This window comes from Microbacterium sp. OR21, assembly GCF_047306785.1.
GTDB lineage: Bacteria > Actinomycetota > Actinomycetes > Actinomycetales > Microbacteriaceae > Microbacterium > Microbacterium esteraromaticum_E.
Map to the genome: position 1 here is coordinate 169,549 of NZ_JAZEXJ010000003.1, position 55,007 is coordinate 224,555.

The following is a 55,007-nucleotide window of genomic DNA, read 5'->3' on the forward strand; positions in this document are numbered from 1 at the left end:
CCAGGTGGGCTTCTGGGGGATGATCATCGCGCACGGCACGTTCTGCATCGTGATGGTCTTCAACAACGTGCTGGCGCGCCTGCGTCGCATGAATCCCGGACTCGAGGAGGCGTCGCAGGATCTCGGAGCGACGCCGTGGCAGACATTCCGGATGGTGACCTTCCCGCAGTTCCGCAGCGCGCTGGTCGCCGGTGCCATCCTCGCCTTCGCCCTGAGCTTCGACGAGGTGTACGTGACGATCTTCACCGCCCCGCCCGGCGTCGACACCCTGCCGTTGTGGATCATGAATCAGATGGCGCGACCGAACGAGGCGAACGTCGTGAACGTCGTCGCCACGGTCGTGATCCTGGCATCCTTCATCCCGGTCTGGGTCTCGCAGCGCCTCTCCCGCGACGTCGTCGATCGCGACTGACGGCCGGATCGGTGACGGCGCATTACGCGTACAGCGGACGTCTCGCATTGACCACGGCCCGCGCGGCGGGTTGGATGGAGCCATGACTGAACGCACGAAGCCCGAGTTCGACGCCCCCGACGGACCTGCCCCCGCAGAGCTCGTCATCCGCGACATCATCGAGGGCGACGGCGCCGAAGCCAAGCCCGGCGACACCGTCACCGTGCACTACGCGGGTGTCGAGTACGACTCCGGCGAGGAGTTCGACTCGTCGTGGGGCCGCGGTGAGACCATCCAGTTCCCGCTGCGCGGCCTGATCCAGGGCTGGCAGGACGGCATCCCCGGCATGAAGGTCGGCGGTCGCCGTGAGCTGGTCATCCCGCCGTACCTCGCCTACGGGCCCGCCGGCGCCGGGCACTTCCTCTCCGGCAAGAGCCTCATCTTCATCATCGACCTGGTGGCTGTCGGCTGAGCCGATCCGCTCCACGAGAACCCCTGTCCGCCTCGGCCGACGGGGGTTCTCGCATTCTTCGCGCGATCGACGGGAATACATGCATGTGAATGTAAGTTATCCTCGGTACGGCGCGAAAGCGCACCGATGAACTGCAAGGAGAGCACACACATGTCGATCGAGATCCCCGGCTACCGTCCCGGCACCTGGGTCCTGGACCCCAGCCACAGCGAGGTCACGTTCAGCGTGCGCCACATGATGATCTCGAAGGTGCGCGGCTCCTTCGGCATCAAGAACGCGACCCTGATCGCACCCGAGAACCCCCTCGAGGCGAAGGTCGAGGCGAGCGTCGACGTCACCTCCATCGACACCAAGGACGAGGGCCGCGACACCCACCTCCGCTCTGCCGACTTCTTCGACACCGAGAACTTCCCGACCATGGAGTTCGTCTCCACCGGCGCGCGTGTCGAGGGCGGCGACTTCTTCGTCGACGGCGACCTGACCATCCGCGGCATCACCAAGCCGGTCAGCTTCGAGTTCGACTTCGGCGGCTTCGGCTCCGACCCGTGGGGCAACTACAAGGCCGGCGCCTCGGCGACGACCGTCATCAACCGCGAGGACTTCGGGCTCACCTGGAATGCCGCTCTCGAGACCGGCGGCGTGCTCGTCGGCAAGGAGGTCACGATCAACCTCGACCTGCAGGGAGCGCTGCAGGCCTGATCGTCGCAGTCCCGGACCCGGGGGCTGAGCCGCTCCGCGCGGCTCAGGCCTCCGGGTTCAGTGCGTCATAGGCGCGGAAGCGCGGAGTGAGACGCGCGATCATCGCGGCGAGGCCGATCACCAGCATCCCGCCCAGCAGCGGCGGCAGCCACAGCGCGGTCACCGTCGCGAGCGTACCGGCGTACAGCGCTCCCAGACGCGGACCGCCGGCGACGACGATGATGAACACGCCCTGCAGGCGCCCACGCATCGCGTCGGGCACCGCCGCCTGCATCATCGTGTTGCGGTAGATCGAGCTGATGTTGTCGGCGGCGCCAGACAGGGCGAGTGCAAGACAGGCGAACACGATGAGAGCGACATCGGGATGCTGCTCGGATGCCGGCGGCCGGAACACGCCGATCAGAAGGATCGAGCCGAACAGCGCGATCGCCGCACCGTAGGCCTGCACCGCACGGGCGATTCCCGCCCCGTGCCAGCGGTACTGCACGACCCGCCCCGAGAACAGGCTCGAGACGAAGGTGCCCACCGCCACCGATGCGGTCAGCAGCCCTGTGGTCACCGCCCCGCCGCCCAGCAGCACGGTGCCGAGGGCGGGGTAGAGCGCGAGCGGGTTGCCGAAGGTCATCGCCACGATGTCGAGAAGGTACTGAGCGCGGATGTTCCCGGCGCGACGCAGGAAGCGCCATCCGTCGACGAGCGATGCGAGACCGGGCCGCACGATGGTGCCCTCCGGTCGCAGAGCGGGCAGCGTCCACAGCCCGAGGAACATGCACAACATGAGGACGACGTCGATCGTGTATGTCCATCCGAACCCCGTGAGCGCGACGAGCATTCCGGCGACGGCGGGCCCGACCATGACGGTGAGGCCGAACGCGACGCCGTTCAGCGCAGAGGCCGCGGCGAGCTGGTCTCGCGGGATGAGCCGGGGCACGATCGCCGTGCGCGTGGCCATGCCGACCGAGTTCGCGGCGGCGATGACCATGCTCAGGCCGTACAGCCACCAGATCGTCTCGGCGCCCGTCCAGGTGAGCAGGGTGAGCGCCGCCGTCGCCGCGAAGGCGACGGTCGCGGCGATCAGCGCGACCCGGCGCCGGTCGAACGCGTCGGCCAGCATCCCGCCGTAGAGTCCGGCGAGGATCATGGGCACGAGGCCGGCGACGGCGATCATCGACACCGCGAACGTGCTCGCCGTCAGATCGAACACATGCAGCATCACGGTGACGATGGTGAGCTGGCCGCCGACGCCCGCCAGCGCGGATCCGATCCACATGCGGGCGAACGCCGGACTGGTCCTCAGCGGGGTGAGGTCGATCAGATGGGCACGCGAGAACTGCACTGGTCGAGGCTATCGGTGTGCGTCGGCGCGCCTCGGATGCTGGTAGGCTGTTGAGGTTGCCGTTTGATCGGCCGCGGATAAAGAGAGCCCATGCATTCGGCGTCGGGCACCGCGCAACAAGCAGAGAGGGGATCGAATCTATGGCACTGGAAGCAGACGTCAAGAAGGCGATCATCGAAGAGTACGCGACGCACCCCGGTGACACCGGATCCCCCGAGGTGCAGGTCGCAATGCTGACGCAGCGCATCAAGGACCTCACCGAGCACCTGAAGGAGCACAAGCACGACCACCACTCGCGTCGTGGTCTGTTCCTGCTCGTCGGTCAGCGCCGTCGCCTGCTGGGTTACCTGCAGGACGTCGACATCAACCGTTACCGCTCGCTCATCGAGCGTCTCGGTCTGCGCCGGTAATCGACCAGCGTTCAATCGCGCAGAACATTCTTGGAGAGCCGCCCACGGTGTGGGCGGCTCTCGTCATATGTCGGCGTGGTCACGCCCCGATGAGATCGGGGTGGTGGATGGCCGCGACGTCGGGATGCGCTCGCAGGCGCGACTTCAGCGCGTTCTCGCCGTAGAGGCTGTGAATGGGATTCGCCGGGTCTTCGGTGACGCCGCGGGCGTGGACCGCGAGATCGGCCGGGAGCTCGATCAGCGGCAGCTTCGTGTCGAGAGCCGGATTGAAGAAGAACGGGATCGACAGCCGGTCGTGCGGCGCTCGCGGGGAGATGACCCGGTGGTTGGTCGCCTTGAGATACCCGTTCGTCGCGTACTCGAGCAGCTCGCCGATGTTCACCACGAACGCGCCGTCGACGGGCGGGGCGTCCACCCACTCGCCGTCGCGCTCGACCTGCAGGCCGCCGCGCCCGGGCTCCACCCAGAGCAGCGTGAGCACGCCGCTGTCCTTGTGGGCGCCGACGCCCTGCTGTGGCTCGGGGTCGGTCGTGCCCGGGTATCGGACGATCTTGATGAGCGTCGACGGCTCACCGAAGTGGTCGTCGAAGTACGACTCCTCGGCGCCCAGGGCGAGTGCCCACGCGCGCAGCAGCTTCCGTGCTATGCCCGACAGAGCGGCGTGCCACTCGGCGACGACGGCGCGCAGCTCCGGCTGCGCCTGGGGCCAGAGATTCGGCCCGATGAGGCGGTTGAACGCCGGACCGCCCTCGACGGCGTCCCGTTCCGGACCGATGTCGATCTGCTCGCGCCAGTCGACAGCGCCCTTCGTCCGCTCCCCGCCGATGCGCGTGTACCCCCGGAAGTGCGGGCTCTTCACGTTCTCGATGGCGAGCTTGTCGTCGTCGTCGAGCGCGAAGAAGTCCCTCGCGGCGCGGTGCAGCCGCTGCTCGAGATCGGTCGGGATGCCCGTTCCGGTGAGGTAGAAGAATCCCACGTCCCGCGTCGCGGCGCGCAGGCCCGCGCGGAACCGGTCGGCCGCGTCTGCGCCGGCGTCGAGCTGAGACAGGTCGAGGATGGGGAGGGTGAGATCGGTCATGCGTCGACGGTAGGCCCCCGCCCGCCGGCTCGCACGAATGTTGCCTTCTCTTACCGGTGGACGCACGGGGATGCCGAGAACCGAATGCTAAAGTTGCTTAGGTAAGGCACCCCTTATCAATCCGTCGGCAGAATCGAATCCCGTGTTCGCAGCGCTCCTCATCGGCCTCCGTGAAGGCCTCGAAGCCGCCCTCGTCGTAGGCATCCTGGTCGCCTACATCCGCCGACTCGGCCGCGCAGACGTGCTGGGCCGCATGTGGATCGGCATCGGTCTCGCCATCGCCCTCGCGCTCGGCATCGGCGCCGTCCTCACCTTCGGCGCGTACGCTCTCACCACCGAGGCGCAGGAGATCATCGGCGGCTCGCTCTCGCTGGTCGCGGTGGGCATGGTCACCTGGATGATCTTCTGGATGCAGAAGGCCGGGCGCACGATGAAGTCGAGCCTGCACGGCGGCGTGGACCGGGCTCTCGCGCACGGAACTCTGTGGGCGCTGATCGCCGTCGGCTTCGTCTCGGTGGCCCGAGAGGGCATCGAGACCACGCTTCTGCTGTGGTCGATGGTGCAGTCCTTCGGCAACGCGCCGCAGTCGCTGCTCGGTGCGCTGCTCGGCCTGCTCATCGCCGTCATCGTCGGATGGCTGCTCGCACGCGGCGCCGTGCAGCTCGACCTCAGGCGATTCTTCGCATGGACGGGCGGATTCCTCGTCGTCGTCGCGGCGGGTGTGCTCGCCTACGCCGTGATGGATCTGCAGGAAGCCGGCGTGCTCGGCGGTCCGTTCACCGCGGCCGCTCCCACGGATGCGCTGACCGGGGCCGTGATCACCGGACTCGCCGGCTTCCCCTTCGGATGGGCGTTCGACGCCACCGCCGTGATCGCCCCCGGCGGCGCCTGGGCGACGATCCTGCAGGCGACGGTCGGCTTCATGCCGCGCATGACCTGGCTGCAGGTGATCGCATGGGCGCTGTACATGGCGATCGTCGGCACGCTCTTCGTTCGCGGGCTGGCCCGCTCGCGCGCCCCTCGATCCGCGTCCGCCCCCGCATCGGCGGCGGTGACGCGTGAAGACCTCGTGACCACCTCTTCTGGAGCAGCATGACCTACGCATCCCGAACGCTGAGCGCCCTCGCGCTCGGCGCCATCGCCGCGACCGCCCTCAGCGGCTGCGTCGCCAAGCAGTCCACCGACCCCGCCGCATCCTTCACGGTGTCCTCGACCGACAGCGCCTGCGACGTCTCGACGGGCACGGCCACGAGCGGCACGCTGACGTTCGAGGTGACCAACGCCGGCGATGAGGTCACCGAGTTCTACCTCCTGGCGGAAGACGGCCTCCGCATCGTCGGCGAGGTCGAGAACATCGCTCCGGCCGCGTCACGCACCCTCACGGTCGTCGCGCAGCCCGGTGACTACTACACCGTGTGCAAGCCCGGGATGATCGGCGACGGCGTCGGCAAGGCCGCGTTCACGGTCACGGGCGACAAGGTCGCCGTCGACGGGCCGGACGCCGAGCAGAAGCAGCGGGCGGTCGACCTCTACGCCGCCTTCGTGAAAGATCAGGTCGGAGCGCTCGTATCCGACGTGGCCGAGCTGGTGAGCGCCTACACCGCGGGCGAGGACGAGAGGGCGCGTGAGCTCTTCCCGCTGGCGCGCGCCTCGTACGAGCGCATCGAGCCCGTCGCCGAGGCGTTGGGCGACCTCGACCCTCGCATCGACTACCGCGAGGTCGACGCCGTCGCCGAGGGCCTGGAGTGGACCGGGTTCCACCGGATCGAGAAGGATCTCTGGCAGCCCGCATCGGATGCCCTCAACTCCGACGGCGAGACTCCGGCCTGGCAGGACTGGGCGCCGTCGACGCCCGACGAGCGTGGCGAGTACGGCGATCTGCTGATCGCCGACGTGCAGGAGCTCTTCGACTACGTGCACTCGGAGGAGTTCACGACCGTCTTGGCCGATCAGGGCATCGCGGGGATCTCGAACGGCGCCGTCGCGCTGCTCGACGAGGTCGCGACGGGCAAGATCACCGGCGAAGAGGACTGGTGGTCGCACACCGACCTCTACGACTTCGCCGCCAACGTCGAGGGCTCGAAGATGGCCTTCTCGCTGGTGCAGGAGCTGGCCGCGTCGAAGGGCGCGGACGGCCAAGCGCTCGTCGACGAGATAGCGACCGGCTACGCAGACCTCGAGAGCGCCCTCGCTCAGCACGGATCCCTGCAGGACGGCTTCGTCCCGTTCACGGACCTCACCGACGGTGACAGACGAGAGCTCATCGACCTCATCAACGCCCTCGCCGAGCCGCTGTCGCAGCTGACCGCCACCACTCTGTCCTGAGGGAGAAGTGATGCCGCACGACGACGAGCAGCCCCGCGCCGGCCTGAGCCGGCGGGGCCTGCTGGGACTCGCCGCCGGGGGCGGGGCGGCGCTCGCGCTGGCCGGCGGCGGAATCGGCTACGCGCTCGGCACCCCGCGCAGGGATGCGGATGACGAGGACCGGCATGCGTTCTTCGGCGAGCATCAGGCGGGCATCACCACCGAGGTGCAGGAGCATCTGCACTTCGCCGCCTTCGACATGATGCCCCGCAGCGACCGGCGCGACCTGATCGAGCTGCTGCAGGACTGGAGCTACGCGGCGTCGCGTCTCACGCAGGGTCTCGATGTGAGCGCGTCGGGCGCCACCGGAGGCGGGCCAGAATCCCCACCCGACGACACGGGGGAGGCCCTGGGGCTGCACGCCGCGAACCTCACGATCACCTTCGGCTTCGGACCGACCCTGTTCGCGAACGAGGACGGCGATCGGTACGGCATCGGCGACCGACGTCCGGCGAAGCTCGAACGACTGCCGGCGTTCCTCGGCGACGACCTGGATCCGGCTCAGTCCGACGGCGACCTGTGCATCCAGGTCTGCGCGGACGATCCCCAGGTCGCCGTGCACGCGATCCGCAACCTCAGCCGGATCGCCTTCGGGCGCGCCAAGCTGCGCTGGTCGCAGCTCGGCTTCGGAAAGACCTCCCGTACGAGTGCGGAGCAGCAGACGCCTCGAAACCTCTTCGGCTTCAAGGACGGCACCGCGAACATCCTCGCCGACGACCGGGACGCGCTCGACGCGCACGTCTGGGCCGGCGATGACGATCCGGACTGGATGGCGGGCGGCTCCTATCTCGTGGCACGCAAGATCGCGATGCTCATCGAGACCTGGGACCGCGTGCGTCTCGGCGAGCAGGAGAGGATATTCGGGCGCGACAAGGCGGAGGGGGCACCGCTCACCGGCGGCACCGAGATGACGCCGCCGAAACTGGCCGGCCTCGACGTGCACAGCCATGTGCGACTCGCGCACCCGGACTCGAACGACGGTGTGCGGATCCTGCGCCGCGGCTTCAACTACGTCGGCGGGAACAACGCGCTCGGACGCCTCGACGCCGGGCTGTTCTTCCTCTCGTACCAGCGGGATCCCGCCCAGTTCATCGCACTGCAGAAGCGACTGTCGACCGACCTGCTCGTCGAGTACATCCGTCACGTCGGATCGGGCGTCTGGGCCGTGCCGCCGGGGGCGACGTCCGGATCGTACGTGGGCGCGGCGCTGTTCGCCTGACCCGGGCTCAGCGGCTGCGCCGCGAGCCGGTGGGATCGCTGCGGTGATCGCTTCCCGACGTCAGCTCCCCGTCGCGGAACATCCAACGCGGTCGCGGCTCGATCAGCGGTCGGAACAGCGCGCGCACCGGCTTCGAGGAGAGGGCGAACGCGATCGCGATCGACAGCAGGATGATCAGCGGCAGCCAGATCCACGTGGGATCGAGGCCGCGCAGCACACCGGACTCCCGGAACGGGTAGAGCACGAAGGAGTGCAGCAGGTAGACGTACATCGTGTACTGGCCGAGCTTCGTCCAGCTGTGCGTGCGGCGCGGGAGCAGGGCGAAGAAGCATGCGCTGAGCAGCACCGCGAGCAGGATCAGCCCGAGGCGGATGGCACCCGCCCACCACTGCTCGCCGGCGAGGTCGGCGTAGGAGTCGTCGTAGAACAGCCAGTGGCGCAGGTCGATGGCCTGCCACACGTCGAGCCAGGCCCAGCATGCGAATCCCCAGGCAGCCAGCACGGTCGCCGCGACCGCTCGCACCCACCAGGGCCGGTATTCGATCAGGCGCAGTCGGCGCACGACGTCGCGCTCCCTGAGCCACCAGCCGAGGGTGAAGAAGAACATCAGACCGAGCGTGCGCGAAAGCGAGAACGTGCTGTCGACGTTCGTCACATAGCCGACACCCACGGAGACCACCAGTGCCCAGGCGAGGGGCCACCGCAGCAGGGCGAGGTAGGGGAGCACCAGACGGAAGATGCCCAGGGCGAGCAGGAACCACAGCGTCCAGGACGGCTGGGTGAGGTTCGGGTCTGCGCGGCCCTCCACCAGCCACTTCGTCAGGGTCCACAGACCCTCGAAGATCACGTAGGGCACGAGGATGTCGGTGATCACCCGGGCCATCTGCCGTCTCGTCGGGCTGCCGGCCTTCGAGAAGTAGCCTGAGATGATGGCGAACGCGGGCATGTGGAACGCGTAGACCCACAGGTAGAAGGCGTAGGAGACATCCGAGTCGTAGATCAGCCGCTGTGTGCCGTGTCCGATGACGACGAGCACGATGCACGCGAATCGCGCGTTGTCCCAGAACGGCACGCGGCGGCGAGGCCGGGCGACGGCTCCCGTGGAGGCGGTCACGGGTGGATGCTGCTCGGCACTGCTCATGGGTCGAGGCTAGCGTCTGCGCAGATGCGGGAATACTGTAGCGGCTCCGGCGTTTCACCAAGTACATTCAAGTGAATAGAACGGATGCCCTCGGGTATCCGGAGCGGAGAGAGAACAGTGAACGAGCAGAGCGCGATGCAGTTCGGCATCATGTCCGTCAGCGACATCACGCAGGACCCGACCACCGGCGTCACCCCGAGTGAGGCCGAGCGCATCAAGGCGACCGCGACGATCGCCAAGCACGCCGAAGAGGTCGGCCTCGACGTCTTCGCCATCGGCGAGCACCACAACCCGCCGTTCTGGTCGTCGAGCCCGACGACGTTCCTCGCGCACGTCGCAGCTCAGACCGAGCGGCTGATCGTGTCGACCTCGACGACCCTGATCACCACCAACGACCCGGTGCGCATCGCGGAGGAGTACGCGATGCTGCAGCACCTCTCCGACGGACGCATGGACCTCATGCTCGGCCGCGGCAACACCGGCCCCGTCTACCCCTGGTTCGGCAAGGACATCCGGCAGGGGCTGCCGCTGGCCATCGAGAACTACGCCCTTCTGCGCAAGCTGTGGGACGAGGACGTCGTGGACTGGGAGGGCAAGTTCCGCACTCCGCTGCAGGGCTTCACCGCGACCCCGCGCCCGCTCGACGGCGTGGCGCCGTTCGTGTGGCACGGGTCGATCCGCACCCCCGAGATCGCCGAGCAGGCCGCTTACTACGGTGACGGCTTCTTCGCCAACAACATCTTCTGGCCCAAGGAGCACTACCAGCGACTCATCGAGCTGTACCGGCAGCGCTACGCCCACTACGGCCACGGCACGCCCGAGCAGGCCATCGTGGGCATCGGCGGCCAGGTCTTCATGGCGGCCAACTCGCAGGACGCGGTGACGCGGTTCCGCCCCTACTTCGACAACGCTCCCGTCTACGGTCACGGCCCCAGCATGGAGGACTTCACCGAGATGACCCCGCTGACCGTGGGCTCGCCGCAGCAGGTCATCGACCGATATGCGTCGATGCGGGACACGTTCGGCGACTTCCAGCGCCAGCTGTTCCTGATCGATCACGCCGGACTGCCGCTGAAGACCGTCCTCGAGCAGCTGGACATCCTCGGCGGCGAGGTCGTGCCTGTGCTGCGCCGCGAACTGGCGAAGAACCGACCCGAGACGGTTCCGGATGCACCGACGCACGCCGCGCGTGTGCGCGCCGTGTACGGTGACCGGCCCGGCCGCCAGGCGCGCCCCGCGGCCAACCGCGGCGACAACCTCACCGCCGGATCGCCGTACCAGGATGCGCCGGTCGCCGCCGGGGCCGCTTTCGGTCTGGCCCGGAAGGGAGCCTGACATGAGCGAGCGCCGCATCGCCGTCGTCTCGGCAGGCCTGTCGAACCCCTCGTCCACGCGCATGCTGGCCGACCGCCTGTCGGCGGAGACCGCCAAGGCGCTGCGCGAGCGCGACATCGACGTGAAGGTGGACGTGATCGAGCTGCGCGACTTCGCGCACGACATCACCAACAACCTGCTCACCGGCTTCGCGCCGGCGCCGCTCGAGGAGGCGATCAACCGTGTGGTGTCCGCCGATGCGCTGATCGCGGTCACCCCGATCTTCTCCACGAGCTACTCCGGACTGTTCAAGTCGTTCATCGACGTGCTCGATCCCGATGCGCTCAGCGGCAAGCCGGTGCTCATCGGCGCCAACGCGGGCACCGCGCGGCACTCGCTGGCCATCGACTACGCGATCCGTCCGCTGTTCACCTACCTGCACGCCGAGCCGGTCTCGACCGGAGTGTTCGCGGCGTCCAGCGACTGGGGCGCCGGCGCCGACGACGTCGCCCCGCTCAGCGCGCGCGTCGAGCGCGGGGCGAAGGAGCTGGCCGAGGCGATCGCCCGGCGCGAGCCGGCCGGAAGCTCCGATCCGTTCGACCCGGCCAGCTACCTGGGCGAGGGCCGTTCGTTCGGCCACCTGCTGGGTGGGCTGGCCGGGGAGTGAGAGACGAAGGGCTGCGACGATCCCGTCGCAGCCCTTCGTCGACGCTCGACAAGCAGCTCAGCCGCTCTTGCGCCGGAACTCGCGCTTCATCTGCGGCGCGTGCGTGGCATGCACGGCGGAATCGCCGTCCAGATGCGCCTCGCCACCGCGGTTCTGCGCGTTCTTCTTGTCGAGCGCTTCCTTGAACTTGCGCTTCATCTCCTCGGAGGAGACTGCCTTGTCTTCGCTCATGGTGGTCAGCCTAGGGGAAGCGGCATCCGACCGCGATCACCGCCCTGGATCCCGCCCCCGACACGCCGACTGATAGGATCGAGCGTGGTGCACTCTGCGCCGCACAACAGAACACGGTACGGAGCGGTCGGCTGAGAAGCTGGTCCCCTGTGGTGGGTTCCTCGTCGCACACGGCGCCGGGTGATCTTCTACTGGTGGCCAGCGCAGGCGAGATTCGCGGGATGCCCGCGCGCTTATATCTGTCCGCATCCGCTCCTTCGCGATAACTCGCGCGCCACACGGGCGCGCGAGCCTAAACAAAGAAGGAGAGACCTCTTGGAAGGTCCTGAAATCACTGCCACCGAGGCCGTTCTCGACAACGGCCGCTTCGGCACCCGCACCGTCCGCTTCGAGACCGGACGCCTCGCCCAGCAGGCACAGGGCTCGGTAGCGGCCTACCTCGACGACGAGACCATGCTCCTGTCGGCCACCAGCGCGGGCAAGCACCCGCGTGAGGGCTTCGACTTCTTCCCGCTGACGGTCGACGTCGAGGAGCGCTCGTACGCCGCCGGAAAGATCCCCGGCTCGTTCTTCCGCCGCGAGGGCCGCCCCTCCACCGAGGCGATCCTCGTCTGCCGCCTGATCGACCGTCCGCTGCGCCCGTCGTTCGTCGACGGACTGCGCAACGAGGTGCAGATCGTCATCACCGTGCTGTCGATCGCCCCCGGCGAGTACTACGACGCGCTGGCGATCAACGCCGCCTCCGCCTCGACCCAGATCTCGGGTCTGCCGTTCTCCGGCCCGATCGCCGGTGTGCGCCTCGCGTTCATCCCCGGTCACGGCGAGCACGCCGACCAGTGGGTCGCGTTCCCCAACGCCGAGCAGGTCTCCGAGGCCGTGTTCGACCTGATCGTCGCAGGCCGCGTGGTCACCAAGGCCGACGGCTCCGAGGACGTCGCGATCATGATGGTCGAGGCCGAGGCGACGGAGGGCAGCTGGAACCTGATCAAGGCCGGCGCCACCAAGCCCAACGAGGACGTCGTCGCCCAAGGCCTCGAGGCCGCCAAGCCGTTCATCGCGCAGCTCGTCAAGGCCCAGGCCGAGCTCGCTGCGCAGGCGTCGAAGGAGCCGGGCGTCTACCCGGTCTTCCCGGCGTACAGCCAGGAGGTCTACGACTTCGTCGCCGGCCGCGCCTACGACGAGCTCACGGGCGTCTACCAGATCGCCGACAAGCAGGAGCGCCAGAGCGCCGATGACGCGATCAAGGACCGCGTCAAGGCCGAGCTGATCGAGGCCACCGAGGCGGGCGACCTGCCCGCGGCTGCCCCGCTCGAGTTCTCGGCGGCGTACAAGTCGGTCACCAAGAAGATCGTCCGCGGACGCATCCTCACCGACGGCGTGCGCATCGACGGTCGCGGCCTCGCCGACATCCGTCCGCTCGACGCCGAGGTGCAGGTCATCCCGCGCGTGCACGGCTCGGCCATCTTCCAGCGCGGCGAGACCCAGATCATGGGCGTCACCACGCTGAACATGCTCAAGATGGAGCAGCAGATCGACTCGCTTTCGCCCACCACGAGCAAGCGGTACATGCACCACTACAACTTCCCGCCCTACTCGACCGGTGAGACCGGCCGCGTCGGGTCGCCGAAGCGTCGCGAGATCGGGCACGGCTTCCTGGCCGAGCGCGCACTCGTGCCGGTGCTGCCCAGCCGCGAGGAGTTCCCGTACGCGATCCGCCAGGTGTCCGAGGCGCTCGGCTCCAACGGCTCCACCTCGATGGGCTCGGTCTGCGCGTCGACCCTGTCGCTGCTGAACGCCGGTGTGCCGCTGCGCGCGCCCGTCGCGGGCATCGCCATGGGTCTGGTGTCCGACGAGGTCGACGGTGAGACCCGCTACGCGGCCCTCACCGACATCCTCGGCGCAGAGGACGCGCTCGGCGACATGGACTTCAAGGTCGCCGGCACCAGCGAGTTCGTCACGGCGATCCAGCTCGACACCAAGCTCGACGGCATCCCGTCGTCGGTGCTCGCCGGTGCGCTGACGCAGGCGCGCGACGCGCGTCTGACGATCCTCAACGTTCTCAACGCCGCGATCGACGCTCCCGACGAGATGGCGCCCACCGCGCCGCGCGTCATCAGCGTGCAGATCCCGGTCGACAAGATCGGTGAGCTGATCGGCCCGAAGGGCAAGACGATCAACGCCATCCAGGATGAGACCGGCGCGCAGATCTCCATCGAGGAGGACGGCACCGTCTACATCGGCGCGACCGACGGCCCGTCGGCCGAGGCCGCCCGCGCCCAGGTCAACGCGATCGCCAACCCCACCAACCCGGAGGTCGGCGAGCAGTTCCTCGGCACCGTCGTGAAGATCGCCACCTTCGGCGCCTTCGTGTCGCTGCTGCCCGGCAAGGACGGTCTGCTGCACGTCACCGAGGTGCGCAAGCTCGCCGGTGGCAAGCGCGTCGAGAACGTCGACGACGTGCTCTCGGTCGGCCAGAAGCTGCTCGTGCGCATCACCAAGATCGACGACCGCGGCAAGCTGTCGCTCGAGCCGGTGATCGACGACGCGCCCGCCGAAGGCGCAGAGGCCCCCACCGAGGCGTGAGCCGACCGGATGCCCGTTGAGCGGCATCCGTGACCGAAAGACCCGGGATCGTGCGCTGAACGCGGCGATCCCGGGTCTTTCGTATCCGATGTGATCGAACTGTTACCAGAAGTTTCGGCTCGCGCTGCCGTCGTGACCGGAACACCTCCCGCGCTCGCCTACCCTCGAAGTACGCACCTGGGGTGCGCAGCTACGGGGGTGGCGATGTGAAGCTCTTCGGCACAGGTGCAGCCGGCACGGCCGGCACGCCGACGAGCACCGTGGCCGGGCTCGACGCCCATCCCTCCGCCCCGATCCCCGTGGTCGGACCGGGAGTGGGCGAGGGCGTGCGCGTGCCGCTCGGCGAGACCGGCCTGTCGATCTTCCCGCTCATGCTGGGAGCCGCCGAGTTCGGCTGGAGCACCGACCAGCACACCAGCAGCGCCATCCTCGACCGTTACGTCGAGTTCGGCGGCAACGCGGTGCACACGGCCGACGGATTCTCCGGCGGCCGCAGCGAGCACATCATCGGCCAGTGGCTGCGTGCGCGCGGCATGCGCGAGCGCATCACGCTCGGCGTGCGCATCGGATCGCACGCCGACAACCCCGGCCTCGGCTCGGTCAACCTGGTCCGCGCCGTCGAAGGGTCGCTCACACGACTCGGCGTGGATCGCATCGATGTGCTGTACCTCGACGCGTCGCTCGACGAGCGCACGGTGCTGGAGGACACGCTGGCGACGGTGGAGTGGCTGCGGGATGCGGGCAAGATCCGCTCGGCCGGCGCGTTCCGCTTCGCTCCGGAGCGGCTGGTCGAAGCGCGCATCCTCGCCTCCGCGGGGTATCCGCGCATCGACGTCGTCGACGAGCCGTACAACCTGGTGCGGCGGCACGGGTTCGAGGGCGACGTGCGTCTGGTCGCCGCCGCGCAGAACCTCGCTGTCACTCCGTCGCACGCGCTCGAGCACGGCTTCCTCTCCGGTCGGCACCGGTTGAAGTCGGCCGCCAGGGGGGTGCGCGGCGAGCAGATGAAGGGCAACCTGAACCGTCGCGGCATCCGGGTGCTGAGGGCGCTGGACCGCATCTCCGAAGAGCTGTCCGTTCCGGTCGCGGCCGTCTCGATCGCCTGGCTGCTCGCACAGCGCACCGTCGTCGCACCGATCGTGAACGCGTTCGCGCCGCAGCACGTCGAAGAGCTCATGCAGGGTGCGGGCGTGTCGCTGCTGCGCTCGCAGGTCGCAGAGCTGACCCGCGCGGGCGAGTGAGCGCACGATCGCTGCGGAATGCGTCGCGCCTCGGCGTCGTGTCGGTGCCGTGACCTAAGCTGGGGATGCCACGCCGACGCGGCGGGGATGAAGCGAGCAGGCAGTGACGCACTACATATATCTGGTCAGACACGGTGAACATCAGGATGCCGAGCACGGCGTCGACGACGGACCCCTCTCGCCTCGAGGTCAGCGTCAGGCGGAGCTGATCGCGGACCGGCTGTCGGGTCTGCCGCTGGACGCGGTCTGGCATTCACCGCTGCTTCGGGCCGCAGAGACCGCGCGCACCATCGCGGCGCGGCTGCCGTCGGTCGATCCGGTGCCGTCGGCTCTGCTGTTCGACTGCGTGCCCAGCGGCATGAGCGAGGACGTCCCCTCGGTGTACGAGCCCTTCTTCGGCTCGGTGAGCGCGGCTGAGATCGAGGCCGGATCCGCGCAGATGGCCGACGCCGTCGGCGAGTTCCTGCGTCGTCGCACCGGAGACGTTCATGAGGTGCTGATCACCCACAACTTCGTGATCGCGTGGTTCGTGCGCGAGGTGCTCGGGGCCCCGGACTGGCGCTGGATGACGTTGAACCAGGCGCACTGCGGGCTCACCGTGATCGCTCAGAAGCAGGGCCGTCCCTGGACGCTGCTGAGCCACAACGATCTCGGGCACCTGCCGATGGAGCTGCGCACCGGTCTGCCCGAGAACGCCCTCGTCTGAACCGGTCACGACGGTCGGTCCGCGCCGAGTGCGAATCTAGACTGGAGTCATGACGACACAGGTCGCCCTCGTCGGCGGTACAGGCTCACTCGGTCGCATCATCCACAAGGTGATCGATCAGCTCGACGGCTTCCAGGTGCGCTCGGTGTTCGGCTCCGGGAGCGATCTCGCCGAGATCGAAGGCGCCGGCCTCGTCGTCGACGCCTCGACGCCCGCCGTGAGCATCGATGTGGTCCGCGCGGCGATCGAGCGGGGCGTCAACGTGCTCATCGGCACCTCGGGCTGGTCGCAGGAGCGCATCGCGCTCGTGCGGCCTCTGGTCGACGCGGCAGGCACCGGAGCGGTCTTCATCCCGAACTTCTCCCTCGGGTCTGCGCTGGGATCCGCTCTCGCCGCCGCGGCGGCACCGTTCTTCCCCTCGGCCGAGATCATCGAAGCCCATCACGATCGCAAGATCGACTCGCCCAGCGGAACGGCGGTGCGCACAGCGGAGCTGATGGTCGCGGCACGCGAGGCGCAGGGGCCGTTCCAGGCCCCGCACGTCGATCAGCGGGCGCGCGGGCAGCAGGTGGCAGGCGTCCCCGTGCATTCGCTGCGCCGCCCCGGCGTGATCGCGAAGCAGGAGGCCATCCTGTCGGGGCCGGGGGAGTCGCTCGCCATCGTGCACGACACCGTCGACCCGGCCGAGGCCTATGCTCCCGGCATCCGCCTCGCCGTGCCGTTCGCACGCGACGCGCGCGGAGTCGTGGTCGGTCTGGAGAACCTCGTCGACATCGGCATCCGGGCGCGTTCATGAGCTCGCGCATCGGCGTCATCGTCATGGCGGCCGCGCTGCTGCTGTACGTGGTGATCGCCGGCTGGCTGGCGGTGATGTTCCTGCAGGTCGGAAGCCCGGTGTCGATCGGCATGGCGATCGCGCTGATCGTGATCGCGCCGATCGGCGCGTGGGCGCTGGTGCGCGAGGTGATGTTCGGATTCGCGGCCGACCGACTCGGCCGCGCACTCGACGCTGAGGGCGGGATGCCCGAGGCGCCCGAGCAGCTGATGCCGAGCGGTCGGCTGATGCGCGATGACGTCGATCCGTTCGTCACGCGCTACAGCACGGCGGCGGAGGCCGACCCGGGCGACTGGCGCGCGCAGTACCGGCTCGGCGTTGTGCAGGATGCCGCCGGACGGCGGAAGGATGCCAGGGCCAGCATCCGCGAGGCGATCAGGCTCTCGCGGATTCAGCGCTGACACCCTCCGGCGCCGCCGACCGTCAGCGGCTCAGGCGAGGCTCGCCTCGAGAGTGATCTCGATCCCCGCGAGAGCCTGCGAGACGGGGCAGCCGGTCTTGGCGCCGTCGGCGATCTCCTGGAACTTCTCGGGGGTGAGGCCGGGGACGCTGGCGTTGACGTTCAGGTGGCTGCCGGTGATGCCGACACCCGGCTTGAACGTGACCGAGGCGGAGGTGTTCACGCGCTCGGGCGGAGTGCCGTTCTCAGCCAGTGCGTGCGACAGCGCCATGCTGAAGCAGGAGGCGTGTGCCGCGGCGATCAGCTCCTCGGGTGTGGTGGTCGTGTCGGATCCCTCGCTGCGCGACTTCCAGTCGATGGGGAAGGTGCCGAGGTTCGAGCTCGAGAACGCGACGGTGCCCGAGCCCTCCATCAGGGATCCGGTCCAGGTGGTGGCGGCTTCGCTGGTGACGGTCATTGTTCCTCCGAGAATCGCTCGTCGCATCGCGTCGCGGGATCGCGTCGCCTGGCCAGCCTATCCAGAGCCGCGCCGGGTCGGAACAGGCATCAAGCGGCGGCTCCGCGCCGTCCCAGCACGCCGGCGCGCTGCAGCAGCAGATACAACTGGCAGCCCAGGCAGAACCCGAACGCCGCATTGAGGAAAGCCGCGACGAAGGCCGCGGCGGTCGCGATCGGCAGGGCGAGCGGAACACCGGCGAGATGCAGAACCAGCCCGAGTCCGACCACGAGCAGACCGACGCCCTGCGCGAACCGGGGCGGGCGCGGATCCTCCAGCTCGGCGGGCGGGGCGAGGCGCGGGCGGATCGCCCCGCGGAACAGCACCGCCCATGGCGATGTGGCGGGCGACACGACGCCCCAGATGAAGAGCACGGCGATGGTCGCGGCGACGACGAAGCCGGGGTCCGCCGCTCGCTCGCCGAGGGACGCCGTCGTGATGGTCCCATCGGCGGCGACTCCGGTGAGACCCAGAAGAGTGGCGATCAGCAGCAGTGCCGAGGTGATCCAGGCGGCGAACCGCGGGCCTCGAGGGTCGATTCCGGCCGGGGCGGTCATGCGGTCTCCTGCAGTACGGGCAGCTCGTTCAGAGCTGCGTCGAGGTCGTGGCGGCGCGGCACGCCGACGAAGCGAGCGACGACCCGGGCGTCCGAGTCGACGAGCAGAGTGGTGGGGGTGCTCAGCACGTGATTCTCGGCGGCGAGGTCGGCGCGATGCGTGAGGTCGATGTCGTGCACATCGATCGCGCCGTGCGCCGACGCCAGCTCACGAAGCATCCGCCGCACCTGCGGGCATCGCGAGCACGTCTCGGAGCTGAACAGCACGAGCGCGGTGCGACCGCGCAGCAGGCCGAGACGTGCGGCATCAACCCCGCCGGCAGCGATCCGGCGGCGCCCGTCGCGCAGGCGCCACACCAGACCGGCGGCGGCGGTCACGGCGAGCAGGATGCCGACGGTCAGCAGAGCACTGGAGAGAGGCATGCGACGAGGCTACGCCCGAAGGCTGCAGAGACGGTCGTGTGTGACCCCGGGTGACGTATCGTTGCAGGCATGAGTGCAGCAGTGCCCACGCCATACGAAGACCTGCTCCGTGATGTGCTCGAGTCCGGCACGCACAAGGACGACCGCACCGGCACCGGCACGACCAGCGTCTTCGGGCGGCAGATCCGCTTCGACCTCTCGCAGGGCTTCCCCCTGATCACCACCAAGCGCGTGCACTTCAAGTCGATCGCCTATGAGCTGCTGTGGTTCCTGCGCGGCGACTCCAACGTGCGCTGGCTGCAGGAGAACGGCGTGACGATCTGGGACGAGTGGGCGGACGCCGACGGCGATCTCGGACCCGTCTACGGCGTGCAGTGGCGATCCTGGCCGACGCCGGACGGCGGCCGCATCGACCAGCTCTCCCAGGTGATCGAGCAGATCAGGGCGACTCCCGACTCGCGTCGGCTCATCGTCTCGGCATGGAACCCCGCGGACATCCCCGACATGGCGCTCGCGCCGTGCCACGCGATGTTCCAGTTCTACGTCGCCGACGGCCGGCTCTCGTGCCAGCTCTACCAGCGCAGCGCCGACCTGTTCCTTGGGGTGCCCTTCAACATCGCCTCGTACGCGCTGCTGACGCTGATGGTGGCGCAGCAGACCGGGCTCGACCCGGGCGACTTCGTCTGGACCGGCGGCGACTGCCACATCTACGACAACCACGTCGAGCAGGTGCGCGAGCAGCTCAGCCGCGAGCCGTACCCGTACCCCACTCTGACCATCGCCCGCACTCCCGAGTCGATCCTCGACTACCGCTACGACGATTTCGTCGTCGAGGGGTATCAGCACCACCCGGCGATCCGAGCGGCGGTGGCGGTATGACCTGGGCGGGCCTGATCTGGGCGCAGGCGAACAACGGCGTGATCGGAGCAGGCGGAGGGATGCCCTGGCACGTGCCCGAGGACCTCGCGCATTTCAAGGAGGTCACCATCGGCGCGCCCGTGATCATGGGGCGGCGCACCTGGGACTCGCTGCCCGAGCGGTTCCGTCCACTGCCCGACCGCGAGAACATCGTCATCACGCGCAGTCAGGACTGGGCGGCTGACGGGGCCAGGCGCGCGGCAGGCATCGAGGACGCCGTCCGTGGGCAGGAGCGCGTGTGGGTCATCGGGGGAGCGGAGATCTTCCGGCAGGTGATCGGCGACGCCGACCGGCTCGAGGTGACCGAGCTGGACATCGATGTCGACGGCGACGCGTTCGCCCCCTCGGTCGAGGGATGGCGTCTGGCCGACGAGGGGGAGTGGCAGACGTCCCGTACGGGCGTCCGATACCGCTTCCTCGGATACGAGCGCTGATGCCCACCGCACTCATCACCGGGGCGAGCGCCGGGCTCGGCGCGGAGTTCGCACGACAGCTCGCCGCACGTCAGGCCGACCTCGTGCTGGTGGCGCGCGGCACCGAGGCTCTGGAGTCGCTGGCACGACGGCTGCGCGACGAGCACGGCGTGCACATCGAGGTGATCACCGCCGATCTCGCGGTCGAAGCCGACGTGCAGCGGGTGGCGGCTCGCCTCGCCGCCCCCGATGCCCCGATCGACCTGCTCGTCAACAACGCGGGCTTCGGTCTGCCGCTGCAGTTCGCCGAGAACGACATCGACGAAGAGGTGCGTCACCTGCGCGTGCACGTCGAGGCATCCATGCGGCTCATGCACGCGGCCATCCGCGCCATGCGCGGCCGCGGCGGCCGGATCATCAACGTGGCCTCGGTAGCCGGCTTCATCTCACGCTCCACCTACTCGGCGTGCAAGTCGTGGCTGATCGGCTTCAGCCGCTGGGCGAACGCCGAGTACGGCAGGGACGGGGTGAGCGTCACCGCGCTCTGCCCCGGCTTCACGCACACGAGCTTCCACGAGCGGATGGGACTCGCACCGGGCCGGGAGGGCGTGCCGGCACTGCTCTGGCTCGATGCGCCGCGCGTCGTGCGCACCGGGCTCCGCGATGCCGCGCTGGGCCGAGCCGTCTCCATTCCGTCGCTGCGCTACAAGCTCATCGTCGCGCTCACGCGCGTGCTGCCCAGCCGCCTCACCTCCGGCGTCGCGCGGCGCGGCCGGGTCTGACGCACGGTCGGATCCGAGGCCTTGAAACGCTACGCTGAGAGGATGACGCACGCGGAAAATCCCTTCGGCCAGGTTCTCGTCGCGCTGGTGACGCCGATGACCGCCGACGGCGAGGTCGACTGGCCCGCCACCGAGCGGCACATGGACCGCGTCATCAGCGACGGCGCCGACGGCATCGTCGTGACCGGTACCACCGGCGAGACCTCCACCCTCACCGATGACGAGAAGATCCGTCTGGTCGAGGTCGGCAAGGACGTATCGGCCGGCCGCGCCAAGATCATCACCGGCGGCGGGTCGAACGAGACCGCGCACGCCATCGAGCTCTACAAGGCGAGCGAGAAGGCCGGCGCTGACGGCATCATGATCGTCACGCCGTACTACAACAAGCCGACCCAGGCCGGCATCCTGACGCACTTCCGGCTCGTCGCCGACGCCACCGACCTCCCGGTCATCTTGTACGACATCCCCGGCCGCACCGGCGTTCCGATCAAGTACGAGACGATCCTGCGCCTGGCCAAGCACCCGAACATCCTCGCCGTCAAAGACGCAAAGGGCGACTTCAGCGAGGTCAGCCGCGTGCTCAACCAGACCGATCTGATGTACTTCTCCGGCGACGACTCGAACGTGCTCCCGCATCTGTCGATCGGGGCGACGGGCATGATCGGCGTCACCGCGAACATCACCTCTGCGCCGTACCGCACGATCGTCGACGCGGTCAACCGCGGCGACCTCGCCACCGCGACCGCCGAGCACAAGCGTCTGGAGCCGCTCGTGCGCGCCGCGATGACGCACGTGCCCGGCACCGTGTCGGCGAAGTACATCCTGCACGGGCTCGGGCGGATCACCAGCCCGCGCGTGCGGTTGCCGCTGGTCGGTCCGGAGGAGTGGGAGGCCGCTCTCATCGAGGACGAGCTCGCCCTCGTCACGGATGTCGCCGGCGCCGACTTCTCGAACTTCCGTCCCGACCGCAACGCCGCGGCCGGCGGCGCACTGCCCAAGGTGCACGGCACCACCCGATGAGCGCGCACTCGCGCTGACCACGACATGACCGGGCCCCGCATGCCCGCTTGAGGAGACTGAATGTCCTTCCCCCTCGCCGAACCGGAACCGCTCGCACCAGGAACGCTGCGGGTCACCCCGCTGGGCGGTCTGGGCGAGGTCGGTCGCAACATGACCACCTTCGAATACGAAGGCAAGATCCTCATCGTCGACTGCGGCGTGCTCTTCCCCGAGGAGCACCAGCCCGGAGTCGACCTGATCCTGCCCGACTTCGAGCCGATCAAGAACCGCCTCGACGATGTCGTCGGCGTCGTGCTCACGCACGGTCACGAGGATCACATCGGCGCCGTGCCGTACCTGCTGCGGCTGAAGCCGGACATCCCCCTGATCGGCTCCGGTCTCACGCTCGCGCTGGTTGAGGCGAAGCTCAAGGAGCACCGCCTCAAGCCCTTCACCCTCACGGTGCGGGAGGGGCAGGAGGAGAGGGTCGGCCCGTTCGACCTCGAGTTCGTCGCGGTGAACCACTCGATCCCGGATGCCCTGGCCGTCGCCATCCGCACCCCGGCCGGCCTCGCGCTGGCGACGGGCGACTTCAAGATGGACCAGCTGCCGCTGGACGGGCGGATCACCGACCTGCGGGCCTTCGCGCGTCTGGGCGAGGAGGGCGTGGACCTGTTCCTCGTCGACTCCACGAACGCCGACGTCCCCGGCTTCACGCCGACTGAGCGCTCCATCGGGCCGGTGCTCGAGCAGGTGATCGGCAAGGCGCGACGACGTGTCATCGTCGCCAGCTTCTCCAGCCACGTGCACCGTGTGCAGCAGGTCATCGACGCCGCGCACGCCCACGGCCGTCGCGTCGCCTTCCTCGGCCGCAGCATGGTGCGCAACATGACCATCGCCGAGCAGCTGGGCTACCTCAAGGTGCCCGCCAACGTGCTGATCGACTACAAGAAGGCGCGCGACCTGCCCGACGACAGGATCGTTTACATGTCCACCGGCTCGCAGGGCGAGCCCATGGCCGTGCTCAGCAGGATGGCGAATCTCGACCATGCGATCGAGCCCGGCGAGGGCGACACGGTCATCCTCGCCTCGAGCCTGATCCCCGGCAACGAGAACGCGGTCTACCGCGTCATCGACGGGCTCACCAAGCTCGGCGCCGACGTCGTGCACAAGGCGAACGCCCAGGTGCATGTCTCGGGTCACGCCGCCGCGGGCGAGCTGATCTACTGCTACAACATCCTCAAGCCGAAGAACGTGCTGCCCGTGCACGGCGAGTACCGTCACCTGATCGCGAACGCCAAGCTCGCGCAGGCCACCGGCATCCCCGAGGAGCGCACGATCGTGGGCGGCAACGGCACGATCATCGACCTCCGTGATGGCGAGGCGCGGGTCGCGGGTCAGCTCGACATCGGCTTCGTCTACGTCGACGGATCGACGGTCGGCGGCATCACCGACGCAGACCTGAAGGATCGCCGGATCCTCGGCGAGGAGGGCTTCGTCTCGGTCATCGTCGTCGTCGACTCGTCGACCGGGCGCATCATCTCGGGCCCCGAGATCCACGCGCGAGGTGTCGCCGAGGACGACTCGGTCTTCGACGACATCACCCCGAAGATCGTCGCTGCCCTCGAGGACGCCGCCCGCAACGGCGTGCGCGACAACCACGCGCTGTCGCAGATCATCCGCCGCACGATCGGTCGCTGGGTCAACCAGAAGCTGCGTCGTCGCCCGATGATCGTGCCGCTCGTCATCGAGGCCTGATCGCGCGTAAACCCGCGTCATTGCGGGCCGTTGTCCGCTGCGCGACGTACCGTGGATGACATGGCCAGGAGCACCACCAAGTCCGAGCGCGCGTCCGAGAGCGCGACCTCGTCGCGGCCGAAGCGGCAGGCGGCCGCTCGATCGAGCGCGAAAGCCGCTCCCGCGCCGAAGAAGTACATCGACGAGGCCGACCGGCCGCCGCTCGGTGTGCGCATGTGGCTTGGGCTCGCGCACGGCGTGGGCGGTCTGTTCCGCGCGTTCGGACCGGAGAACCTCGAGAAGGACCAGCGTCGCGACGGCTTTCCGCTGCTGCTCGTCCTCTTCGCGATCATCGGCGGCGTCGTCGAGTGGTTCTTCATCGGCAACGAGGTCGCGCAGAACGTCAGCGCGTTCACCTGGGGACTGCTGGTCGGTCGCGTCGCGTTCGTCCTGCCCGTGCTGCTGCTTCTGCTCGCGGGGTGGCTGTTCCGCCATCCGTCGTCGGTGCACGACAACGGCCGCATCGGCATCGGCTTCGGCCTGCTCGTGCTCTCGCTCGCCGGCATCCTGCACGTCGCGTCGGGCACGACCGGTGCGACCGACGCGATCGTCCGGCCGCAGCCGCGCGACGGGATGCCCGAGCTCAGCGCCGCCGGCGGCCTGTTCGGCTGGATGCTCGGCGAGCCCCTGGCGTTCCTGACTCCCGTCGTCGCGTACATCGTCCTCGCGCTGCTGGCCGTGCTCAGCATCCTCATCCTGACCAAGACCCCGCCGAACCGCATCGGCGAGCGACTCGGCGACCTGTACGCCTGGATGTTCGGTGCCGAGCGCCCGATGCGTCCGAGCGAGGCCGAGAAGGCGGCCGATGCCGACGAGCAGAGCGGCGACGACCTGCCGTGGTGGCGTCGCAACAAGAGCGGCCGGGAGGAGACGCCGGACGACGACGTCGACTCGCAGGCCATCACCGCGCTCTTCGACGAGCCCGCGCAGAAGACCGCGTACGACCAGGCGGTCATCGTCGACGACGAGCCGGCGCGGCCGGGCTCGGCCGACGCGGCGACCGAGGTGCTCTCGGACGTCAGCGCGCTGACCGGCCTGCTCGGCGAGCAGAACACCACCGCGCTGCTGGACGACGACGGATCCACGGGCGAGCTGCCCGGTCTCGACGGCTTCGGCACCGACGGCCCGGGGGAGAAGGGGATGCAGGCTCCCGCCGCCCCCTACGTGCTGCCCTCCACGGCCGTGCTCAAGTCCGGCCCGCCCCCTGTCGTGCGCTCCGACGCCACCGACCGCACCATCGAGCAGATCACCAGCGTCCTCGAGCAGTTCAAGGTGGATGCCAAGGTCACCGGCTTCTCGCGCGGGCCGACGGTCACGCAGTACGAGGTCGAGGTCGGCCACGGCGTGAAGGTCGAGAAGATCCTCCAGCTGAGCAACAACTTCGCCTACGCCGTCGCATCGAACGACGTGCGCATCCTGTCGCCGATCCCGGGCAAGAGCGCGATCGGCATCGAGATCCCGAACGTCGACAAGGAGACCGTCGCGCTCGGCGACGTGCTGCGCTCGACCGCGGCGCAGAAGAGCACGCACCCGCTGACCATCGGCGTCGGCAAGGACGTCGGCGGCAACATCGTCGTCGCGAACCTCGCCAAGATGCCGCACCTGCTCGTGGCCGGCTCCACCGGCTCGGGCAAGTCGAGCTTCGTGAACTCGATGATCACGAGCCTGCTTATGCGCGCCCGCCCCGCCGACGTGCGCATGGTGCTGATCGACCCGAAGCGCGTGGAGCTCACCAGCTACGCCGGCGTGCCGCACCTGATCACGCCCATCATCACCAACCCGAAGAAGGCGGCCGAGGCGCTGCAGTGGGTGGTGAAGGAGATGGACATGCGGTACGACGACCTCGCATCGTTCGGCTACCGCCACATCGACGACTTCAACAAGGCCGTCCGTGCCGGCGAGGTGCAGGTGCCGCCGGGCAGCGAGCGGGTGCTCAAGCCGTACCCGTACCTGCTCGTCGTGGTCGACGAGCTCGCCGACCTGATGATGGTCGCGCCGCGCGACGTCGAGGACTCGATCGTGCGCATCACCCAGCTGGCCCGCGCCTCGGGGATCCACCTGGTGCTCGCCACGCAGCGCCCGAGCGTCGACGTGGTGACCGGACTCATCAAGGCCAACGTGCCGTCGCGCCTGGCGTTCGCCGTGACCAGCGTCACCGACAGCCGCGTCATCCTCGACGCGCCGGGAGCGGACAAGCTCATCGGTCAGGGCGACGCTCTCTTCTCGCCGATGGGCTCTTCGAAGCCCTTCCGCCTGCAGGGGGCCTGGGTCGACGAGACCGAGATCTCCGCGGTCGTCAAGCACGTCACGCAGCAGGCGCGTCCGGAGTACCGTCCCGACGTGCAGGAGTCGGCTGAGGCCCGCAAGAAGGAGGTCGACGAGGACATCGGCGACGACCTCGAGCTGCTGCTCGCCGCAGCAGAGCTGATCGTGTCGTCGCAGTTCGGCTCGACATCCATGCTGCAGCGCAAGCTGCGCGTCGGCTTCGCCAAGGCGGGAAGGCTCATGGACCTGCTGGAGTCGCGCGAGATCGTCGGCCCCTCCGAGGGGTCCAAGGCCCGCGACGTGCTGGTGACCTCTGAGCAGCTGCCCGGTGTGCTCGCGAAGCTGCGCGGTGACGACGCGCCCGCCGCGGCCCCGGCCGCCCCGGCCGCCGACCCATACGGCGGTGATCCCGTCGAGAAGCAGTTCGACGGTCTGCCGGTGGTCGAGAGCGATGACGACGGCGACGAAGACGCCTGGGGCCTGACGGGACGCGAGTGATGGCGATCCCACGGCAGCTCCCCAACGCGATCACCGTCGCGCGCATCCCGCTCGCGGTCGTCTTCTTCGTGCTGCTGCTCCTGGCCGGCCCCTTCGGAGGCGACGACATCGTCATGCGGTGGGTGGCAGCGGGGCTGTTCGTGCTCGCCATCTCGACCGACTGGGTCGATGGGTACCTCGCACGCAGATACGACATCGTCAGCGACTTCGGCAAGCTCTGGGATCCGATCGCCGACAAGCTCCTCACCGGCGCAGGCTTCCTCGGGCTGGCGATCCTCGGCGAGGTTCCGTGGTGGATCATCATCGTGATCCTGATCAGGGAGTGGGCGATCACGATCCACCGCTTCACGCTCGTGCACGAGCACGTCGTCGCGGCGGCGTGGATGGGCAAGGTGAAGACCCTGGTGCAGGGAGTCGCCCTGAGCTGGGCGCTGCTTCCGCTGCACGGCCTCGTCGGCCAGACGCCGTGGGTCGTGATCACCCAGGTGCTGATGGTGCTGGCGCTGGTGCTCACCGTCGCGAGCGGCATCGACTACGTCGTGGCTCAGGTGCGCGGTCGCCGGGGTGCGGCGTGAGCGACGCCGCACGGCTGGTCGGCGCCCTGCGCGAGCGGGGGTGGACCCTTGGGGTCGCCGAGTCGCTGACCGGGGGAGCGGTCGCCTCCGAGATCGTCTCGGTGCCCGGTGCCTCCGCGGTGCTGCTCGGCGGTGTGGTGGCGTACGCGACGCCGCTCAAACACTCGCTGCTGGGCGTGGACGCGGTGCTCCTCGCCGACCACGGGCCCGTGCATCCGGATGTGGCCGTGCAGATGGCCGAGGGGGTGCGACGGACAGTGGCGGTGGACGGACGTGCCGCCGATGTCGGCATCGCCACGACCGGCATCGCCGGTCCCGACTCGCCCGACGGTCAGCCGGTCGGCACCGTGCACATCGGCGTGGTCACTCCCCGCGGCCGTCGCAGCATCCCGCATCTGTTCACGGGCACCCGCGCCGAGGTTCGTCAGCAGGCCGTGGCCGCAGCCGTCGCCGCGGCGCTGCGAGCAGTCGGGGAATAGCTCCCCGGGCAACGGCGTTCTCCTCTACGTGACAGGTCGCTCACTCACAACTCAAGCACAGCGAGAAACAGTAGATTCAACGACACCCCATCGGGTTAGACTGGCGATCCCCTCGGAGCAGGTTCCGGGTGGCGCGAAGGAAAGGAGGTTCCGATGATCCTCGTCAGACAGGAGATCGGCGATGTGCTGCGGGACTTCCGCCTGCAGAAGGGGCGCACCCTGCGTCAGGTCGCGAGCAAGGCCTCCGTCGCGCTCGGGTACCTGAGCGAGGTCGAGCGCGGCCAGAAGGAGGCGTCCAGCGAGATCCTCGCGTCGGTCGCCGAGGCGCTCGACGTTCCCATCTCGACCATCATGCGCGAGGTCGGGGAGCGCATCTCGGTGCTCGAGGGCCTCAGCCGCTTCCCGGATGTCGTTCCCGACGACCTCGTCGCCGCGGTCGAGCCCGAGCTGTCGCTGCACTGATCGAGCGGCCCCGCTCACCCATGCGACGCAGTGAGTTCCTCCGCGCGGTGGACGACGAGTTCGGCGGTCGCGCCGACTCTCTGACGCACGACCTGATCCTGGGCGCACTGGGCAGAACAGCCCGCGAGGCGCTGGATGCCGGTGTGCCGCCGCGAGACATCTGGCTCGCCCTGTGCGACGAGACCGATGTGCCGGCGCCCCGTCGATACGGCGTCGGGCGTCTCGACCCCCGCGAACGCTGATCGAAACTCGACCGACACGGCACGGCGTGTCGTCGAAGTTCTGTTCGATGCGCGCGTAATGTTCTGCACAAGTGGTCTTGACGTCATCTTCTCCACATCAGACGCTGCCGCCGAACGAATGTCGGTGGCTGCTCCTACGGTGAAGGATGTGGCACTCAGCCATACGCCTTGTCGCAGAGTCGGTCCGTCCGGAACGGCCGCGACAGCCTACAGGCGGCAGAACTTCGAGATACAGAGGAGCACGTCATGCCATCGACCGACGACCGCGAGAAGGCTTTGGATTCCGCACTTGCGCACATCGAACGTCAGTTCGGCAAGGGATCGATCATGCGACTGGGCAGTGACGAGCGCGCCCCCGTCGAGGTCATCCAAACCGGATCGATCGCCCTCGACGTCGCCCTGGGCATCGGAGGCCTGCCGCGAGGACGCATCATCGAGATCTACGGTCCCGAGTCGTCCGGTAAGACCACCCTGACCCTGCACGCCATCGCCAACGCGCAGCGGGCAGGCGGCATCGCCGCGTTCATCGACGCCGAGCACGCGCTCGACCCCGAGTACGCCCGCAAGCTCGGCGTCGACATCGACCAGCTGCTCGTGTCGCAGCCCGACACCGGTGAGCAGGCGCTCGAGATCGCCGACATGCTGATCCGCTCCGGCGCGATCGACCTGGTCGTGATCGACTCGGTCGCGGCCCTCGTGCCCGAGGCGGAGATCAAGGGAGAGATGGGCGACTCGCACGTCGGTCTGCAGGCGCGACTCATGTCGCAGGCCCTGCGAAAGCTGACCGGTGGGCTGAACCAGACCAAGACCACGGCCATCTTCATCAACCAGCTGCGCGAGAAGATCGGCGTGTTCTTCGGATCGCCCGAGACCACCGCCGGCGGTAAGGCGCTGAAGTTCTACGCATCGGTGCGCCTCGACATCCGACGCATCGAGACACTGAAGGACGGCACCGAGGCGGTCGGAAACCGCACCCGCGTGAAGGTCGTCAAGAACAAGATGGCGCCGCCGTTCAAGCAGGCCGAGTTCGACATCCTGTACGGCGTCGGGATCTCGCGCGAGGGCAGCCTGATCGACTTCGGTGTGGAACACGGCATCGTCAAGAAGTCCGGCTCCTGGTACACCTACGACGGCGACCAGCTCGGCCAGGGCAAGGAGAACGCCCGCAACTTCCTGATCAAGAACGACGACATCGCGATGGCGATCGAGACGCAGATCAAGCAGAAGCTGGGTGTGGGTGTCAAGGCTGACGCGACCGTCGACGAGCTGGCCGAGCGCCGTCCGGCGTGATGTCCGGCTCCGGTGACGACCTCGCACCGATCATCCCGCTGTTCGGCGGGGCGCGGGGCGCCGTTCCTGCCACGGATTCCGTGCGGGCGGCGCCCCGGCGCAGCGGTCGGTTCGGCGACACGCGCGACGATCACGACGAGACCGGTTCGATCGAGGCGGATCCCGACGAGATCCGTCAGCGTGCCGAAGACGCGCTGGTGCGCAAGCTGCGCGCCAAGCAGCTGTCGGTTGCCGAGGCGCGATCCGTTCTGCGCGAGAACGATCTCGACCGTGACGCGATCGAGGATGTGCTCGACGACTTCCAGCGCCGTTCGTATCTCGACGACCACACCCTCGCCTCGCTGCTGGTGACCTCCGGGGCCGAGCGGAAGGGGCAAGGGCGCATCGCTCTGGCCCGTTCGCTCGCGCAGCGGGGCATTCCGCGCGACGTCATCGACGACGCGCTGGAAGAGCTGCCCGACGACGATGCCGAGCGTGCGCTGGAGTTCGCCCGCAGCAAGGCATCGGGCATGAGCCGGCTCGACTTCGACACTGCACTGCGCCGGCTGCACGGGCAGCTCGCCCGACGCGGCTACGGAGGATCGGTGGCGATGAGCGCCGCCCGCACCGCCCTGAGTGAGGTCGGGGTGCGCCGGGCGACGAGCCGTCCGAGCGGCGTCCGCTTCGTCGACTCCGACTGAACCTGCGTTCCACGAGCCGCTCGGCCACCCGGCCCGGCGGCTCGTAGAATGGAGGAACCATGTCTTCTCTCTCCTCCGAACCGACGATCATCGCGCCATCCGACGCGGCGATCACCGCCGACGGGCGTCGCCGCTCCTACGAGGTGCGCACCTTCGGCTGCCAGATGAACGTGCACGATTCCGAGCGGCTGTCCGGCTCGCTCGAGAGCGCGGGGTACGTGCGTGCGGATGCCGGCGACGAAGCCGACATCGTGATCATCAACACGTGCGCCGTCCGCGACAACGCCGCCGGCAAGCTGTACGGAACACTGGGCCACCTGAAGTCCCGCAAGGACAAGCACGAGGGCATGCAGATCGCGGTCGGCGGCTGCCTGGCGCAGATGGACCAGCAGGCGGTGCTGGATAAGGCACCCTGGGTCGACGTCGTCTTCGGCACGCACAACATGGGATCGCTGCCCGGTCTGCTCGAGCGAGCCCGTCACAACGGCGAGGCAGAGCTCGAGATCCTCGAGTCGCTCGAGGTGTTCCCATCGACCCTGCCCACCAAGCGCGACTCCGCCCACAGCGGCTGGGTGTCTATCTCGGTCGGCTGCAACAACACGTGCACGTTCTGCATCGTGCCGAGTCTGCGCGGCAAGGAGAAGGACCGGCGCCCCGGCGACATCCTGAACGAGATCCGCCTGCTCGTCGAAGACGGAGCGATCGAGGTCACTCTGCTCGGTCAGAACGTGAACTCGTACGGCGTCGAGTTCGGCGATCGGCAGGCGTTCAGCAAGCTGTTGCGCGCCGCGGGCGAGATCGAGGGTCTCGAGCGGATCCGCTTCACCAGCCCGCACCCGGCGGCGTTCACCGATGACGTCATCGACGCCATGGCCGAGACACCCAACGTCATGCCTCAGCTGCACATGCCGCTGCAGTCGGGAAGCGACAGCATCCTCAAGGCGATGCGGCGCTCGTACCGCAGTTCGCGCTATCTCGGCATCATCGAGCGCGTGCGCGAGCGCATTCCGCACGCCGCGATCACCACCGACATCATCGTCGGTTTCCCCGGTGAGACGGATGCCGACTTCGAAGACACGATGCGCGTCGTCGAGCAGTCTCGCTTCTCGGGAGCGTTCACCTTCCAGTACTCCATCCGCGAGGGCACTCCGGCCGCGACGATGGAGAACCAGGTGCCCAAGGCAGTCGTGCAGGAGCGGTACAACCGGCTGATCGCGCTGCAGGAGCGCATCTCGCTCGAAGAGAACCAGAAGCAGGTCGGCCGCGAGGTCGAGGTGCTCGTGTCGGTCGGCGAGGGCAAGAAGGACGCCGAGACCCACCGTCTCACCGGTCGTGCGGAAGACAACCGCCTCGTGCACTTCGAGGTGACCCCCGGATCCGAGCTCCCCCGTCCCGGCGACGCCGTCACGGTGAAGATCACCCACGGCGCGCCGTTCCACCTGCTGGCCGACGATCCGACCGGTGCACCCCTGCGCATCCGCCGCACCCGCGGCGGTGACGCTTGGGATCGCGCGCAGGCCGCGTCGTGCGGAGTGCCCGCTGTGCCGGGAGAGGCGGGTGCACCGCGAGCGGTGTCGCTCGGTCTGCCGACACTGCGCCCCGTCGGGTCTTGACCCCCGGGCCTGGTCGCCCCGGCGCCGCACCGCGGCTCTGGGCCGTCGTCGGTGCGACCGGAACGGGCAAGAGCGATCTGGCGCTCGACCTCGCCGAGCGCCTGCGTGCGCTCGGGAATCCCGCCGAGATCGTCAACGCCGACGCCATGCAGCTGTATCGCGGCATGGACATCGGCACGGCGAAGCTCTCGCTGCACGAGCGACGGGGCATCCCGCACCATCTTCTCGACGTCCGTGATGTCACCGACGAGGCCGCAGTCGCCTGGTACCAGCCGATCGCCCGCGAGGCCATCACGGCGATCCTCGCGCGCGACGCCGACGCGATCCTCGTCGGCGGGTCGGGGCTGTACGTCTCGAGCGTGATCTTCGACTTCCGCTTCCCGCCGCGCGATGCCGCGGTCCGCGCGCGTCTGGAGGCCGAGCTGGACGCGAACGGCGCCGGAGCGCTGTTCGAGCGACTGCGCGAGGTCGATCCGGACACCGCCGCCAGGATCGACCCGAAGAACGGCCGTCGCATCGTGCGAGCGCTCGAGGTGATCGAGCAGGGCGGCGCCACGCACGGCGCGGTGCTTCCCGAAACGCCGCGGCTCTGGCATCCCGCCACCCGCATCATCGGCCTGCACACTGCTCGCGATGTTCTCGTCGAGAGACTCGACCGGCGCGTCGAACGGATGTGGCGCGATGGGATGCTCGAGGAGGTCGAGCGGCTGCGCGCCGCAGGCATCGAGCGGGGCATCACCGCGTCTCGAGCGATCGGCTACGCACAGGCCCTCGCCCAGCTGCGCGGTGAGATGACGCAGCATGAGGCGATCGCCGAGACACAGGCGCTGACGCGACGGTACGCGCGCCGGCAGGTGTCGTGGTTCAAGCGCTACCCGGACATCGAGTGGATCGAGCATCCGGTCGATGTCACTGCGGTCACCGGCTGAGGTCTGGTGCGGTGTCGGCGGTCCGGTGCACGATGAGTCCATGACCACGCACTTCTACACCGCGTCATCCGTCGACGGCTTCATCGCCACGACCGATCATTCGCTGGACTGGCTGCTGAGTCAGGACATCGACGAGGACGGCCCGATGGCGTACCCCGGCTTCATCGCCCGGGTGGGCGCCCTGGCCATGGGTGCGTCGACGTTCGAGTGGGTGATGCGGCACGAGAAGGGACGCTGGGATTACGCGCAGCCGACGTGGGTCTTCACACACCGCGAGATGTCCGCACCAGAGCACGGTGACGTGAGATTCACGCAGGACGATGTCCGTCGGGTTCACGCCGAGATGCTGGCGGCCGCAGACGGCAAAGACATCTGGATCGTCGGCGGGGGAGACCTCGCCGGGCAGTTCGCCGACGCCGGTCTGCTCGACGAGGTCTGGCTGCAGTACGCACCCGTCACCTTGGGCGCCGGCGCGCCGCTGCTGCCGCGACGGCTCGATCTCGAGCTGATCGAGGTGGCGCGCAACCGCAGCTTCCTGTGCGGTCGCTACCGCGTCGTCGGTGCGCCCGCTCCCTAGACTGGTCGCATGGTCGCATTCACCAAGGGGCACGGCACAGGCAACGACTTCGTGATCATCGAGGACGTCGACGGAGCGCTCGATCTGACCGTCGCTCAGGTGCAGGCGCTCTGCGACCGCAACTTCGGCGTCGGCGCCGACGGGGTGCTGCGCGTCGTGCGCTCGCGTGCGCTGCCCGAGGGCGCCGCGGCTCTCGCGGAAGAGCCGGATGCCGAATGGTTCATGGACTACCGCAACGCAGACGGATCCATCGCCGAGATGTGCGGCAACGGCATCCGCGTCTTCGCCCACTATCTGCTGCGCGCCGGGCTGGCAGAGATCGAGAGCGGCTCGACGCTGCCGATCGGCACGCGGGCCGGCGTCCGCGACGTGATGCGCTCGGAGAACGGATACCAGGTCGACCTCGGGCTGTGGCGGCTCGACGGCGGTGAGCCGCTCGCACGCGCGGCCGGGCTCTCCGTCCCGCGGCCGGGCCTGGGGATCGATGTCGGCAACCCGCATGTCGTGGTGGCGCTGGCATCCGACGACGAACTCGCCGGGCTGGATCTCAATCCGACGCCGGTGCTCGACCCCGCGCCTGCCGCGGGAGCCAACGTCGAGTTCGTGGTGCCGGGCGAACCGCTGGTGCGCGACGGCATCGGGCATGTGCGGATGCGCGTGCACGAGCGGGGCGTCGGCGAGACGCTCAGCTGCGGCACCGGAGTCGCCGCGACCGCTCTGGCGGTTCGTCACTGGGCCGGCTCCCGCGCGCCGCAGCAGTGGCGGGTCGAGGTGCCCGGTGGCGTGCTGGGCGTGCGGATGTTCCCCGCCGAGGACGGCGAGCACGTCGCCCTGTCGGGCCCTGCACAGCTGGTCTACCGCGGAGAGATCGACCTGGCCTGAGCCGGTTCGGGGGAGCGCCGCCTATTCGGGCAGCATGATGGGTGCTGTCGGCGGATTGCCGTGGCGGCGCACCTTCAGGATCCGATATCCCTTGCCCGTCGCGGCCCGGGTGATGCTGTACCCGGGCGTGAAGACCGACGTCATCCAGCGCTGCAGGGAGTCGGATCCGAGGTTGCGCTGCACCACCAGCCACGCGTCGCTGCGCTCGTCGAGCCGGGGGATCCAGCGCTCCAGCATGTTGTGCAGCTCGCTCTTTCCCACGCGGATCGGCGGGTTGGAGCGGATCGTGGTGAAGACCACGTCGTCGGGAACATCCTCGGGCTTCACGGCGTTGACATTGGTGAGGCCGAGGGATTGGGCGTTGCGGCGGGTCAGATCCAGCGCACGCTCGTTGACATCGACCGCCCAGATCGTGGCGTGCGGTGACGAGAGGGCCATGGTGAGACTGATCGGACCCCAGCCGCACCCGAGGTCGAGGAAGTTGCCGCTCGGCGGCAGAGGAGCCATGTTGGCGAACAGCACCGCGGTGCCGGTGTCGAGACGGTCGGGGCTGAACACGCCGCCTGCGGTGGTCACCTGCCGATCGCGTCCCGCGAGCGGGACGGCGATGGTTCGGAGGTTCTCGGCACTGGCCGGGGCCGCACTGAAGTAATGATCGGACGACGGCATGCAGTGAGCGTACCGGACACCGCGGGCTAAGGTTAAGGCGCTTCTCAGAGAGGACAGAGTTCACCACCGGATGACGAACATCAACGACGACAACACCACACAGGATGCACTGGATCGCGTGCTCGCGAACGCCGAGCCCCGCACCCAGGCGCGGGTCTTCGGCGCCGCCCAGGCGCTGCAGGACACAGCATCCGCCGCCCACACCGATGCGGACGGCCAGCAGTGGGATCTCGAGGACCGGCACGCGCTTCGTCGCGTCGCGGGCCTCTCCACCGAACTCGAGGACGTCACCGAGGTCGAGTACCGCCAGCTGCGTCTGGAGAATGTCGTGCTCGTGGGTGTGTACCCGCAGGGCGCGCAGGATGATGCCGAGAACTCGCTGCGCGAGCTCGCGGCTCTCGCCGAGACTGCGGGTGCCGTGGTGCTCGACGGTCTGCTGCAGCGCAGACCGCATCCCGATCCCGCGACGTACCTCGGGCGCGGCAAGGCGCAGGAGCTGAAGGAGATCGTCGCCGCCGTCGGCGCCGACACGGTCATCGCCGACACCGAGCTCGCCTCCAGCCAGCGGCGCGCGCTCGAGGACGTGGTGAAGGTGAAGGTCATCGACCGCACCACCGTCATCCTCGACATCTTCAGCCAGCACGCGAAGAGCCGTGAGGGCAAGGCGCAGGTCGAGCTCGCCCAGCTCGAATACCTCCTGCCGCGCCTGCGCGGCTGGGGCGAGTCGATGAGCCGTCAGGCCGGTGGCCAGGTCGGCGCGGGCGGTGCGGGCATGGGCTCGCGTGGACCGGGTGAGACGAAGATCGAACTGGATCGCCGCCGCATCCGCACCCGGATGGCGCAGCTGCGCAAGCAGATCCGCGAGTTCGGGCCCGCGCGCGACGCCAAGCGCGCCGAGCGCAAGCGCAACACCATCCCCTCGGTCGCCATCGCGGGGTACACGAACGCCGGCAAGTCGAGTCTGCTCAACGCGCTCACCAGCGCCGGTGTGCTGGTCGAGAACGCGCTGTTCGCGACGCTGGATGCCACCGTGCGCCGGGCCGAATCCGCCGACGGCCGTGTCTACACGCTCGCCGACACCGTCGGCTTCGTGCGGAACCTGCCGCACCAGCTGGTGGAGGCCTTCCGCTCGACCCTCGAGGAGGTCGGTCAGGCGGACCTGCTGGTGCATGTGGTGGACGGCTCGCATCCTGATCCGTCGGCCCAGCTGCAGACCGTGCGCGACGTGATCGGAGACGTGGGCGGGCGGGACATCCCGGAGATCGTCGTGTTCAACAAGGCGGATCTGGTCGACGACGACGAGCGGCTCGTGCTGCGCGGCCTCGCGCCCGGCGCGCACTTCGTCTCCTCCCGCACCGGCGAGGGCATCGCCGAGCTGCGCGCCGAGATCGAGCGCCGACTGCCGATGCCGGCCGTCGAGGTGCGCGCGCTCGTGCCGTACGACCGGGGCGATCTGATCTCGGCCGTGCACGAGAGCGGCGTGCTGGTCTCGGCCGAGCACGAGGAGGAGGGCACCGCCGTGCACGCGCATGTGTCGGAGCGTCTCGCCGCCGAGCTCGCGCCTTTCGCCCGCGACTGACATTCTTGTGCGGGCCGGTGCGCCCGCCCGCACAAGAAGGTCAGTCAGGATGCCGAGAAGCGGCCCTCGACCGTCGCGGAGACGGTGATCTCCTCGCCCTGGAACTCCATGGCGGCAGCCGAATCCATCGCGATGCCGCGCATGGCGACCGGTTTGAAGGCGGCGCTCTCGGTCGACATCAGCCCGCGGTCGGAGATCTCCCGCGGCGTCACGTCGTGCAGCCCGAGCGCCTGAGCGTAGGCCCGCGCACGCGACACGGCGACGCCGACGGCCTGGGTCGCGACCTCGCGCTCGACCTCGCGCTCGGTCTCGGGCGTGAGATGCCAGTCGATCGATCCGACGGACACCCCGTCGTCTGCCGAGATCTCGGTCACCCAGATCGACATCTCGGAGAAGTCGGCGAACGTGGCGGTGAAGTCGATGCTCGCGCGGTACACCGGGGCGAGCTTGCGCCCTTCGTTGTTCCACGGCCGCTCGGCGTACACGCTCATGCGCTGACTGCTCCATTCGGTGACGCTGCCCGCCTCCTTCCGGGATTCGACGCCCTCACGCACGGGAGCCGCCGCAGCCAGCACTCGCTCCACGACCTCCGCCCGCCCGGGGCCCTCGAACGACACCGACAGATGGATCGTCGCCCGCTCTGGCGCCACGCGCAGCTCGTGCTCGCCGCGGACCGTGATGATGACTTCGCTCATGCGAGCGACTGTACGGCACACTGCAGACGCTCCCGGGCGCGGAATAGCATCCGGCGTTGATCCGTTGTATTCTTTGATGCTCGGGAGCACCTGCTCCCGCTGGTAATTCCACAGTGTGACAGCGGCTCCTTCGCAAGAAGGTCCACGGGGCTGATCGGTTTCGACGGCGCCTGTGTATCGACGAGAAGCGGGCCGAGGATGCAGGGTTATCTCGTGAACGCTCCCTGCGAACCTATAGTTGCCGAATCCAAGCGCAACGACTTCGCCCTCGCTGCCTAAGCGAGCCCGATAGTCCGTCAGACCGTATGTGATCCCGATACGGACCCTGGCGTCATCTAGGGATCTTGCTGCGTGACGGCGTCTGGACGTCACGTGGGACTCTTCCCAGACTGGGCTCGTCGACTTAGGTGTCTGTGACAAAGGTCGGAGCCGAGCAGAACGCCTTCACAGACTGCGCCCGGAGAAGACGTGGATTAGCAGCGTCGGACGGGGGTTCGATTCCCCCCAGCTCCACCAAGCCGTTGTCACTGTGGAATCACCGGAGCTCTACGCTCCGGTCACGGTCGCGGACGCAGCCCGTCCAGCGCGACGGCGCGGATCTCCGCGCCCAGCAGCGCCGGATCGACCGGGCCGTCGGGCCGATACCACTCGACGACCGAGTTGATCATCCCGAAGATCAGGCGGGTGGCGACACCGGCATCCAGATCCGCCCGGACGAGACCCTCGGCCTGGGCCTCCCGCACGAGGTCGGTGACCGTGTGGTCGAAGCGGCGCCGGCGCTCGAGCGCCGCCATCTCGATGTCGCTGTTGCCGCGCAGGCGCAGCAGCAGGGTCACCTGCGGCTGGCGCGCGGTCAGCACCCGTACGGCGCCGTCGACGATGGCGGTCAGCCGTTCGCCGGGCGTGGGGTGCGTGAGGGCCGTCTGCAGTGCCTCCTCGAGACCGTCGAGCGCCTCGTCGAGCGCGATCTGAAGGATCTGCGCTTTCGAGTCCACGTGGTGGTAGAGGGCCGACTTGGTCACACCCAGACGCGTGGTGAGGTCGGACACGGAGGTCGCGTCGTACCCCTGTTCGTTGAACAGCTGCACGCCTGCCCGGATGACGTCGTCCCGGTCGTGGCCCGGCCGCCCGCGGCGCTGCGCGCGGTTCGTCGGCATGGTCACGGGCGGCTCCTCGGCATCCCCCAACTCTAGTCGCGGACTCGGGCGCCGCTCAGCCGCAGGAGGAGTCGTCAGACCGCTAAGCTGAGAAGGTAATCCGACGATCGGAAAGGCTTCGACGTGGTCGACTTCATCGTGTTCATGGTTCTGTTCCTGGGCGGCTTCTGGCTGTTCGGCGCCGCGTGGGAGATGCCGGCATGGCAGGGCGTGGCGTTCAGCGGCGGCATCGTCCTCGTCAGCCTCGCGCTCGCGTACGTGATGCGTCAGCGCGGCTCGGCCACCCGCCGCACCGACAACTGGAACCAGCGCCAGAAGTGACGGAAGGCGCCGCCCGTGGGCGGCGCCTTCATCATCGGGGCCTGTTCGCTCATCCTTTCCAGTCGATGAGCAGCAGGCCCTGTTTCGTGTCTGCGAACTTCACCCAGCCGTCGCCGAACTCGTAGGTCATGCCGAAGCCGTCCTCGTCGGTCGCGATGGCGTAGGCGGGATCCTCGGTGAAGTAGACGAGGCCGCCCTGGGTCGAACGCAGCCAGCCGTCGCGCTTCAGGTTCGACTGGGCGGTCGCGGCGGCGCGCTCGTCGAGGGCACCCCAGCCGTACATCTGGCCGTGATCGGAGGCGGTGCTGAAGTCCGCCCACATGCACAGCAGACCGCCTTCGACGACGGTCTCGCCGATGCGCAGCTCTTCGCGCTTCGACGACCATCCCTGTGAGGTGAGGGCGTCGACGGTGCCGCTCGTGATGATCGTCTCGCAGGTCGGGTCGGCATCGGCGGCGGGCGTCTCGTCGACCGGGGCCGTCGTGGCGACGGGCGTCGGCTCGGGACTGGCTGAGGCGGATGACGGGGGAGGGGGCGTCGGCGAGGGGGCGGCGCAGGACGACAGCAGGAGGGCTGCGGCGAGCGCGCTGAAGGCGAGTGGGATGCGGGGGCTCATGGAATCCGAGGGGGGAGAGGGGGCGGTGACGCGCTCAGGGGAGTCGCGCGTCGCGGAAGAGGGACAGGAAGGGGTTGTGCAGGATGCCGTTCGTGGCGAGCGTGGACAGCGCCGACAGGTTCTCGGTGCCGTCGAAGGCGGTCATGCGGCCGCCGGCTTCTCGGACGATCGCCACGGCTGCGGCGATGTCGTACTCCTTGACGTCGAACTCGGCGACCATGTCGATGCGCCCTTCGGCGAGGAGCATGTAGCTGAACACGTCTCCGTAGGCGCGGTCGCGCCAGACGCGGTCGGCCACGGCGAGAAGCTCGGGGAGCTTCCCGGCATCCGCCCACTGGGTGATGCTCTGAAAGCTCACGCTCGCGTCATCGAGCGAGTCGACGGCCGAGACCGAGAGCCGGCGCGGGGCACCGGGGGTGCTCGTCCACGCGCCGAGGCCGTCGGCGGCCCACCAGCGGCGGGAGAGCGCGGGCATGCTCACCACGCCGACGCGCGGCACGCCGTCGATCGCGAGGGCGATCATCGTGCCCCACAGCGGTACGCCGCGCAGGAAGTTGGCGGTGCCGTCGATCGGGTCGATGATCCACTGGCGGTGGGTGTCGCCCTGTGCACCGTACTCCTCGCCGAAGATGCCGTCGTCGGGGCGCTCGGCGGCGAGAAGCTCGCGGATCGCGCGCTCGGTGGCGAAGTCGGCATCGGTGACGTGCGAGCGATCGGCCTTGCGCGAGATCTGCAGATCAGCGGCGTCGAAGCGGGGGATCGACTGCGCATCCGCGGCATCCGCAAGCCGGAGAGCCAGCGCGAGGTCGGCAGCGAGGTCGGCGTCGGCGCGGGTGTCGGTCACCCATCCAGGATAAGCGGCGACCCTGAGCCGAACCGCTCGCGCGCATATCGGTCCAGACACGAAACGGCGCGCGCCCGGCGCGAACCGTTCAGAGATAGGGGACGAACGAGGCGGGAACCGTGACATTGCCGGGGACGCCCGAGAACAGCCCGGCGACCTGCTGCGGTGCGTACCCGGCGATCCCGCAGCCCACCGGGGTCAGCAGGAAGCGCAGTTCGGGATGCTCGGTGGCGAAAGCGACGAACGCCCGCGCTTCGCGCTCGAGAACGTCGAGGCCGCTCATGGTGTCGATGGCGTACGACTGGCCGTGATGCCCGTGACCCTCGCCCCACACCGCCCCGAACCTCTCGTACGCGACGCGGGCGGCGCCGCCGCCGTGCCGGCCCCCGGCGTTGCTGCCGAAGACGAACACCTCATCGGGGCGCAGGGTCGTGACGATGTCCGGGGTGATCTGCATGGCGGCACTCTACGTGTCCGGCGCAGACGAATAAAGCCGGGACCCTGATGGATCCCGGCTTCGCTCTCCGTGGTGCACCCCCAGGGACTTGAACCCTGAACCCACTGATTAAGAGTCAGTTGCTCTGCCGATTGAGCTAGAGGTGCGTGGCCCGGGAGATTTCCCCGGCCGAGGAATTACATTACCAGCGGCCCGGGGTCGCGCCAAATCGCGCTCGTCGGCCGGGCGGGTTGCGCGATTCAGGCGCCGGCGGTGATGAGATCGGCAGCCTCTTGCACCGTGTCGACGAGGTGCACGTGGCGCTCCATCGGCCGCCCCTCCGCAAGAGCGCGGAGCAGCGGCCAGGCGGGATAGCGCTCCGTCCAGTACTCGCGTCCGACGAGCACCATCGGGGCGACCGAGGTCTCGTCGGCGTAGAAGTTCTCGCAGGCGTCCTGGAAGATCTCCTGCACCGTGCCGCCGGATCCGGGCAGGAACACGATGCCCGACTGGCACACCTCGAGCAGGATCGCCTCGCGCTGGGCGTTGCGGAAGTACTTCGCGATCGCGCTGGCGAACGGATTCGGCGGCTCGTGGCCGTAATGCCAGGTGGGGATGCCGAGCGAGTCGCCGCCGTCGGGGAAGGCTTCGCGCACGGCGAAGGCGACCTCCGCCCAGGCGGCGATGCTCGGCGTGAAGCTCGGCACCGTCGCGAGCATCGAGAGGGCCTGCTCACGGGCATCCGCATCCCGGCCTGCCAGGTACCCGCCCAGGTTGACGGCCTCCATGGCGCCGGGCCCGCCACCGGTCGCCACCGTGAGCGTCGAGGAGAGGCGCTGGCCGAGCTCGACCCCGTCGGCGTACTCACGGCTGCCCCGCACGACGCCATGGCCGCCCATCACGCCGACCAGGCGGCGGAGCGATACCCACTCCGCGAGCGCGAGATCGATCGTGTGATCGTGCAGCGACTGCGCGAGCGTGGCGTCGCGTGACGTCTCCCGCTGCGACCAGGCGTATGTGCGGGCATCCGGGCTGTCGGCGTACCCGCCCGCGCCGAACAGCTCGGCGGGTGAGTACAGCGTGGTGCGGTAGGTGTCGATGGGGATGCCCGGCACGGTGGGGAACACGACGGCACCGCGCGCGCGGACGGACTCCTCGTCGGCGAGAGTCAGCCGGCAGCCGAGGAACAGCGACCCCGCCACCTCGACCGCCCGCAGCGCGCTGCCGCGTCTGGTGAGATCGAGCGTGCGCATCCGCCACCCCGAGAGCGAGCGGGCGCCTTGCGCGAGACGCCTGTCGAAGTCCTCGAGCGTGTCGACGTCGACGACCCGGCCGCGCGTTCTTCTCATGGGACGACCCTAGATCAGCGGCGTCCGGCTCTCGTCCGCGAGTTCCCGATCGGGCTCTTCCCTCCGGGCCGCCCCGGTGAGAGCATGGCGGACAGGAGGTAGCTCTCATGATCGATCTCGATGACATCGACACCGACGAGGACGGCGCGCTGACGGCCACCGTAGAACTTCCCGGCGGCCGCCGAGTGACCGTCGAATACGAATTCGACGAGGGGTTCGAGTACTCCGATGACGATGAAGACGACGACGAAGATGACGACGATGAGCCCGTCGAGCGTGAGGACCTGCCCGACCTCGACACGATGCAGGAGACGGTGAAGCACTCTCTCGCGCGACTCACCGAGGAGATCCTCGAGGCCCGCGAGCGGGAGGTCGTCGAAGAGCTCACCGAAGCGGCCTACGAAGGCGACGCCGACGAGGTCGACATGGCCGAGGCGCTCTCGGCGCTCAAAGACGACATCGCGCTCGACGGGGTCATCGTCTTCGGCGACGGGGGGCTCACTCTGCTCTACATCGCGCCGGAGGAGTATCCGGATCTGATCATCTACTGCCTGCTCGACGACGATCTCGAGATCGACGACCTGATGGTCGAGTGATCAGGCGACGCGGACGACCCGACCACCGGTCGCGGCGACCAGCTGCGCGAACGTGAGCGGCATCACCGTCTCGGGTGTTCCGCCCGCGGTCCACACCTCGTCGAATGCGCGCAGGTCCTCATCGATGTAGGTGGGCAGCGGCGCGGGATGCCCCACCGGAGCCACTCCGCCGATCACCTGCCCCGTCGACTCGCGGACGACGGCCGGCGGCGCCATCGTCACGGCTTCGGCACCGAGGTGACCAGCGAGAACGGCGAGATCGACGCGGTGCGCGCCGCTCGTCATGACGAGGATGGGCAGCTCGTCGGCCAGGAGCACGAGACTGTTCGCGATGGCCCCGACCGGGCATCCGATGGCCGACGCCGCCAGGGCCGCGGTGCGCGCGGAGTCGGGCAGGATGACGATGCGAGCCTCGATCCCCGCCTCGGCGAGCCGGTCGTGCACGATGCGGCTGCGGGGCGGGAGCGTCTCGGGGGCGGTCACGACAGGTTCTCCTCGGTGTGCGGGATGCCGCTCAGGCGGCGTCTCCGACGAGGATAGCCGCAGCGTCCTCGCTCTCGTCGCCGGCGTGATCGTCGATGTGCGCGAGCGCGCGGCGGCCGAGCAGCACGGTCAGCGCCGCCAGCAGCACCGCGGCGGCGGCGAACAGGTACGGAACGGTGTCGCCGTACGCGTGTGCCAGGGCTGCCGCGGTCGGCGGGGCCATCGCGCCGCCGAGGAAGCGCACCGCCGAGTACGCCGACGAGGCGACCGCGCGGGGCAGGTCGGTGGCCTCCATCACGGCCTCGGTCAGAACGGTGTTCATCACGCCGAGCAGCAGGCCGCCCACGATGATGCACGCCACCAGGGCGATGGGACTGGCGACTACCAGGCCGGCCGCGATGAGGTCGACGGCGAGCAGCGGCAGGGTGAGGAGGATGATCGTGGTGCGGCGCATGCGGCGCATCAGAGCGGGCGCCGCCCAGACGCTGGTCAGCGCGAGGGCGACGCCCCACCCGAAGAAGGTCAGGCCGATGCCCATGGCGCCGAAGCCGAGCGGGAACGGCGAGAACGCCAGCAGCACGAAGAAGCCGATGTTGTAGAACAGGGCGGCGACGGCGAGCACCGCGAGTGCGGGCCGTCGAAGCGCGCGGAACGGTGCGGAGAAGGGCATCGGCTCCCGGCGCCGGTCGTCGCCGCGCACGAGGGTGAGCACGGCGATGAAGCCGATGGCCATCAGCGCCACCACACCGAAGAATGGTCCGCGCCAGCTCAGTTCGCCCAGCAGCCCGCCCAGCAGCGGGCCGACCGCGATGCCCAGGCCGAGCGCGGCCTCGTAGAGCACGATGGCGGCGCCGCTGCCGCCGGTGGCTGCGCCGACGATGGTCGCCAGGGCGGTGGAGATGAACAGGGCGTTTCCGAGCCCCCATCCGGCACGGAAGCCGATGACCCAGTCGACGCTTCCGCTCACCGCGCACAGCAGGGCGAACACCACGATCAGTCCGAGGCCGACCAGCAGCGTGGCCTTCGCGCCGATGCGACTGGAGATCCAGCTGGTGATGAGCATGGCGAGACCGGTGACCAGCAGGTAGCTGGTGAAGAGCAGCTCGGTCTCGACGGGGGAGGCCTGCAGCGAATCGGCGATCGCGGGGAGGATCGGATCGACCAGCCCGATGCCCATGAATGCGACGACACAGGCGAACGCGACCGCCCAGACCTGCGCGGGCTGCCGCCAGATCGATCCCTGTGGTGTTCCGCTCATTCGTCGTCTCCTGTCTCGTCGGGGGTGTCCTGTGCGCGCTCGCCGAAGATGGCGGCGGTGCGCTCGATCGCTCGCCAGTCGTCTTCGCTCAGCCGTTGGAAGCGGGGGGCGAGCGTGGCGCCGAGCTCTTCACGCCACTCGTCGAGGGCGCGGATGCCGTCGACTGTGGCATTCACCACAGTGGCCCGGGAGTCGGCGGGGTCGGCGGAGCGCTCGACCAGGCCGGCGTGCTCGAGGATGCCGATCAGTCGCGTCATGCCCGGCTGCGTGGTGCGCGCCGCTGAAGCCAGGGCGCCGAGGCGCATGCCACCGTGCTGATTCAGGATGCTGAGCACGCGCCACTGCGCGGAGGGCGCCTCGTTGCCGGCGTCCCGGGCCGCGATCCGCGCCAGCGAATGGGAGGCGAGCACGATCGCGGTGATCGAGTCGGTCTGGTTCATACCAGCAAGTATATACCTGATGGTATGCAAAGTGTCAGCGTCGTGCGCCGGCGATCCGCGACGAGAGCTGATGGGCGTGCGAGAGCAGCGTCCGGCCCAGCTGCGGCAGACGGTCGGCGGCGAAGCGGAACTCCACTCCCGTGATGCTCAGCGCCCACTCGGGGCGACCCTCGCGGTCGAACACCGCTGCTCCCATGCCCCAGGAGCCCTCGACGATCAGGCCGGGATTGACCGCGTATCCGCGAGCCTTCGTCTCGCGCAGCCGTCGACGCAGCGGCGCCCGGCCGTGGGCGAATCCCCATCGCTCGTCGAGCTCAGGGTGACGCTCGAGGTAGGCATCCACATCGTGGTCAGGCAGGAAGGCGAGGATCGCCAGACCCGCGCTCGCGACGCCGAGCGGGAAGCGGACTCCCTCGCTGAGCACGAACGAGCGGATGGGGAAGGAGCCCTCCTCGCGGACGAGACACACGGTCTCATCCGCGCGGCGCGTGGAGAGAAATGCGCTCTCCTCGGTCTTGACGGCGAGCGATCGCACGATGTCGCGGGAGAGCTCGGTGATGTCATATCGCGCCGCGGCCACGGTTCCCATCAGATACAGCTCGGGCCCCGGTGTCCACCGCGCAGTGCCCTCGTCCTGATCGACCAGGCCCTCCACGCGCAGGGCGGTGAGCAGTCGGTGCGCAGTGGATCGGCTGAGGCCGGCATCGCGAGCCAGCGCCTGCAGCGACGCGCCGTCCGCCGAGGCGGAGACCAGACGCAGCAACGCGGCGGCGCGCGAGACGGCCTGCGCTCCGGGCACCGAACGACGCGAGGCGGACTGGGATTCCACATTGTGGACGCTAATGGGCTCGGTGACCACATCGCAAGCGCCGCCTTGTCCGCAGCACCGGGGCAGGCGGATGCTGGAGGAATCGCACACGAAGGAGTGGTCTTGATCGACAAGCAGTTCGCATCCGCGGCGGAAGCCGTCGCCGACATCCCCGATGGCGCCTCTCTCGCAGTGGGCGGCTTCGGCCTCTCCGGCAACCCGATGACGCTCATCGAGGCGCTGCATGCGCAGGGCACCAGTGGTCTCAGCGTGGTCAGCAACAACTGCGGAGTCGACGACTGGGGGCTCGGCATCCTGCTCGCCGCGCAGCGCATCCGCAAGATGACCTCGTCGTACGTCGGCGAGAACAAGGAGTTCGAGCGGCAGTTCCTCGAAGGCGACCTCGAACTGGAGCTCACCCCGCAGGGGACCCTCGCCGAGAAGCTGCGCGCCGGCGGTTCCGGCATCGCCGCGTTCTTCACCCAGACGGGGGTCGGCACCCAGGTCGCCGAGGGCGGTCTCCCGCGCCGATACAACCCCGACGGCACGGTGGCGACGGCCTCGCCGGTGAAAGAGGTGCGCAGCTTCGACTTCCACGGAGAGCAGCGCGACTTCGTGCTCGAAGAGGCGATCACCACCGACTTCGCCCTGGTGCACGCGCTCAAGGGCGACCGGCACGGCAACCTCGTCTTCAACAAGGCTGCGCGCAACTTCAACCCGCTCGCGGCGATGGCCGGGCGCATCTGCATCGCCCAGGTCGAGGAGCTCGTCGAACCCGGCGAGCTCGACCCGGACTGCATCCACCTGCCCGGCGTCTACGTGCACCGGCTGGTCGAGGTCGGTGGAGACATCGAGAAGCGCATCGAACGGCGCACCGTGCGCACCCAGGAAGGAGCCTGATCATCATGGCGCTCACCCGCAACGAGATGGCTGCCCGTGCCGCGCAGGAGCTCGCCGACGGCTCGTACGTCAACCTCGGCATCGGGCTGCCCACGCTGGTGCCCAACCACGTGCCCGACGGTGTGACCGTCGTGCTGCAGTCCGAGAACGGCATCCTCGGCGTCGGGCCGTACCCGACGGAGGAGAACGTCGATCCCGACCTGATCAACGCCGGCAAGGAGACCGTCACGCTGCTGCCGGGGGCCGCGTTCTTCGACTCGGCCACGAGCTTCGGCATGATCCGCGGCGGCAAGATCGATGCCGCGATCCTCGGCGCCATGCAGGTCTCGGCGAACGGTGATCTCGCGAACTGGATGATCCCGGGCAAAATGGTCAAGGGTCCGGGCGGCGCGATGGACCTGGTGCACGGCGCCGGACGCGTCATCATCCTGATGGAGCACGTCGCCAAAGACGGCTCCGCCAAGATCGTCGACGAGTGCTCGCTGCCGCTGACCGGCAGGGGAGTGGTCGATCGGATCATCACCGACCTCGCCGTCATCGACGTGACCGCCGACGGCCTGCTGCTCGTGGAGACGGCTCCGGGCGTGAGCGTGCAGCAGGTCGTCGACGCCACCGAACCCGCACTGACCATCGCCGAGACACTGAAGGAGAACTCATGAGCGACATCGTCATCGTCGCCGCCGCCCGCACTCCGCAAGGGCGACTGAAAGGGCAGCTCGCCTCGTTCACCGCACCGCAGCTGGGCGCACTGGCGATCCGCGGCGCGCTCGAGCAGGCGGCCATCGCCCCGGATGCCGTCGATGCGGTCATCATGGGCCAGGTGCTGGCAGCCGGCTCCGGGCAGAACGCGGCACGCCAGGCCGCGATCGGCGCGGGCATCGGCTGGGACGTGCCGGCGAGCTCGGTCAACAAGGTCTGCCTGTCGGGTCTCACCGCGATCATCGACGCGGCGCGCATGATCCGCACCGGCGACGCCACGACCGTCGTCGCCGGAGGCATGGAGTCGATGACCCGGGCGCCGCATCTGCTGATGGGCTCGCGCGACGGATGGACCTACGGCAGCGTCGAGGTGCTCGACCACATGGCCTACGACGGTCTCACCGATGCGTACGACCGGGAGAGCATGGGCGCGTCCACCGAGCGGCACAACCCGCGCTACGAGCTGACCCGCGAGATCCAGGACACCGTCGCCGCTCTGTCGCACCAGCGTGCGGCAGCCGCGCACGACGCCGGGGTGTTCGACGCCGAGATCGTCGAGGTCAGCGTGCCGCAGCGCAAGGGGGAGCCCATCGTGCTCACCAGGGACGAGGGCATCCGCCCCGAGACGACCGTCGAGTCGCTCGCCGGTCTGCGTCCGGCCTTCGCCGAAGGGGGCACCATCACCGCCGGCAACGCGTCGCAGATCTCCGACGGCGCGGCCGCCGTCGTCGTCACCACCCGCGAGAACGCGGATGCCCGCCGATGGCCGGTGCTCGCCGTGATCGGCGCCAACGGGCAGACGGCCGGTCCCGACAACTCCCTGCAGGCTCAGCCGGCGCGCGCCATCGAGAAGGCGCTCGAGAAGCAGGGCATCACCGCCGCACAGCTGGATCTCGTCGAGATCAACGAGGCCTTCGGAGCCGTCGTCGCACGGTCGCAGCAGGAGCTGGGTCTGGCGAGCGAGGTGGTCAACGTGCACGGCGGCGGCATCGCCATCGGGCATCCGATCGGGGCCAGCGGCGCCCGCCTGGTGGTGCACCTGGCGCACGAGCTCGCCAAGCGCGGATCCGGCACGGCGATCGCCGCGCTCTGCGGTGGCGGCGGTCAGGGCGAGGCGTTGATCCTTACCCGCTGATCCGAGCGACGGTGTCAGCGCTGCTTCGAGATGCGCTTGACCTCGTCACGACGCTTCTCGCGGCGCTCCTTCTTGTCGGGCTTCGGGGCGAACGGCGAGTCTGCCGAGACCGGGAGGCCCTTCTCCTGGCGCCGCATGTCCCTCACGGCGCCGATGGCGAGCGAGAGGGTGATCGCCCAGCTCACCCAGGCGAGCACCGCCCGCCAGGTGAACTGCTGGCCACGCGAACCGCGCAGCAGGGTCCAGCCCGTGGAGATGGCGCTGAAGAGTCCGGTGCGAAGGAGATAGCGCATGCGTCCACGGTAGCCGAGTGGTCGATCTCGCCGGGAAGGGTTGACATCCGGGCTCGCGAGCACCCGGTGTCGGCTCGGTGTCCGAGTGCAGGGCTCCAGTACACTAGAGCCCGGGCGTTCGCCCGTTCCACTGTGTATCCACCGGCCGCCGGCTCCCCGGCGGACAGCGGCGGCACCCGATCCGCGTCGAGGACGCGCGAGAGCCATGACACAGACTTCGATCCCCGCGCCGAGCCTGCTGCGGCTGACCGGCCTGCCCTACTTCGTGATCGCGTTCATCGCGCGACTGCCCTTCGCCATGATGGTGGTGGGCGTGCTGACCATGGTCGTCACCGTGCGCGGCTCGCTCTCGCTGGGCGGACTCACCTCCGCGGCCGTCGGTCTCGGCACCGCACTCGTCGGACCGTTCCTCGGCGCCGCGGCCGACCGCTGGGGGCAGCGCGTGGTTCTGGCGCTGTCTGCGGTGCTGAACGCCGCGATGCTGGCCGGCTTCGCCCTCGTGGTCTACCTTCCGGTGCCCGACGCTCTCGTCCTGGCATCCGCCTTCCTGATCGGCGCGACAGCACCGCAGGTGTCGCCGATGTCGCGGTCGCGGCTGGTCACGATCATCGCCGAGCGGATGCCGCAGACGCAGCGCGCCCGAACCACCTCGGCGACCATGTCGTATGAATCGGCGGCCGACGAGACCGTCTTCGTCTTCGGTCCGTTCCTCGTCGGCATCCTCGCCTCTTTCATCGCCCCCTGGGCGCCGATCGCCATCGCGTCGGCGCTCACCCTGCTTTTCGTGGGTGCGTTCGCCCTGCATCCCACCGGCCGGCACGTCTCCGTCGAGCGCGGTGTCGACGGGCGCGCGCCCTCGGCCGTCTCCGAGCTGTTCCGCCCCGCTCTCCTGGTGGTCGTGATCGGCATCTTCGGCATCGGCCTGTTCTTCGGGGCGAGCCTGACGGCGCTGACGTCGTTCATGGCCGACCGCGACGCCGCCGAGCAGGCCGGTCTGCTCTACGGCGTGATGGGCGTCGGGTCGGCCGTGCTAGCACTGGGGGTGGCGTGGCTGCCTGCGCGATTCACACTGCACGCGCGATGGCTGGTGTTCGCCGGCATCCTGGTGGCTGGTGCGGTGCTGTTCGCGACGTCGACGACGGTGACGACGATGGTCATCGCCCTCGCGCTCGTGGGCGTCGGCGTCGGCCCGACCATCGTCACCCAGTACAGTCTGGGCGCCGCGCGCAGCCCGCGCGGGCGCTCGGCGACCGTGATGACCATGCTCGGGTCGGGCGTCGTCGTGGGACAGGCGGTGGCCGCCGCCGTCACCGGCGCGGTCGCCGAGGGCGCGGGCACCCCGATCGCGGTCGTGCTGCCCGCGGTCGCCGCGGCGATCGTGCTGCTGGCCGGGATCGCCAACCGCGTGATCAGCCCGCGGCATCACTGACTCGAGGCATCACTGACTCGCGGCATCACCGACCCCCGCATCATTGGCATCGGCTCACCGGCACGTCAACCCCCGTAACCCCTGAGGCCGTCATGGATAGCCTGGGGGTACCGAGCAGAGGAGTCACATGGTCGCCGCAGAGTTCGTGGTCGTCGCCAACCGCCTTCCGGTCGATCGGATCATCACGCCAGACGGCGAAGAGATCTGGCGCACCTCTCCCGGAGGGCTGGTCGCGGCGCTCGAGCCCATGATGCGCAGCGTCGACGGCGCCTGGGTCGGCTGGGCGGGTCAGGCCGATCTGGAGATCGAGCCGTTCGAGGCCGACGGCATCCGGCTGCTGCCGGTGACGCTGAGCGAGCAGGAGATCCAGGACTACTACGAGGGTTTCTCGAACGACACCATCTGGCCGCTCTACCACGACGTCATTGCCCCGCCGCAGTACCACCGCGAGTGGTGGGAGGCGTACGTCGCCGTGAACCTGCGCTTCGCCGAGGCCGCAGCCGACGCCGTCGCCGAGGGCGGTACCGTCTGGGTCCACGATTACCAGCTGCAGCTCGTGCCCGAGATGGTGCGCGGCCTGCGCCCCGACGTGACCATCGGCTACTTCCACCACATCCCGTTCCCCGCTCACGGGCTCTACGCCCAGCTCCCGTGGCGAGACCAGGTGCTGCGCGGTCTGCTGGGCGCCGACGTGATCGGCTTCCAGAGGACCCAGGATGCCGCGAACTTCCTCGCCGCCGCCAAACGGCGTCTCGGGCACGAGATCAAGGCATCCACGATCGCCCTCCCCGACGGTCGTATGCCGGTGGTGAAGGCGTTCCCGATCTCGATCGACACCACCCCCTACCGCGAACTCGCCGAGCGCCCGGACATCCGCGCGCGAGCCGTCGAGATCCGTGAGGGGCTGGGAAACCCGAAGCACATCCTGCTCGGCGTCGACCGGCTCGACTACACCAAGGGCATCCGCCACCGCATCAAGGCCTACGGCGAGCTGCTCGACCAGGGCCGGATCTCGGTGGAGGATGTCGCCTTCATCCAGGTGGCCAGCCCCAGCCGCGAGCGGGTGGATGCCTATATGCACCTGCGCGACGAGGTCGAGCTGTCGATCGGGCGCATCAACGGCGACCACGACACGCTCGGACACACGGCGATCCGGTATCTGCACCAGGGGTTCCCCCGCGAGGAGATGGTCGCGATGTACCTCGCAGCCGACGTGATGCTCGTCACGGCGCTGCGCGACGGAATGAACCTCGTCGCCAAGGAGTACGTCGCGACCCGGGCCGACAATCGCGGCGTGCTCGTGCTCAGCGAGTTCACCGGGGCCGCAGATGAGCTGCGCCAGGCGCTGCGGGTGAACCCGCACGACATCGAGGGACTCAAGGACGCCATCGTCGACGCGATCGAGATGCCCCGTGCCGAGCAGGGCAAGCGCATGCGGGCGCTGCGCAAGCGGGTGCTCGAGAACGACGTGCAGGCATGGTCGCGATCGTTCCTCGCCGCACTGGAGCGCGCCGGTCATGCCCGGCAGCGTCGTCACGAAGGAGCGCACGGATGACCCGCGACTGGAAGCCGGGACGCGTCGACGCCGAGGTCTCGGCTATCGCCCGCACCGAGCACCTGCTGGTCGCCCTCGACTTCGACGGCACTGCGTCGGAGCTGGTCGCCGATCCCATGGCGGCTCGCGCGATCCCGGCGGTCAGGCGCGCGCTGGCCGACCTCGCGGCACTGCCCGAGACGACCGTGGCGTTCGTGTCGGGCCGCAGCCTCGTGCACCTGCGCGAGATCGCCGAGCACGACGACGACTCGCCCGTCGTGCTCGCCGGCTCTCACGGTGCCCAGTACTGGTATCCAGGACAGGGCGAGGCGCAGGCGCAGGAAGACGACCCCGAGCGGATGCTGCGCGACACCCTCATCGAGGAGCTCGAACCCCTGCTGACGGCCTACCCCGGCGTCGAGCTGGAGAGCAAGACATTCGGGATCGGCATCCACGGACGACCCGCTCGGCCCGAGGTCGAGCAGGCGGCGTTCGCGGCGGTCGATCAGGTGTTCGCGCGCCGGGCTCAGCACTGGCGGCGCCGCACCGGCGATCGCATCCTCGAGTACTCCTCCCGCGATGAGGGGAAGGACACGGCGATCGCGGTTCTTCGCGAGCGCACGGGTGCCACCGGCATCCTGTTCGCCGGCGACGACGTGACCGACGAGGACGCGCTGCGCGTGCTGGGCGACGGGGATCTGGGGGTGCGCGTCGGTGCGGGGGAGACGGCGGCGACCCTGCGTGTGGAATCCCCACAGCAGATCGCGGAACTTCTGGAAGTCATCGCGTCGGAACGGGGCACGCGACCGGAATAGACTTCCGTCATGTCCACCCGCGAATCTCAGCCCGCCATGCCCGGAGCACAGCACGACATCGACATCAAGCCCCGCAGCCGCGTCGTCACCGACGGCATCGAGGCGACCACCTCGCGCGGCATGCTCCGCGCCGTGGGCATGGGCGACGCCGACTGGGACAAGCCGCAGGTCGGAATCGCATCGAGCTGGAACGAGATCACTCCCTGCAATCTGAGCCTCGATCGGCTCGCGCAGGGAGCCAAGGAGGGCGTGCACTCCGGCGGGGGATACCCGCTGCAGTTCGGCACCATCTCGGTCTCGGACGGCATCTCGATGGGCCACGAGGGCATGCACTTCTCGCTCGTGTCGCGCGAGGTCATCGCCGACTCGGTCGAGACCGTGATCATGGCCGAACGCCTCGACGGCACGGTGCTGCTCGCCGGCTGCGACAAGTCGATCCCCGGCATGCTGATGGCCAGCGCCCGCCTGGGCCTGTCGAGTGTCTTCCTGTACGCCGGATCCATCGCGCCCGGCTGGGTGAAGCTCTCAGACGGAACAGAGAAGGACATCACGATCATCGACTCGTTCGAAGGTGTCGGCGCCTGTCGAGCCGGCCGCATGAGCGAAGAGGATCTCAAGCGCATCGAGTGCGCCTTCGCGCCGGGTGAGGGCGCCTGCGGCGGCATGTACACGGCCAACACCATGGCATCCGTCGCCGAGGCGCTCGGCCTGAGCCTTCCCGGCTCGGCTGCGCCGCCGGCGGCGGATCGTCGTCGCGACTACTTCGCGCATCGTTCGGGCGAGGCGGTCGTCAACCTGCTGCGTCAGGGGATCACGACGAAGGACATCCTCACCAAGGAGTCGTTCGAGAACGCGATCGCCTTGGCGATGGCGCTCGGCGGCTCGACGAATGTCGTGCTGCACCTGCTGGCGATCGCCAACGAGGCAGGCATCGAGCTGTCGCTGCACGACTTCAACCGCATCGGCAGCCGCACCCCGCACGTGGCCGACATGAAGCCGTTCGGCAAGTACGTGATGAACGACGTCGACCGCCACGGCGGCATCCCGGTGATCATGAAGGCGATGCTCGACGAGGGCCTGATCCACGGCGACGCGCTCACGGTGACCGGCAAGACCGTCGCCGAGAACCTCCGCGACCTGAACCCGGACCCCGTCGACGGCGACGTCATCCACACCTTCGACAACCCGATCCACGCCTCCGGCGGCATCACGATCCTGCACGGCTCGCTCGCGCCAGAGGGAGCCGTGGTCAAGTCGGCCGGTTTCGACGCGGACGTGTTCGAGGGTCCGGCGCGCGTGTTCGAGCGCGAGCGCGGGGCGATGGATGCGCTGGCGGCCGGCGAGATCAACGCCGGCGACGTCATCGTGATCCGCTACGAGGGGCCCAAGGGCGGTCCGGGCATGCGCGAGATGCTCGCCATCACCGCGGCCATCAAGGGCGCGGGTCTCGGAAAAGATGTACTACTGTTGACGGACGGACGATTCTCAGGCGGCACAACCGGCCTGTGCATCGGCCACATAGCACCCGAAGCCGTGGACGCAGGTCCCATCGCCTTCGTGCGCGATGGTGATCTGATACGGGTCGATATCGCGGCTCGCTCCCTCGAGCTACTCGTCGAGGAAGCTGAGCTGAGCTCCCGCCGTGAGGGCTGGGAGCCCCTTCCTCCGCGCTATACCCGTGGCGTCCTGGCCAAGTACTCTCGTCTCGTGCGCTCCGCCGCGCAGGGCGCGGTGACTGGCTGACCTTCTGACGACTCAGATCACCAAGGATGCGAAATGACTCCTGAATCTGCGACCGCCGTGCCGCGGCCGCCCGCACGTCCCTCCACAGCCCCCGAGATCTCTGGGGCCGAGGCTGTCGTCCGCTCGCTCGAGAAGCTGGGCGTCACAGACGTCTTCGGCATTCCGGGCGGCGCGATCATGCCCGTCTACGACCCGCTCATGGATGCGCCTGATCTGCGCCACGTGCTGGTGCGCCACGAGCAGGGTGCGGGTCACGCCGCAGAGGGCTATGCGTCGGCCACCGGCAAGGTGGGCGTCTGCATCGCGACATCCGGTCCCGGCGCGACCAACCTCGTCACGGCCATCGCCGACGCCTATATGGACTCGGTGCCGCTGGTGGCGATCACCGGACAGGTGTTCTCGACCCTGATGGGAACCGACGCGTTCCAGGAGGCCGACATCGTCGGCATCACCATGCCGGTGACCAAGCACTCGTTCCTGGTGAAGAGCGCCGAAGAGATCCCCGGCGCGATCGCCGCGGCGTTCGAGGTCGCCTCCACCGGCCGTCCCGGTCCCGTGCTCGTCGACATCACGAAGGACGCCCAGCAGCAGGTCGTGCCCTTCGTGTGGCCCCCGAAGGTCGACCTGCCCGGCTACCGCCCGGTGACCAAGGCCCACGGAAAGCAGATCCAGGCCGCCGCGACCCTGCTCGCCGAGGCGAAGAAGCCGGTGCTGTACGTCGGCGGCGGTGTCATCCGTGCGCGCGCGTCTGCCGAGCTGCTCGCCCTCGCCGAGTCGACCGGCGCGCCGGTGGTCACCACGCTGATGGCCCGCGGCGCGTTCCCCGACTCGCACCCGCAGCACCTGGGCATGCCCGGCATGCACGGCACGGTTCCGGCCGTGCTCGCGCTGCAGGAGTCCGACCTCATCGTCTCGCTGGGCGCGCGTTTCGACGACCGCGTCACCGGCAAGGCGGCACTGTTCGCCCCGGACGCGAAGGTCGTGCACGTCGACATCGACCCCGCCGAGATCTCGAAGATCCGCACCGCGACCGTGCCGATCGTCGGCGACGTGCGCGATGTGCTCGTCGACCTCGACACCGCCTTCCGCGGCGCGATCGCGGGCAGCAAGCCGGACACCGACGAGTGGTGGTCGTATCTCGACGGCCTGAAGGCCGAGTTCCCGCTCGGCTACGCGCAGCCCGAAGACGGCCTCATGTCGCCGCAGTACGTGATCCAGCGCATCGGCGAGCTCACCGGACCCGAG

General features: G+C 69.0%; 60 protein-coding genes, 1 tRNA gene, 1 other RNA gene and 1 pseudogene (2 of these 63 only partly in view). 43 read left to right on the forward strand and 20 right to left on the reverse strand.

Annotation, left to right across the window (positions count from 1 at the left end; all coding sequences use genetic code 11):
• The 3 genes from V2S04_RS09300 to V2S04_RS09310 form a co-directional block, all read left to right on the forward strand.
• Positions 1–412: the 3' portion of an ABC transporter permease gene (locus V2S04_RS09300; protein ID WP_413638249.1), read on the forward strand. The gene continues 401 nt to the left of window position 1, outside the view; 412 of the gene's 813 nt are visible here — the last part of the coding sequence; its start codon lies off the left edge, out of view; its stop codon occupies positions 410–412.
• Positions 413–494: 82 nt separating this feature from the next.
• Positions 495–863 (forward strand): FKBP-type peptidyl-prolyl cis-trans isomerase, encoded by a 369-nt coding sequence (locus V2S04_RS09305; protein ID WP_413638250.1) that lies wholly within the window; start codon positions 495–497, stop codon positions 861–863.
• 150 nt (positions 864–1,013) lie between these two features.
• Complete coding sequence (locus V2S04_RS09310) at positions 1,014–1,562, forward strand: YceI family protein (protein ID WP_340086995.1); 549 nt, start codon at positions 1,014–1,016, stop codon at positions 1,560–1,562.
• 43 nt (positions 1,563–1,605) lie between these two features.
• Here V2S04_RS09310 and V2S04_RS09315 read toward each other — a convergent pair whose 3' ends face one another.
• On the reverse strand, positions 1,606–2,898 hold the full coding sequence (locus V2S04_RS09315) for an MFS transporter (RefSeq protein WP_413638251.1): 1,293 nt from the start codon (positions 2,896–2,898) through the stop codon (positions 1,606–1,608).
• 140 nt (positions 2,899–3,038) lie between these two features.
• On the opposite strand from V2S04_RS09315, the gene rpsO reads away from it, so the two are divergent.
• Positions 3,039–3,308 carry a 30S ribosomal protein S15 gene (gene rpsO, locus V2S04_RS09320; protein WP_018187174.1) on the forward strand — a complete coding sequence of 90 codons (270 nt, stop codon included), beginning with the start codon at positions 3,039–3,041 and terminating at the stop codon, positions 3,306–3,308.
• Between the two features lie 79 nt (positions 3,309–3,387).
• Here rpsO and V2S04_RS09325 read toward each other — a convergent pair whose 3' ends face one another.
• Entirely contained in the window at positions 3,388–4,386 is a 999-nt protein-coding gene (locus V2S04_RS09325; RefSeq protein ID WP_413638252.1) for an isopenicillin N synthase family dioxygenase, read from the reverse strand.
• A gap of 142 nt (positions 4,387–4,528) precedes the next feature.
• Between V2S04_RS09325 and efeU the strand changes: the two genes are divergently transcribed.
• From efeU to efeB, 3 genes are read left to right on the forward strand one after another with little or no spacing between them, the layout of a single operon-like run.
• Complete coding sequence (gene efeU / locus V2S04_RS09330) at positions 4,529–5,482, forward strand: iron uptake transporter permease EfeU (RefSeq protein WP_413638253.1); 954 nt, start codon at positions 4,529–4,531, stop codon at positions 5,480–5,482.
• Positions 5,479–6,711: an iron uptake system protein EfeO gene (gene efeO, locus V2S04_RS09335; protein WP_413638254.1), complete on the forward strand. Its 1,233-nt coding sequence runs from the start codon at positions 5,479–5,481 to the stop codon at positions 6,709–6,711. Before efeU ends, efeO begins: the two co-directional genes overlap by 4 nt.
• Positions 6,712–6,721: 10 nt before the next feature.
• Entirely contained in the window at positions 6,722–7,969 is a 1,248-nt protein-coding gene (efeB, locus tag V2S04_RS09340) for an iron uptake transporter deferrochelatase/peroxidase subunit (RefSeq protein WP_413638255.1), read from the forward strand.
• A gap of 7 nt (positions 7,970–7,976) precedes the next feature.
• On the opposite strand, the gene V2S04_RS09345 is transcribed toward efeB, so the two are convergent.
• A complete protein-coding gene (locus V2S04_RS09345; RefSeq protein WP_413638256.1) occupies positions 7,977–9,110 on the reverse strand; it encodes an acyltransferase family protein in 1,134 nt (377 codons plus the stop codon).
• 135 nt (positions 9,111–9,245) lie between these two features.
• Here V2S04_RS09345 and V2S04_RS09350 point away from each other — a divergent pair, with 135 nt between their 5' ends.
• Positions 9,246–10,445: a CE1758 family FMN-dependent luciferase-like monooxygenase gene (locus V2S04_RS09350; RefSeq protein ID WP_181417694.1), complete on the forward strand. Its 1,200-nt coding sequence runs from the start codon at positions 9,246–9,248 to the stop codon at positions 10,443–10,445.
• Position 10,446: 1 nt separating this feature from the next.
• Positions 10,447–11,091 (forward strand): FMN reductase, encoded by a 645-nt coding sequence (locus V2S04_RS09355; RefSeq protein WP_413638257.1) that lies wholly within the window; start codon positions 10,447–10,449, stop codon positions 11,089–11,091.
• 57 nt (positions 11,092–11,148) lie between these two features.
• Here V2S04_RS09355 and V2S04_RS09360 read toward each other — a convergent pair whose 3' ends face one another.
• The gene (locus tag V2S04_RS09360) at positions 11,149–11,322 is read right to left on the reverse strand and encodes a DUF5302 domain-containing protein (RefSeq protein WP_099194908.1); all 174 of its coding nucleotides are present in this window, start codon (positions 11,320–11,322) and stop codon (positions 11,149–11,151) included.
• A 315-nt stretch (positions 11,323–11,637) separates the two neighbouring features.
• Here V2S04_RS09360 and V2S04_RS09365 point away from each other — a divergent pair, with 315 nt between their 5' ends.
• The 5 genes from V2S04_RS09365 (at position 11,638) to V2S04_RS09385 (ending at position 17,088) form a co-directional block, all read left to right on the forward strand.
• A complete protein-coding gene (locus V2S04_RS09365; protein WP_413638258.1) occupies positions 11,638–13,905 on the forward strand; it encodes a polyribonucleotide nucleotidyltransferase in 2,268 nt (755 codons plus the stop codon).
• Positions 13,906–14,087: 182 nt separating this feature from the next.
• A complete protein-coding gene (locus V2S04_RS09370) occupies positions 14,088–15,146 on the forward strand; it encodes an aldo/keto reductase (RefSeq protein ID WP_413638259.1) in 1,059 nt (352 codons plus the stop codon).
• Positions 15,147–15,249: 103 nt separating this feature from the next.
• Positions 15,250–15,852, forward strand: coding sequence for a histidine phosphatase family protein (locus tag V2S04_RS09375; protein WP_340086972.1), 603 nt, complete (start codon positions 15,250–15,252; stop codon positions 15,850–15,852).
• A gap of 49 nt (positions 15,853–15,901) precedes the next feature.
• Positions 15,902–16,648 carry a 4-hydroxy-tetrahydrodipicolinate reductase gene (gene dapB / locus V2S04_RS09380; protein WP_413638260.1) on the forward strand — a complete coding sequence of 249 codons (747 nt, stop codon included), beginning with the start codon at positions 15,902–15,904 and terminating at the stop codon, positions 16,646–16,648.
• Positions 16,645–17,088, forward strand: a complete 444-nt coding sequence (locus V2S04_RS09385; RefSeq protein ID WP_413638261.1) for a hypothetical protein — start codon at positions 16,645–16,647, stop codon at positions 17,086–17,088. Before dapB ends, V2S04_RS09385 begins: the two co-directional genes overlap by 4 nt.
• A 30-nt stretch (positions 17,089–17,118) precedes the next feature.
• Here the strand turns inward: V2S04_RS09385 and V2S04_RS09390 are convergent, their stop codons facing one another.
• The 3 genes from V2S04_RS09390 to V2S04_RS09400 form a co-directional block, all read right to left on the reverse strand.
• The gene (locus V2S04_RS09390) at positions 17,119–17,544 is read right to left on the reverse strand and encodes an OsmC family peroxiredoxin (protein WP_099194903.1); all 426 of its coding nucleotides are present in this window, start codon (positions 17,542–17,544) and stop codon (positions 17,119–17,121) included.
• Positions 17,545–17,633: 89 nt separating this feature from the next.
• On the reverse strand, positions 17,634–18,140 hold the full coding sequence (locus V2S04_RS09395) for a DUF4395 domain-containing protein (RefSeq protein ID WP_413638262.1): 507 nt from the start codon (positions 18,138–18,140) through the stop codon (positions 17,634–17,636).
• Positions 18,137–18,562, reverse strand: a complete 426-nt coding sequence (locus V2S04_RS09400) for a thioredoxin family protein (protein WP_413638263.1) — start codon at positions 18,560–18,562, stop codon at positions 18,137–18,139. Before V2S04_RS09400 ends, V2S04_RS09395 begins: the two co-directional genes overlap by 4 nt.
• A gap of 69 nt (positions 18,563–18,631) precedes the next feature.
• On the opposite strand from V2S04_RS09400, the gene V2S04_RS09405 reads away from it, so the two are divergent.
• The 16 genes from V2S04_RS09405 to dapF all read left to right on the forward strand — a co-directional run bounded on the left by V2S04_RS09405 (position 18,632) and on the right by dapF (position 33,963).
• Complete coding sequence (locus V2S04_RS09405; RefSeq protein ID WP_413638264.1) at positions 18,632–19,441, forward strand: thymidylate synthase; 810 nt, start codon at positions 18,632–18,634, stop codon at positions 19,439–19,441.
• Positions 19,438–19,914 (forward strand): dihydrofolate reductase, encoded by a 477-nt coding sequence (locus tag V2S04_RS09410; protein ID WP_413638265.1) that lies wholly within the window; start codon positions 19,438–19,440, stop codon positions 19,912–19,914. Before V2S04_RS09405 ends, V2S04_RS09410 begins: the two co-directional genes overlap by 4 nt.
• On the forward strand, positions 19,914–20,675 hold the full coding sequence (locus tag V2S04_RS09415; RefSeq protein WP_413638266.1) for an SDR family NAD(P)-dependent oxidoreductase: 762 nt from the start codon (positions 19,914–19,916) through the stop codon (positions 20,673–20,675). The genes V2S04_RS09410 and V2S04_RS09415 overlap by 1 nt, the downstream gene beginning before the upstream one ends.
• Before the next feature lie 42 nt (positions 20,676–20,717).
• On the forward strand, positions 20,718–21,695 hold the full coding sequence (dapA, locus tag V2S04_RS09420; protein ID WP_413638267.1) for a 4-hydroxy-tetrahydrodipicolinate synthase: 978 nt from the start codon (positions 20,718–20,720) through the stop codon (positions 21,693–21,695).
• 60 nt (positions 21,696–21,755) lie between these two features.
• Positions 21,756–23,432, forward strand: a complete 1,677-nt coding sequence (locus tag V2S04_RS09425) for a ribonuclease J (RefSeq protein ID WP_413638268.1) — start codon at positions 21,756–21,758, stop codon at positions 23,430–23,432.
• Between the two features lie 60 nt (positions 23,433–23,492).
• A complete protein-coding gene (locus tag V2S04_RS09430; protein WP_413638269.1) occupies positions 23,493–26,234 on the forward strand; it encodes a DNA translocase FtsK in 2,742 nt (913 codons plus the stop codon).
• Positions 26,234–26,809 carry a CDP-diacylglycerol--glycerol-3-phosphate 3-phosphatidyltransferase gene (gene pgsA / locus V2S04_RS09435; RefSeq protein ID WP_413638270.1) on the forward strand — a complete coding sequence of 192 codons (576 nt, stop codon included), beginning with the start codon at positions 26,234–26,236 and terminating at the stop codon, positions 26,807–26,809. Before V2S04_RS09430 ends, pgsA begins: the two co-directional genes overlap by 1 nt.
• Positions 26,806–27,288, forward strand: a complete 483-nt coding sequence (locus V2S04_RS09440; RefSeq protein WP_413638271.1) for a CinA family protein — start codon at positions 26,806–26,808, stop codon at positions 27,286–27,288. The genes pgsA and V2S04_RS09440 overlap by 4 nt, the downstream gene beginning before the upstream one ends.
• Positions 27,289–27,441: 153 nt before the next feature.
• On the forward strand, positions 27,442–27,750 hold the full coding sequence (locus V2S04_RS09445; RefSeq protein ID WP_099195711.1) for a helix-turn-helix domain-containing protein: 309 nt from the start codon (positions 27,442–27,444) through the stop codon (positions 27,748–27,750).
• 20 nt (positions 27,751–27,770) lie between these two features.
• Entirely contained in the window at positions 27,771–27,992 is a 222-nt protein-coding gene (locus V2S04_RS09450) for a DUF3046 domain-containing protein (RefSeq protein ID WP_413638272.1), read from the forward strand.
• 246 nt (positions 27,993–28,238) lie between these two features.
• Positions 28,239–29,282 carry a recombinase RecA gene (gene recA / locus V2S04_RS09455; RefSeq protein ID WP_099195709.1) on the forward strand — a complete coding sequence of 348 codons (1,044 nt, stop codon included), beginning with the start codon at positions 28,239–28,241 and terminating at the stop codon, positions 29,280–29,282.
• On the forward strand, positions 29,282–29,962 hold the full coding sequence (locus V2S04_RS09460) for a regulatory protein RecX (RefSeq protein ID WP_413638273.1): 681 nt from the start codon (positions 29,282–29,284) through the stop codon (positions 29,960–29,962). Before recA ends, V2S04_RS09460 begins: the two co-directional genes overlap by 1 nt.
• Positions 29,963–30,021: 59 nt before the next feature.
• Positions 30,022–31,575: a tRNA (N6-isopentenyl adenosine(37)-C2)-methylthiotransferase MiaB gene (miaB, locus tag V2S04_RS09465; RefSeq protein ID WP_413638274.1), complete on the forward strand. Its 1,554-nt coding sequence runs from the start codon at positions 30,022–30,024 to the stop codon at positions 31,573–31,575.
• Positions 31,572–32,504 (forward strand): tRNA (adenosine(37)-N6)-dimethylallyltransferase MiaA, encoded by a 933-nt coding sequence (gene miaA / locus V2S04_RS09470; protein ID WP_413638275.1) that lies wholly within the window; start codon positions 31,572–31,574, stop codon positions 32,502–32,504. Before miaB ends, miaA begins: the two co-directional genes overlap by 4 nt.
• A 40-nt stretch (positions 32,505–32,544) precedes the next feature.
• Positions 32,545–33,081: a dihydrofolate reductase family protein gene (locus tag V2S04_RS09475; RefSeq protein ID WP_413638276.1), complete on the forward strand. Its 537-nt coding sequence runs from the start codon at positions 32,545–32,547 to the stop codon at positions 33,079–33,081.
• A 9-nt stretch (positions 33,082–33,090) separates the two neighbouring features.
• On the forward strand, positions 33,091–33,963 hold the full coding sequence (gene dapF, locus V2S04_RS09480) for a diaminopimelate epimerase (protein WP_413638277.1): 873 nt from the start codon (positions 33,091–33,093) through the stop codon (positions 33,961–33,963).
• A 21-nt stretch (positions 33,964–33,984) separates the two neighbouring features.
• Here dapF and V2S04_RS09485 read toward each other — a convergent pair whose 3' ends face one another.
• Positions 33,985–34,632 (reverse strand): class I SAM-dependent methyltransferase, encoded by a 648-nt coding sequence (locus V2S04_RS09485; RefSeq protein ID WP_413638278.1) that lies wholly within the window; start codon positions 34,630–34,632, stop codon positions 33,985–33,987.
• 295 nt (positions 34,633–34,927) lie between these two features.
• Here V2S04_RS09485 and hflX point away from each other — a divergent pair.
• Together hflX and V2S04_RS09495 are read left to right on the forward strand one after the other, a co-directional pair.
• A pseudogene (gene hflX, locus V2S04_RS09490) lies at positions 34,928–35,974 on the forward strand (GTPase HflX); the annotation flags it as partial.
• Between the two features lie 57 nt (positions 35,975–36,031).
• Entirely contained in the window at positions 36,032–36,211 is a 180-nt protein-coding gene (locus tag V2S04_RS09495) for a hypothetical protein (RefSeq protein ID WP_413638764.1), read from the forward strand.
• A gap of 44 nt (positions 36,212–36,255) precedes the next feature.
• Here the strand turns inward: V2S04_RS09495 and V2S04_RS09500 are convergent, their stop codons facing one another.
• On the reverse strand, positions 36,256–36,906 hold the full coding sequence (locus V2S04_RS09500; protein WP_413638279.1) for an SIMPL domain-containing protein: 651 nt from the start codon (positions 36,904–36,906) through the stop codon (positions 36,256–36,258).
• Between the two features lie 146 nt (positions 36,907–37,052).
• Between V2S04_RS09500 and ssrA the strand changes: the two genes are divergently transcribed.
• Positions 37,053–37,422, forward strand: a transfer-messenger RNA (tmRNA) gene (gene ssrA / locus V2S04_RS09505).
• A 41-nt stretch (positions 37,423–37,463) separates the two neighbouring features.
• On the opposite strand, the gene V2S04_RS09510 is transcribed toward ssrA, so the two are convergent.
• A complete protein-coding gene (locus tag V2S04_RS09510) occupies positions 37,464–38,063 on the reverse strand; it encodes a TetR/AcrR family transcriptional regulator (protein WP_413638765.1) in 600 nt (199 codons plus the stop codon).
• 123 nt (positions 38,064–38,186) lie between these two features.
• On the opposite strand from V2S04_RS09510, the gene V2S04_RS09515 reads away from it, so the two are divergent.
• Positions 38,187–38,384 (forward strand): hypothetical protein, encoded by a 198-nt coding sequence (locus V2S04_RS09515; RefSeq protein WP_099195701.1) that lies wholly within the window; start codon positions 38,187–38,189, stop codon positions 38,382–38,384.
• Positions 38,385–38,433: 49 nt separating this feature from the next.
• Here the strand turns inward: V2S04_RS09515 and V2S04_RS09520 are convergent, their stop codons facing one another.
• The 5 genes from V2S04_RS09520 to V2S04_RS09540 all read right to left on the reverse strand — a co-directional run bounded on the left by V2S04_RS09520 (position 38,434) and on the right by V2S04_RS09540 (position 41,629).
• The gene (locus tag V2S04_RS09520) at positions 38,434–39,000 is read right to left on the reverse strand and encodes a hypothetical protein (RefSeq protein ID WP_413638280.1); all 567 of its coding nucleotides are present in this window, start codon (positions 38,998–39,000) and stop codon (positions 38,434–38,436) included.
• A 34-nt stretch (positions 39,001–39,034) separates the two neighbouring features.
• Complete coding sequence (locus tag V2S04_RS09525; RefSeq protein ID WP_413638281.1) at positions 39,035–39,844, reverse strand: inositol monophosphatase family protein; 810 nt, start codon at positions 39,842–39,844, stop codon at positions 39,035–39,037.
• Between the two features lie 88 nt (positions 39,845–39,932).
• Positions 39,933–40,301 (reverse strand): hypothetical protein, encoded by a 369-nt coding sequence (locus tag V2S04_RS09530; protein WP_413638282.1) that lies wholly within the window; start codon positions 40,299–40,301, stop codon positions 39,933–39,935.
• A 70-nt stretch (positions 40,302–40,371) separates the two neighbouring features.
• Positions 40,372–40,447 (reverse strand) — tRNA-Lys (locus V2S04_RS09535).
• Positions 40,448–40,540: 93 nt separating this feature from the next.
• On the reverse strand, positions 40,541–41,629 hold the full coding sequence (locus V2S04_RS09540; protein WP_413638283.1) for an LOG family protein: 1,089 nt from the start codon (positions 41,627–41,629) through the stop codon (positions 40,541–40,543).
• A 107-nt stretch (positions 41,630–41,736) separates the two neighbouring features.
• Between V2S04_RS09540 and V2S04_RS09545 the strand changes: the two genes are divergently transcribed.
• Complete coding sequence (locus tag V2S04_RS09545; protein WP_413638284.1) at positions 41,737–42,225, forward strand: hypothetical protein; 489 nt, start codon at positions 41,737–41,739, stop codon at positions 42,223–42,225.
• On the opposite strand, the gene V2S04_RS09550 is transcribed toward V2S04_RS09545, so the two are convergent.
• Genes V2S04_RS09550 through V2S04_RS09565 form a run of 4 tightly spaced genes read right to left on the reverse strand, consistent with a single transcriptional unit; the run spans position 42,226 to position 45,235 of the window.
• Positions 42,226–42,708, reverse strand: coding sequence for a YbaK/EbsC family protein (locus V2S04_RS09550; protein WP_413638285.1), 483 nt, complete (start codon positions 42,706–42,708; stop codon positions 42,226–42,228).
• 31 nt (positions 42,709–42,739) lie between these two features.
• A complete protein-coding gene (locus V2S04_RS09555) occupies positions 42,740–43,966 on the reverse strand; it encodes an MFS transporter (RefSeq protein ID WP_413638286.1) in 1,227 nt (408 codons plus the stop codon).
• Positions 43,963–44,406, reverse strand: coding sequence for a MarR family winged helix-turn-helix transcriptional regulator (locus V2S04_RS09560; protein WP_413638287.1), 444 nt, complete (start codon positions 44,404–44,406; stop codon positions 43,963–43,965). The genes V2S04_RS09555 and V2S04_RS09560 overlap by 4 nt, the downstream gene beginning before the upstream one ends.
• 34 nt (positions 44,407–44,440) lie before the next feature.
• Positions 44,441–45,235: an IclR family transcriptional regulator gene (locus tag V2S04_RS09565; RefSeq protein ID WP_413638288.1), complete on the reverse strand. Its 795-nt coding sequence runs from the start codon at positions 45,233–45,235 to the stop codon at positions 44,441–44,443.
• A 102-nt stretch (positions 45,236–45,337) separates the two neighbouring features.
• Here V2S04_RS09565 and V2S04_RS09570 point away from each other — a divergent pair, with 102 nt between their 5' ends.
• Genes V2S04_RS09570 through V2S04_RS09580 form a run of 3 tightly spaced genes read left to right on the forward strand, consistent with a single transcriptional unit; the run spans position 45,338 to position 47,948 of the window.
• Positions 45,338–46,114 carry a CoA transferase subunit A gene (locus V2S04_RS09570; protein WP_413638289.1) on the forward strand — a complete coding sequence of 259 codons (777 nt, stop codon included), beginning with the start codon at positions 45,338–45,340 and terminating at the stop codon, positions 46,112–46,114.
• Between the two features lie 5 nt (positions 46,115–46,119).
• A complete protein-coding gene (locus V2S04_RS09575; RefSeq protein ID WP_340086910.1) occupies positions 46,120–46,773 on the forward strand; it encodes a CoA transferase subunit B in 654 nt (217 codons plus the stop codon).
• Complete coding sequence (locus V2S04_RS09580; RefSeq protein ID WP_413638290.1) at positions 46,770–47,948, forward strand: acetyl-CoA C-acetyltransferase; 1,179 nt, start codon at positions 46,770–46,772, stop codon at positions 47,946–47,948. Before V2S04_RS09575 ends, V2S04_RS09580 begins: the two co-directional genes overlap by 4 nt.
• A gap of 14 nt (positions 47,949–47,962) precedes the next feature.
• On the opposite strand, the gene V2S04_RS09585 is transcribed toward V2S04_RS09580, so the two are convergent.
• Positions 47,963–48,241 (reverse strand): hypothetical protein, encoded by a 279-nt coding sequence (locus V2S04_RS09585; RefSeq protein ID WP_413638291.1) that lies wholly within the window; start codon positions 48,239–48,241, stop codon positions 47,963–47,965.
• A gap of 205 nt (positions 48,242–48,446) precedes the next feature.
• Between V2S04_RS09585 and V2S04_RS09590 the strand changes: the two genes are divergently transcribed.
• From V2S04_RS09590 to V2S04_RS09610, 5 genes are all read left to right on the forward strand, one after another.
• Complete coding sequence (locus V2S04_RS09590; RefSeq protein ID WP_413638292.1) at positions 48,447–49,670, forward strand: MFS transporter; 1,224 nt, start codon at positions 48,447–48,449, stop codon at positions 49,668–49,670.
• 127 nt (positions 49,671–49,797) lie between these two features.
• Positions 49,798–51,225 (forward strand): alpha,alpha-trehalose-phosphate synthase (UDP-forming), encoded by a 1,428-nt coding sequence (locus tag V2S04_RS09595; protein ID WP_413638293.1) that lies wholly within the window; start codon positions 49,798–49,800, stop codon positions 51,223–51,225.
• Positions 51,222–52,019 (forward strand): trehalose-phosphatase, encoded by a 798-nt coding sequence (otsB, locus tag V2S04_RS09600; RefSeq protein ID WP_413638294.1) that lies wholly within the window; start codon positions 51,222–51,224, stop codon positions 52,017–52,019. Before V2S04_RS09595 ends, otsB begins: the two co-directional genes overlap by 4 nt.
• A 9-nt stretch (positions 52,020–52,028) precedes the next feature.
• Positions 52,029–53,762: a dihydroxy-acid dehydratase gene (ilvD, locus tag V2S04_RS09605; RefSeq protein WP_413638295.1), complete on the forward strand. Its 1,734-nt coding sequence runs from the start codon at positions 52,029–52,031 to the stop codon at positions 53,760–53,762.
• A gap of 33 nt (positions 53,763–53,795) precedes the next feature.
• Positions 53,796–55,007 carry the 5' portion of an acetolactate synthase large subunit gene (locus V2S04_RS09610; protein WP_413638296.1) on the forward strand. The gene runs 591 nt beyond the window's last position, so only the first 1,212 of its 1,803 coding nucleotides appear in the window; the start codon lies at positions 53,796–53,798; its stop codon lies off the right edge, out of view.

Coding starts and splice junctions, on each gene's coding strand:
- recA (WP_099195709.1), top strand. CDS start 28,239: ATGCCATCGACCGACGACCGCGAGAAGGCTTTGGATTCCGCACTTGCG.
- V2S04_RS09360 (WP_099194908.1), bottom strand. CDS start 11,322: ATGAGCGAAGACAAGGCAGTCTCCTCCGAGGAGATGAAGCGCAAGTTC.
- V2S04_RS09355 (WP_413638257.1), top strand. CDS start 10,447: ATGAGCGAGCGCCGCATCGCCGTCGTCTCGGCAGGCCTGTCGAACCCC.
- V2S04_RS09485 (WP_413638278.1), bottom strand. CDS start 34,632: ATGCCGTCGTCCGATCATTACTTCAGTGCGGCCCCGGCCAGTGCCGAG.
- V2S04_RS09560 (WP_413638287.1), bottom strand. CDS start 44,406: ATGAACCAGACCGACTCGATCACCGCGATCGTGCTCGCCTCCCATTCG.
- rpsO (WP_018187174.1), top strand. CDS start 3,039: ATGGCACTGGAAGCAGACGTCAAGAAGGCGATCATCGAAGAGTACGCG.
- otsB (WP_413638294.1), top strand. CDS start 51,222: ATGACCCGCGACTGGAAGCCGGGACGCGTCGACGCCGAGGTCTCGGCT.
- pgsA (WP_413638270.1), top strand. CDS start 26,234: ATGGCGATCCCACGGCAGCTCCCCAACGCGATCACCGTCGCGCGCATC.
- efeO (WP_413638254.1), top strand. CDS start 5,479: ATGACCTACGCATCCCGAACGCTGAGCGCCCTCGCGCTCGGCGCCATC.
- V2S04_RS09395 (WP_413638262.1), bottom strand. CDS start 18,140: ATGACCGCCCCGGCCGGAATCGACCCTCGAGGCCCGCGGTTCGCCGCC.
- V2S04_RS09410 (WP_413638265.1), top strand. CDS start 19,438: ATGACCTGGGCGGGCCTGATCTGGGCGCAGGCGAACAACGGCGTGATC.
- V2S04_RS09430 (WP_413638269.1), top strand. CDS start 23,493: ATGGCCAGGAGCACCACCAAGTCCGAGCGCGCGTCCGAGAGCGCGACC.
- V2S04_RS09405 (WP_413638264.1), top strand. CDS start 18,632: ATGAGTGCAGCAGTGCCCACGCCATACGAAGACCTGCTCCGTGATGTG.
- miaB (WP_413638274.1), top strand. CDS start 30,022: ATGTCTTCTCTCTCCTCCGAACCGACGATCATCGCGCCATCCGACGCG.
- V2S04_RS09540 (WP_413638283.1), bottom strand. CDS start 41,629: ATGAGAAGAACGCGCGGCCGGGTCGTCGACGTCGACACGCTCGAGGAC.
- V2S04_RS09510 (WP_413638765.1), bottom strand. CDS start 38,063: ATGCCGACGAACCGCGCGCAGCGCCGCGGGCGGCCGGGCCACGACCGG.
- V2S04_RS09575 (WP_340086910.1), top strand. CDS start 46,120: ATGGCGCTCACCCGCAACGAGATGGCTGCCCGTGCCGCGCAGGAGCTC.
- V2S04_RS09590 (WP_413638292.1), top strand. CDS start 48,447: ATGACACAGACTTCGATCCCCGCGCCGAGCCTGCTGCGGCTGACCGGC.
- V2S04_RS09345 (WP_413638256.1), bottom strand. CDS start 9,110: ATGAGCAGTGCCGAGCAGCATCCACCCGTGACCGCCTCCACGGGAGCC.
- V2S04_RS09500 (WP_413638279.1), bottom strand. CDS start 36,906: ATGAGCGAAGTCATCATCACGGTCCGCGGCGAGCACGAGCTGCGCGTG.
- V2S04_RS09460 (WP_413638273.1), top strand. CDS start 29,282: ATGTCCGGCTCCGGTGACGACCTCGCACCGATCATCCCGCTGTTCGGC.
- V2S04_RS09310 (WP_340086995.1), top strand. CDS start 1,014: ATGTCGATCGAGATCCCCGGCTACCGTCCCGGCACCTGGGTCCTGGAC.
- V2S04_RS09350 (WP_181417694.1), top strand. CDS start 9,246: ATGCAGTTCGGCATCATGTCCGTCAGCGACATCACGCAGGACCCGACC.
- dapF (WP_413638277.1), top strand. CDS start 33,091: ATGGTCGCATTCACCAAGGGGCACGGCACAGGCAACGACTTCGTGATC.
- V2S04_RS09305 (WP_413638250.1), top strand. CDS start 495: ATGACTGAACGCACGAAGCCCGAGTTCGACGCCCCCGACGGACCTGCC.
- V2S04_RS09530 (WP_413638282.1), bottom strand. CDS start 40,301: ATGCAGATCACCCCGGACATCGTCACGACCCTGCGCCCCGATGAGGTG.
- V2S04_RS09450 (WP_413638272.1), top strand. CDS start 27,771: ATGCGACGCAGTGAGTTCCTCCGCGCGGTGGACGACGAGTTCGGCGGT.
- V2S04_RS09400 (WP_413638263.1), bottom strand. CDS start 18,562: ATGCCTCTCTCCAGTGCTCTGCTGACCGTCGGCATCCTGCTCGCCGTG.
- V2S04_RS09555 (WP_413638286.1), bottom strand. CDS start 43,966: ATGAGCGGAACACCACAGGGATCGATCTGGCGGCAGCCCGCGCAGGTC.
- ilvD (WP_413638295.1), top strand. CDS start 52,029: ATGTCCACCCGCGAATCTCAGCCCGCCATGCCCGGAGCACAGCACGAC.
- V2S04_RS09585 (WP_413638291.1), bottom strand. CDS start 48,241: ATGCGCTATCTCCTTCGCACCGGACTCTTCAGCGCCATCTCCACGGGC.
- V2S04_RS09520 (WP_413638280.1), bottom strand. CDS start 39,000: ATGAGCCCCCGCATCCCACTCGCCTTCAGCGCGCTCGCCGCAGCCCTC.
- V2S04_RS09595 (WP_413638293.1), top strand. CDS start 49,798: ATGGTCGCCGCAGAGTTCGTGGTCGTCGCCAACCGCCTTCCGGTCGAT.
- V2S04_RS09425 (WP_413638268.1), top strand. CDS start 21,756: ATGTCCTTCCCCCTCGCCGAACCGGAACCGCTCGCACCAGGAACGCTG.
- V2S04_RS09545 (WP_413638284.1), top strand. CDS start 41,737: ATGATCGATCTCGATGACATCGACACCGACGAGGACGGCGCGCTGACG.
- V2S04_RS09325 (WP_413638252.1), bottom strand. CDS start 4,386: ATGACCGATCTCACCCTCCCCATCCTCGACCTGTCTCAGCTCGACGCC.
- V2S04_RS09445 (WP_099195711.1), top strand. CDS start 27,442: ATGATCCTCGTCAGACAGGAGATCGGCGATGTGCTGCGGGACTTCCGC.
- V2S04_RS09475 (WP_413638276.1), top strand. CDS start 32,545: ATGACCACGCACTTCTACACCGCGTCATCCGTCGACGGCTTCATCGCC.
- dapA (WP_413638267.1), top strand. CDS start 20,718: ATGACGCACGCGGAAAATCCCTTCGGCCAGGTTCTCGTCGCGCTGGTG.
- V2S04_RS09390 (WP_099194903.1), bottom strand. CDS start 17,544: ATGACCGTCACCAGCGAAGCCGCCACCACCTGGACCGGATCCCTGATG.
- V2S04_RS09415 (WP_413638266.1), top strand. CDS start 19,914: ATGCCCACCGCACTCATCACCGGGGCGAGCGCCGGGCTCGGCGCGGAG.
- efeB (WP_413638255.1), top strand. CDS start 6,722: ATGCCGCACGACGACGAGCAGCCCCGCGCCGGCCTGAGCCGGCGGGGC.
- V2S04_RS09385 (WP_413638261.1), top strand. CDS start 16,645: ATGAGCTCGCGCATCGGCGTCATCGTCATGGCGGCCGCGCTGCTGCTG.
- V2S04_RS09580 (WP_413638290.1), top strand. CDS start 46,770: ATGAGCGACATCGTCATCGTCGCCGCCGCCCGCACTCCGCAAGGGCGA.
- dapB (WP_413638260.1), top strand. CDS start 15,902: ATGACGACACAGGTCGCCCTCGTCGGCGGTACAGGCTCACTCGGTCGC.